60 protein-coding genes, 1 rRNA gene and 1 other RNA gene (1 of these 62 cut by a window edge) are annotated in these 55,264 nt (G+C 60.3%); 24 read left to right on the top strand and 38 right to left on the bottom strand.

All coding sequences use genetic code 11. The features are described 5' to 3' along the window. The 16 genes from ftsZ to rsmI all read right to left on the bottom strand — a co-directional run. A protein-coding gene (gene ftsZ / locus ACM3N8_RS13760) for a cell division protein FtsZ (protein ID WP_005305686.1) crosses the window boundary here: on the bottom strand, positions 1–68 show its 5' portion. Its footprint begins 1,084 nt before the window's first position; only the first 68 of its 1,152 coding nucleotides appear in the window; it begins with the start codon at positions 66–68; the stop codon falls past the left edge of the window. 39 nt (positions 69–107) lie between these two features. Continuing rightward, a complete protein-coding gene (ftsA, locus tag ACM3N8_RS13755; protein ID WP_042867998.1) occupies positions 108–1,367 on the bottom strand; it encodes a cell division protein FtsA in 1,260 nt (419 codons plus the stop codon). Next, positions 1,348–2,100 carry a cell division protein FtsQ/DivIB gene (locus ACM3N8_RS13750; RefSeq protein ID WP_043139940.1) on the bottom strand — a complete coding sequence of 251 codons (753 nt, stop codon included), beginning with the start codon at positions 2,098–2,100 and terminating at the stop codon, positions 1,348–1,350. Before ACM3N8_RS13750 ends, ftsA begins: the two co-directional genes overlap by 20 nt. Before the next feature lie 97 nt (positions 2,101–2,197). After that, positions 2,198–3,652, bottom strand: a complete 1,455-nt coding sequence (gene murC / locus ACM3N8_RS13745; protein ID WP_042867995.1) for a UDP-N-acetylmuramate--L-alanine ligase — start codon at positions 3,650–3,652, stop codon at positions 2,198–2,200. Then, complete coding sequence (gene murG / locus ACM3N8_RS13740) at positions 3,649–4,734, bottom strand: undecaprenyldiphospho-muramoylpentapeptide beta-N-acetylglucosaminyltransferase (protein WP_043554335.1); 1,086 nt, start codon at positions 4,732–4,734, stop codon at positions 3,649–3,651. Before murG ends, murC begins: the two co-directional genes overlap by 4 nt. Further along, positions 4,731–5,915 carry a cell division protein FtsW gene (ftsW, locus tag ACM3N8_RS13735; RefSeq protein WP_098981864.1) on the bottom strand — a complete coding sequence of 395 codons (1,185 nt, stop codon included), beginning with the start codon at positions 5,913–5,915 and terminating at the stop codon, positions 4,731–4,733. The genes murG and ftsW overlap by 4 nt, the downstream gene beginning before the upstream one ends. Next, positions 5,912–7,195 (bottom strand): UDP-N-acetylmuramoyl-L-alanine--D-glutamate ligase, encoded by a 1,284-nt coding sequence (gene murD / locus ACM3N8_RS13730; protein WP_290018438.1) that lies wholly within the window; start codon positions 7,193–7,195, stop codon positions 5,912–5,914. Before murD ends, ftsW begins: the two co-directional genes overlap by 4 nt. 3 nt (positions 7,196–7,198) lie before the next feature. Then, a complete protein-coding gene (mraY, locus tag ACM3N8_RS13725) occupies positions 7,199–8,281 on the bottom strand; it encodes a phospho-N-acetylmuramoyl-pentapeptide-transferase (protein WP_042867986.1) in 1,083 nt (360 codons plus the stop codon). After that, a complete protein-coding gene (locus tag ACM3N8_RS13720) occupies positions 8,275–9,630 on the bottom strand; it encodes a UDP-N-acetylmuramoyl-tripeptide--D-alanyl-D-alanine ligase (RefSeq protein ID WP_416016231.1) in 1,356 nt (451 codons plus the stop codon). The genes mraY and ACM3N8_RS13720 overlap by 7 nt, the downstream gene beginning before the upstream one ends. After that, positions 9,627–11,111, bottom strand: coding sequence for a UDP-N-acetylmuramoyl-L-alanyl-D-glutamate--2,6-diaminopimelate ligase (gene murE / locus ACM3N8_RS13715; RefSeq protein ID WP_416016230.1), 1,485 nt, complete (start codon positions 11,109–11,111; stop codon positions 9,627–9,629). Before murE ends, ACM3N8_RS13720 begins: the two co-directional genes overlap by 4 nt. Before the next feature lie 89 nt (positions 11,112–11,200). Continuing rightward, positions 11,201–12,952, bottom strand: a complete 1,752-nt coding sequence (locus tag ACM3N8_RS13710; RefSeq protein ID WP_042867979.1) for a penicillin-binding transpeptidase domain-containing protein — start codon at positions 12,950–12,952, stop codon at positions 11,201–11,203. Continuing rightward, positions 12,949–13,263: a cell division protein FtsL gene (ftsL, locus tag ACM3N8_RS13705; RefSeq protein ID WP_043139958.1), complete on the bottom strand. Its 315-nt coding sequence runs from the start codon at positions 13,261–13,263 to the stop codon at positions 12,949–12,951. Before ftsL ends, ACM3N8_RS13710 begins: the two co-directional genes overlap by 4 nt. A 3-nt stretch (positions 13,264–13,266) precedes the next feature. Then, positions 13,267–14,205, bottom strand: coding sequence for a 16S rRNA (cytosine(1402)-N(4))-methyltransferase RsmH (gene rsmH, locus ACM3N8_RS13700; protein WP_416016229.1), 939 nt, complete (start codon positions 14,203–14,205; stop codon positions 13,267–13,269). Next, the gene (mraZ, locus tag ACM3N8_RS13695) at positions 14,206–14,664 is read right to left on the bottom strand and encodes a division/cell wall cluster transcriptional repressor MraZ (RefSeq protein ID WP_043139962.1); all 459 of its coding nucleotides are present in this window, start codon (positions 14,662–14,664) and stop codon (positions 14,206–14,208) included. Positions 14,665–15,114: 450 nt separating this feature from the next. Next, positions 15,115–15,500: RNase P RNA component class A (rnpB, locus tag ACM3N8_RS13690), an RNA gene on the bottom strand. A 61-nt stretch (positions 15,501–15,561) separates the two neighbouring features. Continuing rightward, a complete protein-coding gene (gene rsmI, locus ACM3N8_RS13685) occupies positions 15,562–16,395 on the bottom strand; it encodes a 16S rRNA (cytidine(1402)-2'-O)-methyltransferase (RefSeq protein ID WP_043139964.1) in 834 nt (277 codons plus the stop codon). Positions 16,396–16,594: 199 nt separating this feature from the next. Here rsmI and ACM3N8_RS13680 point away from each other — a divergent pair, with 199 nt between their 5' ends. The 4 genes from ACM3N8_RS13680 to dolP are packed head-to-tail and all read left to right on the top strand — an operon-like array spanning position 16,595 to position 19,878. Beyond that, on the top strand, positions 16,595–18,382 hold the full coding sequence (locus ACM3N8_RS13680) for a penicillin-binding protein activator (protein ID WP_290018417.1): 1,788 nt from the start codon (positions 16,595–16,597) through the stop codon (positions 18,380–18,382). Next, positions 18,303–18,695 carry a YraN family protein gene (locus ACM3N8_RS13675; RefSeq protein WP_241325643.1) on the top strand — a complete coding sequence of 131 codons (393 nt, stop codon included), beginning with the start codon at positions 18,303–18,305 and terminating at the stop codon, positions 18,693–18,695. The genes ACM3N8_RS13680 and ACM3N8_RS13675 overlap by 80 nt, the downstream gene beginning before the upstream one ends. 9 nt (positions 18,696–18,704) lie before the next feature. Next, a complete protein-coding gene (locus ACM3N8_RS13670) occupies positions 18,705–19,295 on the top strand; it encodes an SIS domain-containing protein (protein ID WP_005305871.1) in 591 nt (196 codons plus the stop codon). Between the two features lie 4 nt (positions 19,296–19,299). Next, on the top strand, positions 19,300–19,878 hold the full coding sequence (gene dolP, locus ACM3N8_RS13665; RefSeq protein ID WP_042867884.1) for a division/outer membrane stress-associated lipid-binding lipoprotein: 579 nt from the start codon (positions 19,300–19,302) through the stop codon (positions 19,876–19,878). Between the two features lie 47 nt (positions 19,879–19,925). Here the strand turns inward: dolP and ACM3N8_RS13660 are convergent, their stop codons facing one another. From ACM3N8_RS13660 to zapE, 8 genes are all read right to left on the bottom strand, one after another. Continuing rightward, positions 19,926–20,351, bottom strand: a complete 426-nt coding sequence (locus ACM3N8_RS13660) for a ClpXP protease specificity-enhancing factor (RefSeq protein WP_043554320.1) — start codon at positions 20,349–20,351, stop codon at positions 19,926–19,928. Beyond that, positions 20,348–20,977 carry a stringent starvation protein SspA gene (sspA, locus tag ACM3N8_RS13655; protein WP_011707594.1) on the bottom strand — a complete coding sequence of 210 codons (630 nt, stop codon included), beginning with the start codon at positions 20,975–20,977 and terminating at the stop codon, positions 20,348–20,350. The genes ACM3N8_RS13660 and sspA overlap by 4 nt, the downstream gene beginning before the upstream one ends. Before the next feature lie 87 nt (positions 20,978–21,064). Then, complete coding sequence (locus ACM3N8_RS13650) at positions 21,065–21,799, bottom strand: cytochrome c1 (RefSeq protein WP_042867880.1); 735 nt, start codon at positions 21,797–21,799, stop codon at positions 21,065–21,067. After that, positions 21,796–23,013, bottom strand: coding sequence for a cytochrome b (locus ACM3N8_RS13645; RefSeq protein ID WP_042867879.1), 1,218 nt, complete (start codon positions 23,011–23,013; stop codon positions 21,796–21,798). Before ACM3N8_RS13645 ends, ACM3N8_RS13650 begins: the two co-directional genes overlap by 4 nt. A 2-nt stretch (positions 23,014–23,015) precedes the next feature. After that, positions 23,016–23,606 (bottom strand): ubiquinol-cytochrome c reductase iron-sulfur subunit, encoded by a 591-nt coding sequence (gene petA / locus ACM3N8_RS13640; RefSeq protein WP_005305890.1) that lies wholly within the window; start codon positions 23,604–23,606, stop codon positions 23,016–23,018. Between the two features lie 295 nt (positions 23,607–23,901). Next, the gene (rpsI, locus tag ACM3N8_RS13635; RefSeq protein WP_042019610.1) at positions 23,902–24,294 is read right to left on the bottom strand and encodes a 30S ribosomal protein S9; all 393 of its coding nucleotides are present in this window, start codon (positions 24,292–24,294) and stop codon (positions 23,902–23,904) included. Between the two features lie 15 nt (positions 24,295–24,309). Further along, positions 24,310–24,738 carry a 50S ribosomal protein L13 gene (gene rplM / locus ACM3N8_RS13630; RefSeq protein WP_042039071.1) on the bottom strand — a complete coding sequence of 143 codons (429 nt, stop codon included), beginning with the start codon at positions 24,736–24,738 and terminating at the stop codon, positions 24,310–24,312. Between the two features lie 266 nt (positions 24,739–25,004). Then, entirely contained in the window at positions 25,005–26,099 is a 1,095-nt protein-coding gene (zapE, locus tag ACM3N8_RS13625) for a cell division protein ZapE (protein WP_416016228.1), read from the bottom strand. A gap of 140 nt (positions 26,100–26,239) precedes the next feature. Here zapE and ACM3N8_RS13620 point away from each other — a divergent pair, with 140 nt between their 5' ends. From ACM3N8_RS13620 to ACM3N8_RS13565, 12 genes are all read left to right on the top strand, one after another. After that, positions 26,240–26,620, top strand: a complete 381-nt coding sequence (locus ACM3N8_RS13620; RefSeq protein WP_042867875.1) for a YhcB family protein — start codon at positions 26,240–26,242, stop codon at positions 26,618–26,620. 81 nt (positions 26,621–26,701) lie between these two features. After that, the gene (locus ACM3N8_RS13615; RefSeq protein ID WP_042867873.1) at positions 26,702–28,063 is read left to right on the top strand and encodes a Do family serine endopeptidase; all 1,362 of its coding nucleotides are present in this window, start codon (positions 26,702–26,704) and stop codon (positions 28,061–28,063) included. 89 nt (positions 28,064–28,152) lie between these two features. Next, the gene (gene degS, locus ACM3N8_RS13610; RefSeq protein ID WP_043139974.1) at positions 28,153–29,292 is read left to right on the top strand and encodes an outer membrane-stress sensor serine endopeptidase DegS; all 1,140 of its coding nucleotides are present in this window, start codon (positions 28,153–28,155) and stop codon (positions 29,290–29,292) included. A 318-nt stretch (positions 29,293–29,610) separates the two neighbouring features. Further along, positions 29,611–29,973 (top strand): transcriptional regulator, encoded by a 363-nt coding sequence (locus ACM3N8_RS13605; RefSeq protein ID WP_290022219.1) that lies wholly within the window; start codon positions 29,611–29,613, stop codon positions 29,971–29,973. Then, a complete protein-coding gene (locus tag ACM3N8_RS13600; protein WP_042039079.1) occupies positions 29,974–30,339 on the top strand; it encodes a glycine-rich SFCGS family protein in 366 nt (121 codons plus the stop codon). It abuts the gene before it with no gap. Continuing rightward, positions 30,339–30,635 carry a DUF4312 family protein gene (locus ACM3N8_RS13595; RefSeq protein ID WP_043554312.1) on the top strand — a complete coding sequence of 99 codons (297 nt, stop codon included), beginning with the start codon at positions 30,339–30,341 and terminating at the stop codon, positions 30,633–30,635. The genes ACM3N8_RS13600 and ACM3N8_RS13595 overlap by 1 nt, the downstream gene beginning before the upstream one ends. Positions 30,636–30,675: 40 nt before the next feature. Beyond that, positions 30,676–31,452 carry a DUF4311 domain-containing protein gene (locus ACM3N8_RS13590; protein WP_043554311.1) on the top strand — a complete coding sequence of 259 codons (777 nt, stop codon included), beginning with the start codon at positions 30,676–30,678 and terminating at the stop codon, positions 31,450–31,452. An 11-nt stretch (positions 31,453–31,463) separates the two neighbouring features. Continuing rightward, a complete protein-coding gene (locus tag ACM3N8_RS13585; protein ID WP_043554310.1) occupies positions 31,464–32,114 on the top strand; it encodes a DUF4310 family protein in 651 nt (216 codons plus the stop codon). A gap of 185 nt (positions 32,115–32,299) precedes the next feature. Continuing rightward, on the top strand, positions 32,300–33,439 hold the full coding sequence (locus tag ACM3N8_RS13580; RefSeq protein ID WP_416016227.1) for an amidohydrolase/deacetylase family metallohydrolase: 1,140 nt from the start codon (positions 32,300–32,302) through the stop codon (positions 33,437–33,439). After that, on the top strand, positions 33,423–34,538 hold the full coding sequence (locus ACM3N8_RS13575; RefSeq protein ID WP_290018394.1) for a DgaE family pyridoxal phosphate-dependent ammonia lyase: 1,116 nt from the start codon (positions 33,423–33,425) through the stop codon (positions 34,536–34,538). Before ACM3N8_RS13580 ends, ACM3N8_RS13575 begins: the two co-directional genes overlap by 17 nt. Next, positions 34,538–35,278 carry a 2-dehydro-3-deoxy-phosphogluconate aldolase gene (dagF, locus tag ACM3N8_RS13570; protein WP_416016226.1) on the top strand — a complete coding sequence of 247 codons (741 nt, stop codon included), beginning with the start codon at positions 34,538–34,540 and terminating at the stop codon, positions 35,276–35,278. The genes ACM3N8_RS13575 and dagF overlap by 1 nt, the downstream gene beginning before the upstream one ends. 104 nt (positions 35,279–35,382) lie before the next feature. After that, positions 35,383–37,287 (top strand): BglG family transcription antiterminator, encoded by a 1,905-nt coding sequence (locus ACM3N8_RS13565; protein WP_290018390.1) that lies wholly within the window; start codon positions 35,383–35,385, stop codon positions 37,285–37,287. Positions 37,288–37,305: 18 nt separating this feature from the next. On the opposite strand, the gene npr is transcribed toward ACM3N8_RS13565, so the two are convergent. From npr to ACM3N8_RS13515, 10 genes are all read right to left on the bottom strand, one after another. Next, complete coding sequence (gene npr / locus ACM3N8_RS13560) at positions 37,306–37,578, bottom strand: PTS phosphocarrier protein NPr (RefSeq protein WP_005314403.1); 273 nt, start codon at positions 37,576–37,578, stop codon at positions 37,306–37,308. Positions 37,579–37,598: 20 nt separating this feature from the next. Then, positions 37,599–38,465 (bottom strand): RNase adapter RapZ, encoded by an 867-nt coding sequence (gene rapZ / locus ACM3N8_RS13555; RefSeq protein ID WP_043140001.1) that lies wholly within the window; start codon positions 38,463–38,465, stop codon positions 37,599–37,601. Positions 38,466–38,507: 42 nt separating this feature from the next. Next, the gene (gene ptsN / locus ACM3N8_RS13550; protein ID WP_042867845.1) at positions 38,508–38,954 is read right to left on the bottom strand and encodes a PTS IIA-like nitrogen regulatory protein PtsN; all 447 of its coding nucleotides are present in this window, start codon (positions 38,952–38,954) and stop codon (positions 38,508–38,510) included. 2 nt (positions 38,955–38,956) lie between these two features. Then, positions 38,957–39,244: a ribosome hibernation promoting factor gene (hpf, locus tag ACM3N8_RS13545; protein WP_005305957.1), complete on the bottom strand. Its 288-nt coding sequence runs from the start codon at positions 39,242–39,244 to the stop codon at positions 38,957–38,959. A gap of 21 nt (positions 39,245–39,265) precedes the next feature. Further along, positions 39,266–40,705: an RNA polymerase factor sigma-54 gene (locus ACM3N8_RS13540; RefSeq protein ID WP_043140004.1), complete on the bottom strand. Its 1,440-nt coding sequence runs from the start codon at positions 40,703–40,705 to the stop codon at positions 39,266–39,268. Between the two features lie 65 nt (positions 40,706–40,770). After that, on the bottom strand, positions 40,771–41,496 hold the full coding sequence (lptB, locus tag ACM3N8_RS13535) for an LPS export ABC transporter ATP-binding protein (protein ID WP_042867841.1): 726 nt from the start codon (positions 41,494–41,496) through the stop codon (positions 40,771–40,773). Between the two features lie 3 nt (positions 41,497–41,499). Continuing rightward, positions 41,500–42,027 carry a lipopolysaccharide transport periplasmic protein LptA gene (gene lptA / locus ACM3N8_RS13530; RefSeq protein ID WP_042867839.1) on the bottom strand — a complete coding sequence of 176 codons (528 nt, stop codon included), beginning with the start codon at positions 42,025–42,027 and terminating at the stop codon, positions 41,500–41,502. Further along, positions 42,014–42,574, bottom strand: a complete 561-nt coding sequence (gene lptC / locus ACM3N8_RS13525) for an LPS export ABC transporter periplasmic protein LptC (RefSeq protein ID WP_043554300.1) — start codon at positions 42,572–42,574, stop codon at positions 42,014–42,016. Before lptC ends, lptA begins: the two co-directional genes overlap by 14 nt. After that, positions 42,571–43,125 carry a 3-deoxy-manno-octulosonate-8-phosphatase KdsC gene (kdsC, locus tag ACM3N8_RS13520; protein ID WP_290018387.1) on the bottom strand — a complete coding sequence of 185 codons (555 nt, stop codon included), beginning with the start codon at positions 43,123–43,125 and terminating at the stop codon, positions 42,571–42,573. The genes lptC and kdsC overlap by 4 nt, the downstream gene beginning before the upstream one ends. Next, positions 43,125–44,120, bottom strand: coding sequence for a KpsF/GutQ family sugar-phosphate isomerase (locus ACM3N8_RS13515; protein ID WP_043140012.1), 996 nt, complete (start codon positions 44,118–44,120; stop codon positions 43,125–43,127). Before ACM3N8_RS13515 ends, kdsC begins: the two co-directional genes overlap by 1 nt. Positions 44,121–44,327: 207 nt before the next feature. Between ACM3N8_RS13515 and mlaF the strand changes: the two genes are divergently transcribed. Genes mlaF through murA form a run of 7 tightly spaced genes read left to right on the top strand, consistent with a single transcriptional unit; the run spans position 44,328 to position 48,847 of the window. Further along, positions 44,328–45,128, top strand: coding sequence for a phospholipid ABC transporter ATP-binding protein MlaF (gene mlaF, locus ACM3N8_RS13510; protein ID WP_043140015.1), 801 nt, complete (start codon positions 44,328–44,330; stop codon positions 45,126–45,128). Next, entirely contained in the window at positions 45,128–45,907 is a 780-nt protein-coding gene (mlaE, locus tag ACM3N8_RS13505; protein ID WP_042868353.1) for a lipid asymmetry maintenance ABC transporter permease subunit MlaE, read from the top strand. Before mlaF ends, mlaE begins: the two co-directional genes overlap by 1 nt. A gap of 7 nt (positions 45,908–45,914) precedes the next feature. Next, positions 45,915–46,406 carry an outer membrane lipid asymmetry maintenance protein MlaD gene (gene mlaD, locus ACM3N8_RS13500; RefSeq protein ID WP_241325654.1) on the top strand — a complete coding sequence of 164 codons (492 nt, stop codon included), beginning with the start codon at positions 45,915–45,917 and terminating at the stop codon, positions 46,404–46,406. 9 nt (positions 46,407–46,415) lie between these two features. Next, positions 46,416–47,048: a phospholipid-binding protein MlaC gene (gene mlaC, locus ACM3N8_RS13495; RefSeq protein WP_042868357.1), complete on the top strand. Its 633-nt coding sequence runs from the start codon at positions 46,416–46,418 to the stop codon at positions 47,046–47,048. After that, positions 47,045–47,317: an STAS domain-containing protein gene (locus tag ACM3N8_RS13490; protein ID WP_042868359.1), complete on the top strand. Its 273-nt coding sequence runs from the start codon at positions 47,045–47,047 to the stop codon at positions 47,315–47,317. Before mlaC ends, ACM3N8_RS13490 begins: the two co-directional genes overlap by 4 nt. Next, the gene (ibaG, locus tag ACM3N8_RS13485) at positions 47,317–47,574 is read left to right on the top strand and encodes a BolA family iron metabolism protein IbaG (RefSeq protein WP_005306001.1); all 258 of its coding nucleotides are present in this window, start codon (positions 47,317–47,319) and stop codon (positions 47,572–47,574) included. The genes ACM3N8_RS13490 and ibaG overlap by 1 nt, the downstream gene beginning before the upstream one ends. Positions 47,575–47,590: 16 nt before the next feature. After that, a complete protein-coding gene (murA, locus tag ACM3N8_RS13480) occupies positions 47,591–48,847 on the top strand; it encodes a UDP-N-acetylglucosamine 1-carboxyvinyltransferase (protein ID WP_042868361.1) in 1,257 nt (418 codons plus the stop codon). An 86-nt stretch (positions 48,848–48,933) separates the two neighbouring features. On the opposite strand, the gene pmbA is transcribed toward murA, so the two are convergent. Then, positions 48,934–50,277: a metalloprotease PmbA gene (pmbA, locus tag ACM3N8_RS13475; protein WP_416016225.1), complete on the bottom strand. Its 1,344-nt coding sequence runs from the start codon at positions 50,275–50,277 to the stop codon at positions 48,934–48,936. Positions 50,278–50,390: 113 nt separating this feature from the next. Between pmbA and yjgA the strand changes: the two genes are divergently transcribed. Further along, entirely contained in the window at positions 50,391–50,915 is a 525-nt protein-coding gene (gene yjgA, locus ACM3N8_RS13470; RefSeq protein ID WP_042868365.1) for a ribosome biogenesis factor YjgA, read from the top strand. Between the two features lie 87 nt (positions 50,916–51,002). Here yjgA and ACM3N8_RS13465 read toward each other — a convergent pair whose 3' ends face one another. The 3 genes from ACM3N8_RS13465 to rrf all read right to left on the bottom strand — a co-directional run bounded on the left by ACM3N8_RS13465 (position 51,003) and on the right by rrf (position 55,126). Continuing rightward, the gene (locus ACM3N8_RS13465) at positions 51,003–54,086 is read right to left on the bottom strand and encodes a transglycosylase domain-containing protein (RefSeq protein ID WP_348687412.1); all 3,084 of its coding nucleotides are present in this window, start codon (positions 54,084–54,086) and stop codon (positions 51,003–51,005) included. Positions 54,087–54,303: 217 nt separating this feature from the next. After that, entirely contained in the window at positions 54,304–54,621 is a 318-nt protein-coding gene (gene tmaR / locus ACM3N8_RS13460) for a PTS system regulator TmaR (protein ID WP_042868369.1), read from the bottom strand. Positions 54,622–55,011: 390 nt separating this feature from the next. After that, positions 55,012–55,126, bottom strand: a 5S ribosomal RNA gene (rrf, locus tag ACM3N8_RS13455). Positions 55,127–55,264 lie beyond the last annotated feature (138 nt).

The following is a 55,264-nucleotide window of genomic DNA, read 5'->3' as shown; positions in this document are numbered from 1 at the left end:
CCGCCGCCACCCACACCAATCACTTTAATGACGGCTTCGTCAGTGTGGCTATCCATAAATTCAAACATGTTGTCTCTCCGCTTTATTTGCCTGACTCAGCAAAATTCTTAGAACTCGCCACGCAGCCAGTTGCTAACCCGTTTGACCAGGCCACCGACGCTTGCCTTGGCGGCATATTCTTTGTTGCTACCAGTGGCTTGATGGGTGCGGCCATACTGCAGCAACCCGACCGCAGTCGAGTACACAGGCGCCTGCACGTAATCACTCAAACCACGTATGTTCATGGGCTCTCCTACCCGGACCTGGCTCTGGAATATCTGCTCTGCGCACTCCACAATGCCTTCGATCTGGGCAGCGCCGCCGGTCAAGACCACACCGGCAGCCAGCTGATGCTTGACCCCCTGCGCTTTCAATTCGCTTTGTACCCGCACCAGCTCATCATTCACCATGGAGAGCAACTCGGTGTAACGGGGCTCAATCACTTCGGCCAGTGTCTGCCGTTGCAGGCTACGCGCCGGACGACCGCCGACACTGGGTACTTCAATATTGTCTTCCTTGCTGACCAGACGGCCGAGGGCGCAGCCGTAGCGCACCTTGATCGCTTCTGCGTCCAGCGGCGGTGTGCCGAAGGCGTAGGCGATGTCGCTGGTCACAGTGCTGCCGGCGTACGGGATCACCTTGGTGTGGCGCAGGGCACCGCCGGTAAACAGCGACATGTCCATGGTACCGCCACCTATGTCCACCACGCAGACACCCAGCTCTTTCTCGTCTTCGGTCAGCACGGCATAGCTGGAAGCCAGCGCGGAGAAGATCAGCTGATCCACCCGCAGACCGACTTTCTCCACACATTTCTCAATGTTGCGGGCCATGTCGTTGTGGCAGGTGATCAGGTGCACCTTGGCGGCCATCCGGACCCCGGACAGACCGACCGGGTTCTTGATCCCTTCCTGATAGTCGATGGCGAACTCCTGGGGCAGCACATGCAGCACCCGCAGCTCATCGGACAAGCGCACCGATTTGGCGGTGTGGATGACGTTGTCCACGTCCTCCTGGGTCACCTCCTCATCGGAGATGGGCACCATGCCGGTTTCGTTGCGGCAATCGATGTGCTTGCCGGACAGCCCCAGATACACGGAACTGATCTGGCAGTCGGCCATCATCTCGGCCTCTTCCACCGCACGACGCAGGGACTTGACCACGGAATCGAGATCGTTGACCCCGCCCTTATCCATGCCACGAGAGGCGTGACTGCCCATGCCGATGACATTGAGCTCACCGTCTGGCAGCACTTCGCCAACCAGAACCGCCACCTTGGTTGTGCCGATATCCAGTCCGACAATCAGATTTCTATCTGCGGTTTTGGTCATTCACTTTCTCTTCGTTCTTCTTCCAGCCAACTGCCATTCCGGTGTCGTATCGAAGATCCACATAAGCAACCTGCTCACGGGGTTCGATGATCGGAAAAGCATCGATAAACCGCTGCAGTCGAAGCGCTATATCCGAGCGCCCCAAAAACAGCTGAATGTTGCCATCCAGGGTCAGTTCCCAGGCATGGCGGGGAGTCAGATTCACTCCCAGCAGCTTGTATCCCTTGGCCGCCAGCTGCGCCTCGTACTGACGGCTGGCTTCCAGTACCTTGACGGCCTGATCTTCAGGCCCGGATAGCTGCATCAGGGGGGTCTTCACCCTGTCCGGCGCACTGAACACCTCACCCTTGGTGTTGACGAAGCGGTTGCCATTCCAGCGTGCCGCTACCGCCTGCTCGGTGAGATAGACCTTGATCTTGTTGGGCCACTTCTTGCGTACAGAGACCTGGGCCACCCAAGGCAAGGCGTTCAATCGCGCCTGCAATTCGTTTACATCCAGCTCGAAGAAGTTACGCAGCTCGGCACCATCCAGCACGGCGTTACGCAACTCGTCGGTCTGCAAATACTGGTGTTGCCCCTGCAGCAACAGCTCGCTCATGGGCAACCGATTGGCATCCGTCAGCCAACCTTTAACATCCAGCGCTGTCTGGTAGAAGCCCCACATGACCAGGATGAAAAATCCCACCCCTGCAATGAAGCCACCCTTGGTGCGCCCTTGTGCCCTTGCCTCCACCCGATCTTTCCCCGTTTAACGCGCCATGCCGGCCCTTTGCAGACCGGTCCGCCATTATATAGGCCCCGGCTTGGCGGTCAAAATACTCATTGGGCCCTCAGGCGCCGGATTTCATGCTCTCTATGCTCAATTTCATCTCGCCGAGACGGCGTGCCAGTGCGCCTACGTTGCCCGCGCCCTGGGTCAGCACCAGATCCCCCTCGCCGACCAGTCCTGCCAGCACGGCGGGTACGTCGTCCGGGGTAGCGACAAAGATGGGTTCCAGGTTGCCACGGGAGCGGATGGAGCGGCACAGGGCGCGGCCATCGGCCCCCGGAATGGGCTCTTCACCGGCGGCATAGACCTCCAGCATCACCAGCACATCCACCTTGGAGAGCACGTCCGCAAAATCTTCATAGAGATCGCGGGTACGGGTGTAGCGGTGCGGCTGGAATACCATGACCAGGCGCTTCTCGGGCCAGCCGGCACGAGCGGCGTTGATGGTCACCTTGACTTCGCTCGGGTGGTGACCGTAGTCGTCCACCAGCATGGCCTTGCCACGGCCGGTCTCGAATTCGCCATATTGCTGGAAGCGGCGACCCACGCCTTCAAACTTGGCCAGCGCACGGATGATGGCATCATCGCCGATCCCGTCTTCGGTAGCGACCGCAATCGCTGCGGCGGCATTGAGCGCATTGTGGATACCCGGCAGGTTCAGGGTCACTTCCAGCTCACCGGCGCCCGCGCGACGGACCCGGAAACGGCTGCGGTTGCTGGTCTGCACGAAGTCCAGCACCTGTACGTCGGCATCATCGCAGAGACCATAGGTGATGGTCGGACGGGCGATCTCGGGCAGCATGCCACGGATCACGGGATCATCCACACACACCACGGCCAGACCGTAGAAGGGCAGGTTGTGCAAAAAGTCGATGAAGGTGGCCTTCAGGCGGGAGAAGTCACCGCCGTAGGTGTCCATGTGATCCGCTTCGATGTTGGTCACGATGGAAACCATGGGCTGCAGATGCAGGAAGGAGGCGTCGCTCTCGTCCGCTTCGGCGATCAGATAGCGGCTGCTGCCCAGACGGGCATTGGTGCCGGCGCTGTTGAGCAGGCCGCCGATGACGAAGGTCGGATCACGATCGGCTTCGGCATAGATGCTCGCCACCAGGCTGGTGGTGGTGGTCTTGCCGTGGGTGCCGGCGATGGCGATGCCGTGACGGAAACGCATCAGCTCGGCCAGCATCTCGGCGCGGCGCACCACTGGGATACGCAGCTCGCGGGCGGCCAGCAGCTCGGGGTTGTCCTGCTTGATGGCGGTAGAGACCACCACCACGCTCGCCTCGCTCACATGCTCGGCGCTGTGGCCCACGAAGATATGAGCCCCCAGCGACGCCAGCCGCTCGGTCACCGCATTGCGGGCCAGATCCGAGCCGGTTACCTGATACCCTTCGTTGGCAAGCACCTCGGCGATCCCGCCCATACCGGCGCCACCTATGCCGATAAAGTGGATGCGACGCACGCGACGCATTTCGGGGATCACGGTACGCAGTTTTGCCAGTTCAACCTTGGTCATAGTTCTCTCTCAGTCTGCCCAGCGGCGAGTCGTTTACACTCATCGGCAACCCGCTCGGCGGCATCGGTAATAGCGACGCGACGGGCAGCTTGGGCCATGTTCAATAGGGTTTCCCTGCGGCCGGCAAGCCAGCTGAGGCGTGCGGCCAGCGAGGCCGTGGTCAGCTCGGATTGGGGCAGGAATTCAGCACCGCCGCCGTCAACCAGGGTCAGGGCATTGCGGGTCTGGTGATCATCCACCGCATGGGGCAGTGGCACAAAAATGGCGGCGACCCCGGCGGCAGCCACTTCGGAGACCGTCAGGGCCCCCGCGCGGCACACCACCAGATCGGCCCAGGCGTAGGCATCGGCCATGTCCTTGATAAATTCGCTCACCTCGGCCTCGACGCCCTGCCCGGCATACGCCTGCGCGACGGCCTCACGGTTACCCTTGCCGCACTGATGACGCACCGCAATGGGGACACCGGCAGCGGCAACGGCTGGCGGAACCTGTTCGTTGAGCACCCGGGCCCCCAGGCTGCCACCGACGATCAGCAGGTGCAGCGGCTCTGCGCTGCTGCGCAGTTGCGGATCCGGCAGGGCAACCACTTCGGGACGTACCGGATTGCCCACCACGGCGGTGCGACGACTCGGTGCAAACGCCCCCGGGAACGCCATCAGCACCCGCTTGGCGAGGCGCGCCAGCAGCTTGTTGGTCAGGCCGGCCGCCGCATTCTGCTCGTGCAACAGCAAGGGAATGCCGGACAGCCAGGCCGCCACGCCGCCCGGGCCGGAGGCAAAACCCCCCATGCCGAGCACCACGTCGGGCCGTATGGTCTTGAGCACACGGCGCGCCTGCAGCACGGATTTGACGATGCGATAGGGGGCAGCCAGCAGACGCTTGATGCCATTGCCGCGCACCCCCTGTATGTCGATGAAGGAGATGGGATAACCGTGGGCAGGCACCAGCTCGGCCTCCATCCGGTCAGCGGTGCCGAGCCAGTGAATGGTCCAGCCCTGGGCCTTGAGGCGATCGGCCACGGCCAGGCCGGGGAACACATGGCCCCCGGTACCGCCCGCCATCACCAACAGAGTCTTGCTCACGAAACCTCCCGCACGCGCGCCTGGGCACTGGCCTGGCGCAACTCGAAATCGATACGAATCAACATGCTCACCGCCACCATCATGATGATGAGACTGGAACCACCGTAGCTGACCAGCGGCAGGGTCAGACCCTTGGTCGGCATCATGCCGCTGGCGGCACCGACGTTGACGAAGGTCTGGAAGCTGAACCAGATGCCGATGCCGATGGCCAGATAGCCTTCATACAAGCGCTCGGCCACCAGCGCCTGGTGCCCCAGCTTGAGTGCCTTGAATGCCAGCGCGAAGATGAGGAAGAGCGCGCCCAGCACGCCCACGTAGCCCAGCTCTTCGCCCAGGATCGCAAACACGAAGTCGGTGTGCGCCTCCGGCAGGTACTCCATCTTCTGGATCGAGTTGCCAAGCCCCTCGCCAAACCAGCTGCCACGACCAAACGCCATCAGTGACTGGGTCAGCTGATAGCCGCTGCCGAACGGATCGGCCCAGGGGTCGAGGAAGGAGGTCACCCGCCGCATCCGGTAAGGCTCGGCGATGATCAGGGTCACTACCGCGCTCACCCCCACCAGGATGAGGCCGATGAACTGCACCAGCCGCGCCCCCGCCAGGAACAGCATGCCCAGGGAGGTCACAAACATCACCACCACGGATCCCAGGTCGGGCTGGGCCAGCAGCAGTATGGCCACCACGAACAGCACGGCCATCGGCTTCATGAAGCCGATGAAGCGCTCGCGTACCTCGCTCTGACGGCGCACCAGGTAACCCGCCAGATAGACGAACAGCGCCAGCTTGCCGAACTCGGCCGGCTGCAGGTTGAAGGGGCCGAGCGGCAGCCAGCGGATGGAACCGTTGACGCTGCGGCCCACCAGCAGCACCAGCACCAGCATTATGATGGCGAGCACCAGCATGGGGCCGTTGTAGTGCTGCCAGCGGGCCATGGGCACCTGCAGCACGAACCAGGAGATGCCGAGCGCCATCACCAGGAAGAGGCCGTGGCGCTTCACGAACATGAAGGGATCGTTGTTGATGGCGATCCCCTCCGGGATCGAGGCCGAGGCCACGATCACCAGACCCACAGCCATCAAGGCCAGTGCCAGCACCACCAGTTGCCGATCGTAGAGGCCAGCCGGACGCGCCGGTAACAACCAGCGTTGCAGCACACCTGCGACGGCGCCAAGGGCGTTCATAAGGTCTGCACCAGCTCGGTGAAACGATCACCGCGCGCTTCGAAAGATTTGAACTGATCCAGGCTGGCGCAGGCCGGCGCCAGCAGCACCCAGTCACCAGGACGGGCATCGGCCGCCGCCTTGGCAACCGCAGCCTCGAGGGAGTCGACCCGCTCGGTCTGCTCGCCCAGCGCCAGCAGCACCTCGGCATCCTGACCGAAGCAGTACATGTGATCGATCTGGCTGCCGAGCAGCGCCTGCACAGGGCCAAAGTCCTGGCCCTTGCCCTGGCCACCGGCCAGCAACAGCAGACGGCCCTTCACAGATTCACGCACACCGGCCACGGCGGCCAGGGTGGCCCCCACGTTGGTGGCCTTAGAGTCGTTGATCCAGCGCACCCCGTTTACCTCCCGCACGAAGCGGGCGCGGTGGGGCAGGCCTTCGAAGCGGCGCAGCACGGCGAGTTGCGGCTCGCGGGGAATGCCCACCGCATCGCACAGGGCCATGGCCGCCAGCGCGTTGGCCTGATTGTGGGCACCGACAATCTTCATTTCGTCCACGGCGAGCAGTGGCTCCCCATGCAGGGTCAGCCAGTGGCGGCCCTCCAGCAGGCAGCGGCCATAGCCGTTGCAGTCGAGGCCGAAGCTCTGCCACACCTGACCCACATCGGGCAGGGTCTGGGCATCGTCGCGGTTGATCAGGATGTGCTGGGAATGCTGATGGATCTCCATCTTGGCAGCGCGGTAGTCGGCCATGCCCTGATAGCGATCCATATGATCTTCACTGAGGTTTAACACCACGGAGGCGGCGGCACGCAGGCTGTGGGTGGTCTCCAGCTGGAAGCTGGAGAGCTCCAGCACGCAGAGATCCATCGGCTGCTTGAGCAGCTCCAGCGCCGGGGTACCTATGTTGCCACCGACCCCGACCTTGAGGCCCGCCTCGGCAATCATCTCGCCAACCAGGGTGGTGACAGTGCTCTTGCCGTTGGAGCCGGTGATGGCGATGACAGGCACCTGGGTCTCGCGCACGAACAGCTCGATATCGCCGACTATGCTCACCCCGAACTCGGCCGCGGCTTTCAGCTCGGGGGTCGCCAGGGCAATGCCCGGGCTCGCCACTATCATGTGGGCCTGCTTGAGCAGATCGCCGTCCAGCCCCTGGATCAGTTCGACCTCGGCGGGCAGTTGATCCTTGCCCGGCGGGTTGGCGCGGGTATCCATCACCAGAGGCGTGACGCCACGGCCGAGGAAGTAATCGACGCAGGAGAGTCCGGTTTTGCCGAGTCCTATGATGATGACCATGGCTTACCTCACCTTCAGGGTGGCGAGGCCGAGCAGCACCAGCATCAGAGTGATGATCCAGAAGCGCACTATGACGCGCGGCTCCGGCCAACCCTTCTTCTCATAATGGTGATGGATCGGGGCCATGCGGAAGATCCGCACGCCGCGCAGCTTATAGGAGCCCACCTGCAGGATCACCGAGACGGTCTCCATCACGAAGACGCCCCCCATGATCACCAGCAGGAACTCCTGACGCACCAGCACGGCTATGGTGCCAAGCGCACCGCCGAGGGCCAGGGAACCTACGTCCCCCATGAAGACCTGGGCCGGATAGGTGTTGAACCAGAGGAAGCCCAGACCCGCCCCGACGATGGCGGTACAGACGATCACCAGCTCCGAGGTATAAGGCACATAGGGAATGTGCAGGTAGTTGGCGAAGTTGACGTTGCCGGTCGCCCAGGCGATCAGGGCGAAGCCCCCCGCCACCATCACGGTCGGCATGATGGCCAGCCCATCCAGACCGTCGGTCAGGTTGACCGCGTTGGAGGTGCCGACGATCACGAAGTAGGTCAGCACGATGAACATCAGGCCGAGCTGCGGCATCACATCCTTGAGGAAGGGCACCACCAGCTGGGTCTGACCATCGTGGGTGGCCGTGGTATAGAGGAACACGGCCACGCCCAGCGCAACCGCCGACTGCCAGAAGTACTTCCAGCGGGCGATCAGACCGTCGGTATTCTTGCGCACCACCTTGAGGTAGTCGTCGGCGAAGCCGATGGCGCCGTAGGCACCGAGCACGAACAGCACCAGCCACACATAGGGGTTGTCGAGGCGGCACCAGAGCAGCACAGAGGTGAAGATGGCGGCGATGATCATCAGGCCGCCCATGGTCGGGGTGCCTTTCTTGCTGAGGTGGGACTCGGGACCATCGTTGCGGATCACCTGACCGAACTTCATGATCTGCAGACGGCGGATGAGGCGCGGCCCCATCCAGAGCGCCACCACCAGGCCGGTGATGATCGACAGGATGGCGCGAAACGTCAGGTAGGAGAAGACGTTGAAGAAGGTGAAGTGCGGGGTGAGCAGTTCCGCCAGCCAGACTAGCATGTGGCCGACTCCTGACGGTCAACGACCATCTTGACGATATCTTCCATGCGGGAGCCACGGGCACCCTTGACCAGAATCGAAATTTCTTGATGTGTATTTATCATTTGCGCAAGCACTTCAAACAACGACGCCTTGTTATCGAAATGTCGACCAGCCGCGGCATCTGCGGTATGGCGACTCTGTTCCCCTACTGTCAGCACGGCATCCAGACCGCGCTCACGGGCGTGGCGTCCAACCCGGGCGTGTTGCTCGGCAGACTCCTCACCCAACTCCTTCATGTCACCGAATACCAGCACCTTGTAGCCGCCCATGGCGGTCAGGGCATCGATGCCCGCCAGCACGGATTCCACGCTGGCGTTGTAGGTGTCATCCACCAGGGTGAGACCACCCCAGCGCTGGACGCAGAAGCGGCCCTTGACCGGCGCCATCTGCTCCAGCCCCGCCTTGACGGAGGCGAGCGAGGCACCGAGCGCCAGACAACCGGCGGCGGCCGCCAGGGCATTGGCCACGTTGTGGCGACCTGGAATGGCCAGGGTCAGGCTTATTTCACCCTGCGGCGTCACCATCACGAATTCGGCGCAGCCCTGCCCGTTGAGCACTATGTTGCGGGCATGGAAGGGTTGGCTCTGATCTGCGAGGGAGAAGGCACACTGGATGTCCAGTTCACGCCACTTCGGCCAAAATTCATTGTCGGCATTGACGATGGCGGTGCCGCCCTCGCCCAACCCCTCAAAAATCTCGCTCTTGGCGTGGAAGACCCCTTCCAGAGAACCGAAGCCCTCCAGATGAGCCGCCGCCACGTTGTTGATGAGGGCGGCATCGGGCTGGGCCAGTGAGGTGGTCCAGGCGATCTCGCCCGGATGGTTGGCACCCAGCTCCATCACCGCAAACTTGTGTTGCGGCTCGAGCCGCAGCAGGGTCAGCGGCACGCCCACTTCGTTGTTGAAGTTGCCGGCGGTAGCCAGCACCTCGCCTTCATGACGCAGGATGGCAGTGGCCATCTCTTTCACCGTGGTCTTGCCACAGCTGCCGGTGATGGCCAGCACCTTGGGGTTGATGCGCTCGCGCACCAGCTTGCCGAGGCGACCCAGCCCCTTGAGACTGTCGGTGACAACCAGCTGGGGAATGGCCAGTGGCAATTCCCGTTCGACCAGCAGGGCAGAGGCCCCGGCGGCAACCGCCTGATCGCAGAAATCGTGGGCGTCGAAACGCTCGCCGCGCAGCGCAACAAACAGGGCGCCCGCGCCCAGGGTGCGGGTGTCGGTACTGACAGCCGTGATCTCGCCGTCGTCACCGATCAGACGGGCATCGAGTACCTGCGCCAGCTCGGCAAGCCTGAGGGTCATCATCTGAATGACTCCAATAATGTGTGCAAGGCGGCCGCGACGGTTTCCCGGTCGCTGTAGTGCCGCTTGTCGGTTCCAATGATCTGATAATCCTCGTGACCCTTACCGGCCACCAGGATGATGTCCTGTTTGCTCGCCTGGCCGAGAGCCAGGGTGATCGCCTTGACCCTGTCGTGCTCGATCTGCACGGCAGCAGGATCGCGAAGGCCCGCCACCATGTCGGCCATGATCTGGGCCGGCTCCTCGGTACGGGGGTTGTCGTCGGTCAGGATCACGCGATCCGCATGTTGCTCTGCCATGGCGGCCATCATGGGACGCTTGCCACGATCCCGGTCGCCACCACAGCCAACCAGACACCAGAGCTGGCCCTCGCAGTGCACCCGCAGGGCCTGCAATGCCTTCTCCAGCGCATCCGGGGTATGGGCATAATCGACCACGGCGAGCGGCGCATTGCCGCCACCGAAGCATTCCATGCGACCGGTCACCGGCTGCAATCGAGGTGCCGTTGCCAGCAGCTCGTTGAAGTCATAACCGAGCACCAGCATGGCGCCCATGGCCGCCAGCACATTGCTGACGTTGAAGCGGCCGAGCAAGGGGGCGGATAATACACCATTCCCCCAGCTGGAGTTAATGTGTGTGTGAAAACCTTGTTGGTGGAAGTGGGGATCCTGCGCCGTTAACTGTCGCCCCGGGTGGTTTTCAATCGGGCCGTGCACGCTGAAGGCCACAGCGGCAGGATAGGCGGCAAGCCACTGGCGCCCCAGCCGGTCGTCGGCATTGATGACGGCGCAGGGCTCGTCGACCAGTTTCAGCAGCTCTTCCTTGGCGGCGCCATAGGCTTCCATGGTGCCGTGGTAGTCCAGATGATCCCGGCTCAGGTTGGTGAACACGGCCGCCGCGAAAGGCAGGGCCGCCACACGATGCTGTACCAGACCGTGGCTGGAAACCTCCATCGCCACCAGATCTGCCCCCTGCTGTTGCAGAGCCGCCAGATTGGCCTGCACCTGCACCGCGCTGCCGGTGGTGTTTTCGGCTTCCACCAGCTCACCGAACAAGCCATTGCCTATGGTGCCCATCACCCCGGCCCTGCCACCCAGCAGGGTACGCCAGTTGGCAACCAGCAGCGCAGTGGTGCTCTTGCCATTGGTACCCGTGATGCCGACCAGTTCCAGCCTGTTGGCAGGCTGCTGGTAGAAGTAACCGGCCAGCTCGGATAGTCTGGCGGGCAGATTAGGGATACCTATGCAGGGCACGGCCAGCTGAGGCGCGACGAATTCCCCGTCCTCCTCAAACACGATGGCGGTCGCTCCCTGAGCCACCGCCTGTTCCATGAAACGTCTGCCATCCACCTGGTGACCCCGAATGGCCACGAAGAGACAACCGGGCCCGACCCGCCGGCTGTCCAGCTGGATATCGGTGAGGGCGAGCGCCGGGGCACGGATGCCGAAGGGGCGCAGTAATGAATCAAGTGCGCGGTGCAACATGGGAAGCCTCCGTATGGGCAGGAATGCAGACGCTCACACCGCGAAACAGCATGGAATACGCCCCGGAACAGATGGGATGGAGGGCCAGGTCAAGTACGCGGTGCAAGGGGGGCCTCCGTACGGGCGAGTTTGGCGGGTACTGCAGGCGGTACCGCATCGGGACGAATATTGAAGAGCTGCAGCACACCGCCCATGGCTTCGGCAAAGGGCGGCGTCGCAACGGCACCACCGTAGTAGGCATCGCCCTTGGGCTCGTTGATCACCACTACCATGACGAAACGGGGGTTGCTGGCCGGGGCGAAGCCGGCGAACCAGGCCATGTAATCCTTGCCGTAGCCGCCGGCGACGGCGACCTTGGCGGTACCACTCTTGCCACCGACCCGGTAACCGGGGATCTGCGCTTTCGGAATGGCATTGCTCACCACGTACTCCAGCGCCTGCAGCATGGCGGTGGCGTTGTTGTGGTCGATGACCTGCTCACCCTTGGGCGGCTCGGTCACCTTGACGATGGAGAGCGGCACCCGCTTGCCCTTGTTGGCCAGGGTGGCGTAGGCGGAGGCCAGCTGCAGCGGAGTGACCCGCAGACCATAACCAAACGAGAGGGTGGCCCGTTCGATATCGGACCAGCGACGACGCTGGGGCAGCATGCCGCTGCTCTCGCCCATCAGGCCGCTGCCGGTGTCCATGCCGAAACCGACCATGCTGAGGGTGTTGATCATCTCCTGCGCTGGCATCCGCAGCGCGATGCGCGACATGCCGATGTTGGAGGAGTAGCGCAATATGTCGTACAGGTTGGTCGCCTTGTGGATGCTCACGTCACGGATCTGCTTGGCCCCGATATACAGAGGCCCGCCCGGAATGGTGTCCTTCCAGCTGGTGACGCCCGCCTGCAGGGCACTCAACAGGATCAAGGGCTTGATGGTCGAACCCGGCTCATAGGTATCGGTCACGACCCGGTTGCGCACCCGGAAACTCTGGTACTGACCGCGGTTGTTCGGGTTGTAGGAGGGGGTGTTGACCATGGCGAGCACTTCGCCGGTCTTCACATCCAGCATCACCATGGAGCCGGAAGTCGCCTTGTTCTCGTCGGTGGCCCGCTTGAGCGCCCGATAGGCCAGCGCCTGGACCCGCTGGTCGATGCTCAGTTGCAGATCGTTGGCGTTCTTGCCCTCCTTGACTAGGCCAAGCCGCTCGATGACCCGACCCTGACGGTCTTTACGCACCCGCATCTCGCCCGGAGTCGCGGTCAGCCACTCGTTGTAGCTGCGCTCTATCCCTTCAATGCCGCTGCCATCTATGTTGGTGACCCCCACCAGGTGGGCGCTGATCTCGCCGGTTGGATAGAAGCGGCGCGCCTCTGGGCGCAGATAGATGCCACCCAGCTTGAGGCCCTTGATGTATTCCGCCACCGCTGGCGTCACCTGGCGCTGCAGGTAGACGAAGCGCTTGCTCGGGTTGGAGATGCGATGCTTGAGGGTGTTGATGTCGAGCTTGAGTACGGCGGAGAGCGCCAGCCAGGCACGCTCGTTATGGATGGCGCCGGATTCGTGCACCGTCTTGGGATCGGCCCAGACGGCTTCCACCGGCACAGACACGGCAAGCTGTTCGCCGTTGCGGTCTGTGATCATGCCGCGCACCGCCTGGGTAGCTGTGGTACGCAGCGAACGCATGTCCCCTTCCTGACGCAGCCGATCCGGATCTATCACCTGGATCCAGGCCAGCCGCAGGATCAAGCCAGCAAACGCAATGCCGATGAAGAACACCAGCGTGCGAAAGCGCCACGGATAGAGTGACGGTGCTTTCGCCTTGGGTGGGGCCTTGGCAGATGCCTTGCGTTTCATGGTTGTGTTATTACCTTCTCGGTGGTCACCAGCGGGCGAGCCATCTGCAATTTATCCATGGCCAGACTCGCAACGCGAGAGTGCTCGGCCAGCGTCCCCTGTTCCAGCAAGAGGTGACGCCATTCGATGTTGAGCCGATCCTCTTCCGCCATCAGATCGTTCTGCTTGGCGGTCATGCCACGGGTCATGTTGGTGACCAGGATCACGGCAAAGGCGGTGATCAGCACGGCAACGGCCAGCACGACCTGCAGCTTGTGCCGCCAGAGATCGCCGAGGATCTCCCTGGCCAGATGAACACGCACCTCGCTCATGACTTACTCCGCCAGTCGCTGGGCGACCCGCAGCACTGAGCTGCGGGATCGGCTGTTTTCGGTGACTTCATGCTCGGAAGGCTTGAGCGCCTTGCCGACCGACTTCAATTTGCGGCCACCGGCCAGCTGGGCCTCGGTCAACGGAATGCCGCGCGGTATCTCGGGGCCTTTCTCGTGCTTGCGGATGAAGTGCTTCACCAGCCGGTCTTCCAGCGAGTGGAAGCTGATGACGGAGAGCCGTCCCTCGGGAGCCAGCGCCTGCAGGGCACCGTCCAGCGCTGTCTCGATCTCCTCCAGCTCGCTGTTGATATAGATGCGGATGGCCTGGAAGCTGCGAGTGGCGGCGTGCTTGCCCTTCTCCTTGCTCGGATTGACCCGGGCAATCATCTCCGCCAGCTGGCGGGTACGCACATAGGGCTCAGTCACCCGATCGTGGACGATGGCGCGGGCTATCTTCTTGGCAAAACGCTCCTCGCCGAAGGTCTTCAATACCCAGGCGATGTCATCCACATCGGCACGAGCCAGCCACTGTGCGGCGCTCTGGCCTGAAGTGGGGTCCATCCGCATGTCGAGCGGACCGTCTTTCATGAAGCTGAAACCGCGCTCGGCATCGTCCAGCTGGGGGGAAGAAACCCCCAGATCCAGCAGGAAGCCGTCAACCTTGCCCAGCAGACCGCGCTCGGCCAGATAGGTGGTAATGCCGGAGAAAGGGCCGTGCACGATTTCGAAACGGGGATCCTGGATCTTGGCCGCCTCGGCAATGGCCTGGGGATCCCGGTCGATGGCGATCAGCCGGCCGTTCGGGCCAAGGTGCTGGAGAATGAGACGAGAGTGACCACCCCGGCCAAAAGTACCGTCGACGTAGATGCCGTCCGGCTTGATGGCCAGCCCTTCAACGGCTTCGTGCAACAGCACTGTGATGTGTTCAGCGGCTTGGGTCATTTATAAAGAAAAATCCTGTAGTCGTGGCGAGCTTGCCCAGTCGTCCTCGGGCAGGCCCTGAATGTCGTCATTGACCTGTTGTTGCCAGCGGGCTTCATCCCACAACTCAAACTTGTTGAGCTGGCCCACCAGCATGATTTTCTTGTCCAGCCCGGCGTGGCTACGCAGTGGCTGGCTCAGCAGCAGACGGCCATTGCCATCCAGCTCGCATTCGGTCGCATGGCCGAGCAACAACCGCTGCAAGCGGCGCTCTACGGGGTTCATGCTGGAGAGCATCTTGAGCTTGCGCTCTATCTCTTCCCATTCGTTCAGGGGGTAAAGCAGCAGGCAGGGATGGGCAATATCTATGGTGCAGACCAGCTGGCCCTCGCTTTCGTCGCGCAGCCAATCACGGTACTTGGTCGGAATCGCCAGTCGCCCTTTGCTGTCCAGGCTGATGGCGTGAGCACCACGCAACAAATTGCAGTCCCTGAAAATGAGTTAAGGGGGCAAATCGCCCGATAAAAACCACTTTGATCCACTTTTCCCCACCTTGAAGTTTAAGGACGTGCTGAGGGCTTTTCAAGCGAGGATATCGGGCATGGGGAACATATTGACGCAGTGTTTGGGTAGCACTGATTAAATGAGTTGATTTTCCACAAGTTATTTGTGTTAACGGCAATCTGATTAATTGAAATCAATTAAAAAATAAACAAACTGAACGAATAAGACACATTGGAGTCATCTTTCGTTTCCTCGCACGCAATCAACGCTGGCATCATCTACGAATAAATCATAACCGATTGATTTATAACATGACATGTAGATGCTCAACCACCCGGCAGCAAATATCACAGCTCAAACGGTGACAATATTTTTTCAGATAATAAAAAAGAGCCTCGCGATAAATCGCAAGGCTCTTCAGGAAGAGGTCGGAGTCGGCCTGTAAGCCGGGTTCTGTTCCGGGTTGCCCCGGTAGCAATCATTCCTCTAGGCCAGCAATCGCTCACTGGCTCAAGCAACCTACCCGCCCCCAACGCGGGCCGCGCCAATAGGGGCCTATTTGGTCTTGCTTCGGGTGGAGTTTACCGTGCCACGAACTGTTGCCAGTCGCGCGGTGCGCTCTTACCGCACCCTTTCACCCTTACCTGATCCCTTGCGGGCCATCGGCGGTTTGCTCTCTGTTGCACTGGTCGTAGGCTCACGCCTCCCAGGCGTTACCTGGCACCCTGCCCTATGAAGCCCGGACTTTCCTCCCCTCCGCCCGTCTGTCCCGAGGGACACAACGACGAAGCAGCGATTGCCCAGCCGACTCCGGGCGCGGATTATAGCCTTGTCCAGCGCCCCGGGTAAACCTGCAATTGGCCTTTCCCCGGATTAATAGTGCTCGAGACCGTATTTGTAGAGGGCATTCTTCTTGACGCCATGGATCTCGGCGGTGAGGGCGGCGGCTTTCTTCAGCGGCAATTCGGCCACCAGCAACCCCAGAGTGCGGATCGCCTCAGCGGGCAACTCTTCATCTACCTTGCTGGCACCGGCGACCACCAGCACGATTTCGCCACGGCAGCGATTATCGTCCTGACCGAGCCAGGTCAGCATTTCGGAGGCGGGCAGACCATGGATGGACTCGAAAGTCTTGGTCAGCTCGCGGCACACCACCACCTGACGCTCCCCCAGGATGCGAGCGATCGCTTCTACCGTATCCTGTACCCGGCGCGGGGATTCGTAAAATACCAGCGAACGGGTGTCTTCGATCACCGCCTGCAGCCGATCGTCACGGCCCTTGGTTTTCGCGGGCAGGAATCCTTCAAAGGCAAACCGGTCAGTCGGCAGGCCGGCGGCGCTCAACGCCGTGATGGCGGCACAGGGACCGGGCAGCGGCACCACCTTGACCCCAGCCTCACGACAGCGGGTGACCAAGTGGTAACCAGGGTCGCTGATGAGCGGGGTGCCGGCATCAGAGACCAGGGCAACGTTCTTGCCCTCCTTGATCCTGCCGATCAGCACATCGGCTTTCTGCTGCTCGTTGTGATCGTGCAGCGCGAAGGTCGGCACCGAGATTTGATAGTGGCTGAGCAGGATACCGGTATGACGCGTATCCTCGGCAGCCACCAGATCGACACTGCGTAAAATGTCCAATGCACGCTGGGTGATGTCCGCCAGATTACCGATCGGAGTGGGGACTATATACAGGGTTGGGATGTCACTCATGGGATCTCCGAGTGTCCCGACAATTGTGTCGCCATATTGGCCCGTTTACACTATGGAGAACTTCAACACTGGTCGGGGAATGAACTTGAACCGGGTTACAAAGCAGCTAAGTGTATCACGACTCTTCGGCATCCTACTCGCGGCAGTACTGCTCGCCGCCTGTGCGTCGGAGCCCAACCAACCTTCCGGGCAACCAGGCATGCCGTCTGCGTTTTCCAATCTGACCAAGAATGCCCAGTGGTATCTGGAGCAGGTGGACCCGGCCAAACCGGCCGAAGCCTTCACCTGGCAGGTGATGGCGGCGCGCAGCTATCTGGCGCTCGGCCAGGCCAAACCGGCCTCGGCCCTGTACCAGCAATTGCAAAAGCAGGCCCAGAGCGCGGAGCAGAAGGCACAGCTGCAACTGTTGCAGGCACATCTGTTGCTCGCCCAGGGCAACGCCAACCAGGCGCTGATCCTGCTGGAGGGCAAGCCGGAGGTGGTGCTGGATACGGATACCCAGAAGGACTGGTATCGCCAGCGGGTAGTGCTGCAACTGGACATCAACAACAAGTTTGGTGCCGCCAAGTCGTTGATCCTGCTGGAGCCCTATCTGGCCCAGAATGAGCTGGCGACCAACCATCAGCAGATCTGGTCGCTGCTCAAAAGCATGACCCCCTCCACCCTGCAGGCGCTGGAAGAGGCCCCGGCCCCCGATGTGACCACTGGCTGGCTGCGACTGGCGGCACTGGTAAACGAGTTCGGCGCCCAGCCCAATCAACTGGCCCGCCAGCTGGCAGGCTGGAAGCAGGCCTTCCCGAACCACCCGGCCCAGAAAGACATGCCGGCGGGCCTGGGTGATCTCGCTACCAGCAACCTCAATACGCTGCAGCAGATCGCCGTGTTCCTGCCGCTCTCCGGCAACCTGGAGCCTCAGGGCGCCGCTATCCGTAACGGCATGTTGATGTCTTACAAGGAGAATCAGGGCCAATTCACCCTCAACTTCTACGACACCCAGGCCAAGGCGATGGGCGAGCTCTACAAACAGGCCATTCAGGAAGGGGCCAACATGATCATAGGCCCGCTGCTCAAGGACAGGGTCGAGGAGCTGCTCAAGTCCAATCCGAGCGTGCCCGTGCTGGCACTGAACGAGCTGGACAAGCCGATCGTCAATGACAACACCTTCTACTTCTCCCTCTCGGCTGCCGCCGATGCGACCCAGGCCGCGCAATATCTCTACGGTCAGGGTTATCGCAAGCCCTTGCTGATCGCCGCCCAGGGGCGGATCGGCTACAGCAGCATCAAGGCGTTCGAGCAGGCATGGGCCACAGTGAGCCAGGACAAACCGGTCGTGGCCACCTTCGGTGCCCGCAACGAGGTGCAGGGGATGGTCAAGAATGCCCTGAGCGGCCGCTCGACCTCCCGGGCCGGGGAAGTAGTGCAACTCTCAGCCGCAGCCCCGCGCAGCATAGATGTGGTCTATGTGGTCGCCAACAGCCTGGAGACCCGGATGATCAAGCCCTATGTGGACATCTCGGTCAATCCCATGGGCAGCCTGCCCATCTACAGCAGCTCACGCAGCTACGACAGCGCCACCACCGAGGTCGCCTCCGAGCTCAATGGCATGCACATCTCCGACATGCCGCTGCTGCTGGGTGGCTACGAGAAGCAACGGGAACAGATCGCCCTGCTCTGGCCACAGACCCAGGGTGACCTGCTGCGCCTGTTCGCACTCGGTTACGATGCCGTCAGCCTGGCGGAAAACCTGCAGCAGATGCGCAAGGTCAATGCCATGCAGCAACCGGGCATGAGCGGCCAGCTGAGCGTGGACGCCAGCGGCAACATAGTGCGGGTACTGGACTGGGCCACCTACCAGAACGGCAAGCTGGTCAGCGACAGTGCCATGCCCCAGCTCGAGGGAGCCTCCCATGAAGGGTCTATTGGCACGGATGAGCCAGCAGTGGCAGAACCTGTTCCCGTCACCGACGAGCAAGGGACAGCACTTTGAGCAGGTAGCGGAACGCTGGTTGCAGGCCCGCGGCCTGCAACCCGTGACCCGCAACTACCGCTGTCGGGGTGGCGAAATCGATCTCATCATGCGCCAGGGGGAAACCCTGGTGTTTGTTGAGGTCCGCTACCGCGCCAACACCTGCCATGGCGGAGCAGCCAGCTCGGTCACCCGGCGCAAGCAGCACAAGATCGTGCTGGCAGCGCGCCACTATTTCAAGCAACATGCCATCAACGAGGCCAGCCAGGCCTGCCGATTCGATGTGATTGCGTTCGAGGGCGACCAGCCAGACTGGATCCAGAACGCATTTTAAGAGGACCCTATGACTGACCGCATCAAAGAGAACTACACCGAAAGCATCCAGACCAAGATTGCCGCCGCCGAGGCGCTGCCGGACGCTATCCATACTGCGGCCCAGATGCTGACCATCTGTCTGCTCAATGGCCACAAGGTGATGGCATGCGGTAATGGTCCTTCTGCGGCGCTGGCCCAGCTGTTCATCTCCGAGCTGGTCAACTGCTACGAGACAGAGCGCCCCTCCCTGCCCGGCATGGCACTGACCCCCGACATGGCCACCATCAGCGCCATCGCCACCGACCATGGCTTCGAGGAGGTGTATGCCAAGCAGATCCGGGCGCTGGGTCAACCCGGCGACATCCTGGTGGTCATCACCACCACGGGCAACAGCCGCAGCCTGATCAAGGCGGCCGAAGCCGCCCTCTCCCGCGACATGACCATAGTGGTGCTCGGCGGCGGTGACGGTGGCGAGATCGCCGGCCTGCTCGGTCCCAACGATGTGGAGATCCGGGTGCCATCCGCCCGTCGCCCCCGCATTCTGGAAGTGAACCTGTTGACCCTGCACTGCCTGTGTGATCTCATCGACCAGACTCTTTTCCCGCAACAGGAAGATTGAAACCATGAAGAAACAAACTCTCCTGCTCGGCCTGCTGGCCGGCACCCTGCTGCTGCAAGGCTGCGCGGCCGTGGTGGTGGGCGGTGCCGCCGGTACTGCCAAGGCTTCCGGCGATCGCCGCACCCTGGGTGCCCAGTGGGACGATCAGGCCATAGAGCTGAAAGCGGCCAACTTGCTGGCCGACAACAAGCCGCTGAGCGCGGCCAGCAAGATCAGCGTTTACAGCAACAACGGCCGCGTGTTGCTGGTCGGTCAGACACCTTCTGACGCCTACAAACTCGAGGCGGGCAAGGTCGTTGCCCGGATCGAAGGGGTGCGCCACGTCTACAACGAGCTGCGCCTCGGCCAGCCGGTCAGCATAGGGGTTCGCAGCAATGACTCCTGGATCACCTCCAAGGTCCGGGCGGACATGCTGGGAGCCAAGAACTTCGACAGCGCCAAGGTCAAGGTGGTCACCGAGAATGGCGAGGTGTTCCTGATTGGCCTGGTCACTCGCCAGGAAGGGGATCAGGCCGTCGAGATAGCCCGCCACGTCAGCGGCGTGAAGCGCGTCATCAAGGCTTTCGAGTTCGCCCAGAACTGAGCGATGAACAAACCGCCATAAAAAAACGCAGCCAACTGGCTGCGTTTTTATTTGATGACTTTCAGCGTCGGACGACCGGTCGGACGCGGTGGTTCCGGCTCGGGCTCCACGGGTGCTTCGGCCTGCTCCAGCCAGAGGTCATAACCCGGCTCGGGCGGGAACAGCGTACCCACGCCGTTTTCCCGGGCATGAATGGCCAGCACGGCCGCCATCGGGATATAGACCTGCTGGGAGACACCACCAAAACGGGCACTGAAGCTGATGGCTTCATTGTCCATGTGGAACTGTCCCACCGCACGCGGCGCTATGTTCAACACGATTTGTCCATCCTGGACAAACTGCATCGGCACCATCACATGAGGGATGTTGACGTTGACCACCAGATGCGGGGTCAGCTCGTTATCCAGCAACCAGTCAAAGAACGCCCGCAACAGATACGGGCGACTGGGTGTCATTGTCGGTTCCATGCTCATACGCCAGCGCGGATCTCGCGCTCGGCTTCGGTCAGGGAAGCCTGGAAGGATTCACGCTCGAACAGACGAACCATGTAGGCCTTCAGCTCCTTGGCACCACGACCGGTGAAGTCGATGCCGAGGCTCGGCAGACGCCACAGCAGCGGGGCCATGTAGCAGTCGACCAGACCGAACTCTTCGCTCATGAAATAAGGCATTTCACCGAAGATGGGCGCGATGGCCAGCAGGTTGTCACGCAGTTCGGCACGCGCCGCATCCACGTCAGTCCCCGCCATGATCTTGTCGGCCAGGGAGTACCAGTCCAGCTCGATGCGATGCATCATCAGACGGCTGTTACCACGGGCAACCGGGTAGACCGGCATCAGGGGCGGGTGCGGGAAGCGCTCGTCCAGATACTCCATGATGATGCGTGAGGTGTACAGTGCCAACTCACGATCGACCAGAGTCGGTACAGTGTTGTACGGGTTCAGCTCGGCCAGCTCATCCGGCAGGTTGCTTGGGTCAACCTGGCAAATATCTACGCTAACACCCTTCTCCGCCAGGACAATGCGCACCTGATGGCTGAACATATCGTTGGCACCGGAAAACAGCGTCATTACCGAACGCTTATTGGCAGCTACAGCCATTGAACCCTCCCGTCATTAAAAAGCAGAAACGGCAATGAAGCATCTTGGTCTTCATTGCCGTGCATTATATTACCCGGATCTGGTCGCTTAGTGAACGTCGCGCCAGAATTCCTTCTTCAACAGCACAGTGAAGATGAAGAAGATCACGATGAATCCGAGTACCCAGAAGCCCATGCGTTCGCGCTCCTGTTGTACCGGTTCAGCCGAGTAGACCAAGAAGTTTACCAGATCCAGTACCGTCTGATCATACTCTTCGTTATTCATTTCACCGTTGCCGTCAGATTTGACACTGACAACCTGCTGGGTTTCCACCCCGTCAACCGTATGAGTGGCAAACTCGGCACGCGGCGTGCCTTGCAGCGGCTCCAGTACGTGGGGCATGCCCACGGACGGGAACACCACGTTGTTCACGCCAAACGGACGGGTCTCGTCCACGTAGAAGGAGCGCAGATAGGTGTAGATCCAGTCTGCACCACGCACCCGCGCCACCAGGGTCAGATCGGGGGGCGGCGCGCCGAACCACTTGGCCGCATCCTTCTCTGAAACCGAGTTCTCCATCAGATCACCGATCTTGGCACCGTTGACGATCAGGTTGGCCGCCATCAGATCTTCCGGAATGCCTATGTCTGCCGCAACCCGGTTGTAACGCTGGTACTGGGTGCTGTGGCAGCCAAAGCAGTAGTTCATGAAGGTGGTTGCACCACGCTGCAGGGACGCCTTGTCGTTCAGGTCATAGCTGGCTTTGTCCAGATGCACGGCACCGGTATTGGCAAATACCAGCGTCGGCAGCAGGGTGAGCACCGCAAAAATTATTCTTTTCATTTGAATGTCACCCTCTCCGGCAGCGGCTTGGTGCTTTCATTCTTGCTGTAGAAGAACAGCAGGACGAAGAACCCGAAATAACCCAGAGTACAGATCTGGGCAATCAGCGTCAGAGTCGGGGTCGATGGCAGCACGCCGAGGACACCGAGAATGACGAAGCAGACCACGAACTGGGCGATGTTCAGCTTGTGCAGGGTGCTACGGTAACGCACCGATCGCACCTTGCAGCGATCCAGCCAGGGCAGCAGGAACAGCACTACGATGGAGAGACCCATCATGATGACGCCCAGCAGCTTGTCAGGCACCGCACGCAAAATGGCGTAGAAGGGCGTGAAGTACCACACGGGGGCTATGTGCGCCGGGGTCTTCAGGCCATTGGCTACTTCAAAGTTCGGCTTCTCGAGGAAGTAACCCCACATGTCCGGCTTGAAGAAGATGATGGCGCAGAACAGGAACAGGAAGCCTGCCACCCCGATCATGTCCTTCACGGTGAAGTAAGGGTGGAATGCCACCGCATCCAGCGGCCAGCCTTTCTCGTCCTTGTGCTTCTTGATGTCGATGCCGTCCGGGTTGTTGGAGCCCACCTCGTGCAGCGCCAGTATGTGCATGGCCACCAGCATCACCAACACCAGCGGCAGCGCGATGACGTGCAGCGCGAAGAAGCGGTTCAGGGTCGCCCCCGAGATGACATAGTCACCACGGATCCACAGGGTCAGATCGTCGCCAATCACCGGGATGGCGCCAAACAGGGAGATGATGACCTGAGCCCCCCAGAATGACATCTGGCCCCAGGGCAGCAGGTAGCCCATGAAGGCCTCGGCCATCAGGCAGAGGAAGATCAGCATGCCGAAGATCCACAGCAGCTCGCGCGGCTTCTGGTAGGAGCCGTAGATCATGCCGCGGAACATGTGCAGATACACCACCACAAAGAACGCAGACGCGCCTGTGGAGTGCATGTAACGCAACAGCCAGCCGTAGTCCACATCCCGCATGATGTACTCCACGGAGGCAAAGGCGCCTTCTGCTGACGGGTTGTAGTTCATGGTCAGCCAGATGCCGGTGATGATCTGGTTGACCAGCACCAGCATGGCCAGCGAGCCGAAGAAGTACCAGAAGTTCAGGTTCTTTGGCGCCGGGTACTTGGCCATATGGTCGTTGTACATGGCAGTGAGCGGGAAGCGATAGTCGATCCAGCCCATCAGTTTGGCAAACATGGTCAAGCCTCCTTGCCGTCGGCACCGACCAGGATGGTGGTGTCGCTAAGATATTGGTACGGCGGAATGACCAGGTTCAAGGGTGCAGGCACCCCCTGGAACACTCGACCAGCCATGTCGAACTTGGAGCCATGGCACGGGCAGAAGAATCCGGAGGTCACGCCCTGAACCTGTTCACCGAAGTTGTCCGGCAGATAGGAGGGAGAGCATCCCAGATGGGTGCAAATGCCGACGGCCACAAAGATTTCCGGCTTGATGGACCTGTACCCGTTGTGGGCATAGTCAGGCTGCTGGGGTTCGTCGGAGGCTGGGTCGCGCAGCTTGTCATCATGGGCGGCCAGGGCATCCAGCGTCTGCTTGGTACGTTTTACCACCCAGACCGGCTTGCCTCGCCACTCCACGCGGATGAGCTGACCTGGTTCCAACTTACTGATATCCACTTCTACCGGAGCACCCGCCGCTTTGGCTTTGGCACTCGGGTTCCATGACTTTATAAACGGCACTGCGGTAAAAGCAGCTCCTACCCCACCAACGGCGACCGTTGACCAGGTAAGAAATCTGCGGCGACCGGTATCAACTGGCGCATTGCTCATCCAAAAACTCTCCCATGTGGACTCCGCACATTCTTATTGTGTCCCTGTTCCCCTTTCTTCCGTGACAACAGCGGCGGAAGCGGAGTTACAATTGTCACAGAAAAACCGAGGGAATTTTAAAGAAAAGATAACAACTTGACAAGAAAGAGAAGCGAAGGGCAAAAACAATAAATACACAAATATTTGTCTTTTGTGACGTGGTGTTAGCATTGGCGTAGGTAATATTACCAATAAAAAAAGCCTGGCACATGGCCAGGCTTTTTTGACACTCGTGAGAGTGCGTACCAAAAGCGAATTAACGCTTGGAGTACTGCGGACGCTTACGAGCTTTGTGCAGACCGACTTTCTTACGCTCAACCTTACGGGCATCGCGAGTAACAAAGCCTGCTTTACGCAGTTCGGCACGCAGGGTTTCATCGTACTGCATCAGAGCACGAGTGATACCGTGGCGGATTGCACCAGCTTGACCGGAGATGCCGCCACCGTTAACGGTGATGTACAGATCCAGTTTCTCGGTCATCTCAACCAGTTCCAGCGGCTGACGAACTACCATGCGGGCAGTCGGACGGCCAAAGTACTGCTCCAGGGAGCGCTGGTTGATGATGATTTTACCGCTACCCGCTTTGATAAACACGCGAGCAGTGGAGCTTTTGCGACGGCCGGTACCGTAGTATTGATTTTCTGCCATGTTGCCAGTTCCCGATTAGATATCCAGTACTTGAGGTTGCTGAGCAGCATGAGCATGCTCGGCGCCTGCGTAAACTTTCAGTTTACGGAACATGGCACGGCCCAGAGGACCCTTCGGCAGCATACCTTTGACAGCAGCTTCGATTACCATTTCCGGTTTACGCTTGATCAGCTTGTCGAAGCTGATTGACTTGATACCACCCGGGAAACCGGAGTGAGCATGGTACATTTTGTCGGTAAATTTCTTACCGGTTACGTGTACCTTCTCAGCATTTACAACGATGATGTAATCACCGGTGTCAACGTGCGGAGTGTACTCAGCTTTGTGCTTACCACGCAGACGAGAAGCGATCTCGGTTGCGATACGACCCAGAGTTTTACCTTCTGCGTCCACAATGTACCAGTCACGTTTTACGGTTTCTGGCTTGGCAACGAAAGTTTTCATTAAGTTAAACCCAATTACCTGTTACAGACCCAATTGCTTATGGGGGCTCTCCCACAAACAACAAACGATGGCCTACCTGTACCCCTTCGAATACAAGTAAAGCTTAAAGTGTTGCTGTCTTATCGACAGCTGTAACGTGGGCCGGGCGATTATAAGTGAAGTTGCCTTAAATATCACCTGCTAATTTCACTGCCATGAAGCTAGCAAATGTCGCCCGGCCCTACCTGCCGCAGATGCCCATCCGACTGGCAGGCGCGGTATTGTGACTAAGGAAGGTGCACTCTGGCAAGGTATTCGTGCGATTGCATTTCCTGAAGCCGTGAAAGACAACGTTTGAATTCGAAATTCAGCAGCCCATCCCCGTAGAGTTCTGTCATGGGGACAGCCGCCGACATGATGAGTTTGACGTGCCGTTCATAGAACTCGTCCACCATGGCGATGAAGCGGCGAGCCGCGTCATCCGTGCCCGCCCCCATGGGCTGCACATTGGCCAGCAACACGGTATGAAACAGCCGGGCCAGCTCTATGTAGTCGCCCTGTGAGCGAGGAGTGCAACAAAGTTGCTCGAACTCCATGTAGAGCACCCCTTCCCCCATCCCCAGCGACGTCAATTGACGATGGTTGATCTCGACACTGCCCGCCCGAGCCTCTTCCAGCCCGGTCAACTGTTGAAAATAACGATCCAGATTCGCTTTTGCCTGCTGATCCAGCGGAGAGTGATAAATCTCAGCCTGCTCCAGGGTACGCAAGCGATAGTCGACTCCGCCATCCACGTTAAGTATCTCGCAATGACGCTCGATCAATGTGATGGCTGGCAGAAAACGGGCGCGCTGCAGGCCATTTCGATAAAGATCCTGTGGCGGTATGTTCGAGGTGGCCACCAGTACCACGCCGTGACCAAACAACTCCTGGAACAAGGTCCCCAGCAGCATGGCATCCGTGATGTCGGAGACAAAAAACTCATCGAAGCAGATGACGTCTATCTCGCTGGCGAGCTTGCTGGCGATGAGCTTGAGCGGATCGGCCTGGCCGGTCAGCCCCTTGAGTTCGTCGTGCACCCTGTGCATGAAACGGTGGAAGTGGATCCGCAGTTTTCGCGTCCCCGGCAGGCTCTCGAAAAAAGTATCCATCAGCCAGGTCTTGCCTCTGCCCACTCCGCCCCACATATATAGCCCGAGGACGGGTTCCTTGGCCTTGGGCTTTTGCAACCAGCCCAGCAGGCCGCGGGATCTGGTCGGAGTCGGGCTTTGGCACAAATCCTGATAGAGTCGCTCCAGGCGGGTCACGGCCATCGCCTGAGCCGGGTCGGCCACAAAGCCGGGGCGCTGCAAATCCTGCTGATATTTTTGCTGCGGGGTCATCCTGTCAACCGCCTCCAAGTCCCTGAATGAAGGACAAAATGGTATCACGCTCTCGGGGTGCACGGTATAGTGCCATCAAGGCGTAGCGGCCATCCAGGCCGCATCAACACACATTGATTTAGCTGTAACAAGGAGCATCTATGAGTCTGTTAAACGGGATCCTGCTGGCTGTCGCCGCCTTGATTATCGGTATCATCATCGGTCGCTTCACGGTGCGCAGCCGGGATGCCGGACGTCTGGAACAAGAGCTGAAAAAAGCGCACACGGAGCTGGAAAGCTACCAGGGCCAGATCAATACCCACTTCGCCGACAGCGCCGCCCTGATGGAACAGCTGGCCGAGCAGTATCAGACCCTCTATCGCCACATGGCAGAGCAGAGCAAATTCCTGGCCAAGGCACAGGAGCCGCTGTTCCGCGAAGCGCTGCTCGACGAGAGCAACGATGCACCGGCCAATGAAGAACCGGGTATCCCCCCCCGTGACTATGCCGGCGCCTCCGGTCTGCTCAAGCAGTCCAGTTAGTTCCTTGCGGAACTAATTGCGCTGTATCGTGGTCAGACCTTGACGATTGCATTGCAACTTTTTCTGGGAGCTGTTTTTCATATGCGTAAACCTCTTTCTGTGTTCAGTGTGTTAGCCCTCAGTGTCGGTATCGCCATGTCAGCGGCCCCTGTGCAAGCTGCACTGCCCTCCTTGCTGGCGAACAACCAGGAGATGCCGAGCCTGGCGCCGGTTCTCGAACAGGTCACGCCTGCCGTGGTCAACATTTCCGTCTCTGGCAAAAAAATTACCCGCCAGCGTCTGCCGGAACAATTCCGTTTCTTCTTCGGCCCCAACATGCCTGACGAGCAGGTGAGCGAGCAGCCCTTCCAGGCGCTGGGCTCAGGCGTCATCATAGATGCCAAGAAGGGCTACGTGATCACCAACGCCCACGTCGTGCACGAGGCGGACGAGATCAAGGTCAACCTGAAAGATGGTCGTGAATATGCGGCCAAGAAGATAGGTGAAGACAAGCAGTCCGACATAGCGCTGCTGCAAATCAAGGCCGAGGATCTGGTCCAGATCAAGTTTGCCGATTCGGACGAACTGCGAGTCGGCGACTATGCGCTGGCCATCGGCAACCCGTTTGGCCTGGGCCAGACAGTCACCTCCGGTATCGTCAGCGCCCTGGGCCGCAGCGGCCTCAACATCGAAAATCTGGAGAACTTCATCCAGACCGATGCGGCCATCAACTCCGGCAACTCGGGTGGCGCCCTGCTCAACCTGCGCGGTGAGCTGATCGGCATCAACACCGCCATCCTGGGCCCGAACGGTGGCAACATCGGCATCGGCTTCGCCATTCCGTCCAACATGGTGCGCGATCTGTCTGAACAGATCGTCAAGTACGGTGAAGTACGCCGTGGCCAGCTGGGGATCACGGGGACCGAGCTGACCTCAGAGATCGCCAAGACCTTCGGCTACAACAAGAAGGATGGTGCCTTCGTCAACCAGGTCATGCCCGACTCCGCCGCCGCCAAGGCCGGCATCAAGGCAGGCGACATCATCATCAGCATAGATGGCAAGGCCATCCGCTCGTTCGGTGAGTTGCGCGCCAAGATAGCGACCATGGGGGCCGACAAGCAGGTCGCCCTGGGTCTCATCCGCGACGGCAAGGAGCAGACCGTCAAGGTCATCCTGAAGAAGGCGGATGACAGCGAGATCCTCGCCAGCGTGCTGCACCCGGCACTGGAAGGGGCCAAGCTCAGCACCACGGCCGAACCGGTCACCGGCGTAGCCGTCTCCGATATAGATCCGCGTTCCCCTGCTGCCGCCTCCGGCTTGCAGAAAGGCGACATAATCATCGGAGTCAACCGCCTGCGCATCAACTCGCTGGACGAGCTGACCAAGGCGCTCAAGAACAAGCCCGAGGTGCTGGCACTGAACATACAGCGCGGGGAGTCTTCCCTCTACCTGGTGATACGTTAACGCCCTCACACCCGCGGCCCTCGCCGCGGGTGATTTTTATCCACCGATAGTGTTATTCTCTGCGCGCTGCATGTACGGATGAGAATGACATGAAAATCCCACCTTTGATCAGTTACTTGGGCAAGTCTGTCGGCTTCGGTTTAACCGTGGCGGCTCTCCTGTTGCTGCTGTTTCCCGATTTCCGTGGCGGTGCCCAGTTACCCGGCATCATCACCAATGCCCGCGAGCTGAGCTTCTCCTATGCGGCCCACAGGGCCGGCCCTGCCGTCGTCAACATCTATACCCGCAGCTTCGCCCGCAATCAGGGCAACCAGGCCGAACTCAGGCCACAGGGGCTGGGTTCCGGCGTCATCATGAGCCAGCGTGGCCATGTGCTGACCAACTACCATGTCATCGCCGATGCGGACCAGATCATAGTCGCGCTGCAGGATGGTCGCGTGTTCAGTGCCGAGCTGGTCGGCACCGATCAGCTGACCGATCTGGCGGTGCTCTACATAGAATCGGACAACCTGCCGGTGATCCCGCAGGATCCCGAGCGGCTGCCGGATGTGGGGGATGTGGTACTCGCCATCGGCAACCCCTACAACGTCGGTCAGACCATCACCCAGGGCATCATCAGTGCCACCGGCCGGATCGGCCTCTCCAGCATGGGGCCGGACAGCAACGGCCGGCAGGATCTGCTGCAGACCGATGCCGCCATCAACGAGGGCAACTCGGGCGGCGCCCTGGTCAACGCCCGCGGTGACCTGGTCGGCATCAACACCGCCGCCTATCACCTCAACGGCAACCAGGAGAGCTACGGCATCAGCTTCGCCATCCCCTACAAGCTGGCCAAGCGGATCATGGACGAGCTGATCGCCAATGGCCGGGTCATCCGCGGCTACCTCGGCATCTCCAGCGTCGAGATCAACCCCATAGTGGCCCGCATGATGAACCTGGGCGATCTGCGCGGCCTGGTGATCGAGAGCCTGGATCCCAACGGCCCGGCGGCCAGGGGCGGGCTGACGCGAGGCGATGTGCTGCTCAAGATCAACGGGGAAGCTATCAGTGGCGTGCGCTCCGCCATGGACAAGATCGTCGAGAGCCGCCCCGGCACCAAGCTCACCATCTCGGTGTTTCGCGATGGCAAGCCACTGGAGGTACAGGTCACCATAGAAGAAGACCTGCGCTACCAGCAAAAGCAGCAGAACAAGGGCAATGCCAGCGCGAGCGCCGCTGCCGCCAGCTGACGCCCGGCCCCTCTCCATCACAAGGGCGGGATACCGCCCTTTGTCATCTCAATACCCTCTTATTTTCCTTGCCATCCGTGAGGCGACTCACAGTTTGCACCAAGCCTTGCCGGGTCAGTCCCACGGGCCAAGTGCGCCATCGATCACACTAAGTCGGCCCCAATAAGTGCCCTTTCCCCCTCCAACGCACAAAAATCAGCGTTTTCAGCCCAGGCGCGTGGGAATTTCCGCTTCGAATCGGAAAAACGCTGCCTCCTCTGCACGCCCCTGCGGGCTTAGGGTAAAGCCATCCCTTCTGCCAGCCTTGGAGAGCAGACATTGCAAACAGAGACTCATGACCAGAACCTGACCCCGGACAGCCCGGCGTTGCTGCGCAAGACCGACCTGGTCCTGGCACGCATCCACTCCCTGCTCGGCGAGCAGGGCATTCGTCCCAACGAAGTGCAGAAACAGATGCTGGCCTCCCACGTCAAGGCCATGGTGTGGCGCTCCCATAGCGGCGAATCCCTGCCGGAGGTCGACCTCAGCCTGTTCGAGGAGATCTCCCCTCTCTCCCTGCGACTGGCCGAACAGGTCGTCGCCTGGCTGGACAAGCTGGCCTATGAAGAGGCTCACCTCTTGTCCGTCCATTTCGAAGTCGCCAAAGAAAACGAACTCAGCTCACTCAAAGGAGATATCTAAATGTCAGCCATCAAACTCGTGATTGGAGATCGTCTCGGCAAGGGTCAGAAAGTGGGTGCCGGGGCAGAAACCGCCGGCGCCAGCGTGACAGTGATCCCGGGCATGGCCGCCGACATGAAGCTCGGTGATGTAATGAACAAGGAGCAGGCGGATCTCGGCATCTCCTTCTGCGGCAGCGGCGGCGCCGGTGCCATCACGGCCCAGACCAAGTACGGCTACAAGTGCCGTTACGGCATGCGCTCCGTCGAGGAGGGTGTCACCGCCATCAATGACGGCTGCGTGGTGCTGGGCTTCGGCTTCATGGACAAGGAAGAGCTGGGCCAGAAGCTGGTCGAGGCCTTCGCCAAGAAGCACGGACGCGTCTGATGAAAGAGAACTTCACCACCCAGGTCATGGTCAACGGCAAGGGGGCGACCCGCCAGCAGGCGTTCGCCGCCGCCCTCAGCCAGGTGCAGCACAGCCTGCTCAAGGACAACCCGCGCGTGATGCTGCGGATCGAACCGGTCGAGGTGCAGGTGCTCAAGGCTGAAGAGTCGGTCCGGGTGGAGAAGTTCCTGTTCTTCTTCCTGCCGCGCCAGCGCCGCGAGTTCCGCGTCCAGCTGGAGATAACGGTCAAGGTCACCAGCCTGGACGCCGAGCAGGTGACGTTCACCCTGGTGTGACGCCACCCGCTGGCATCCCCTCACAAGAAGGATACCCTGGATGTTTCTAATCATATTTATCAAGTCACTCATCGTCGGCGGCCTGGTGGGCGTCGGGGTGGGGGCTGGCGCGGCACGCATGTTCCACGCGCCGACCGTACAGGGCATGGGCGCCTTCCGTACCCTGGGCGAGCTCAACTCCTGCGAAGGGGATCCCGCCTCCCACTTCTCGTTCGGCCTCGGCTTCTTCTTCAACGCCTGGGCCTCGACCGTGGCGGCCGGTGCCTTCACCCAGGACGTGGATCACCGCATCATTCCGCACTGGGCCACGGCCGCACTGCTGGTCAAGAACCGGGATCTCGCCACCACCCTGCACGACCCGAAGAAAATGGCCATCGCCGGCGGCATCATAGGTGCCATCGTCGTCGCTTTCCTCAACAGCACGGCCGCTGCTGTGCCGGAAGCCCTGCAGGTCACCGCGGTCAAGGTGCTGGTGCCGGCTGCAAACCTCTTGGTCAACACCGTCATGCCGGTGATCTTCTGGCTGGCGGCCATAGAGGCGGGCAAGAAATCCGGCTTCTGGGCCACCATCTTCGGCGGTCTGGCACAGCTCATCATGGGCAACGCGGTACCGGGTCTGGTGCTCGGCATCCTGATCGGCAAGGGGGTGGAAGAGAGCGGCTGGAACCATGTCACTCGCGTGATGATGGCCGCCATAGTGCTGCTGTTCGTGCTGAGCGGATTCTTCCGCGGCTTCGACATGAAACTGATTGAATCCTTCCATATGGGCATACCCCTGTGGCTGGAGAACGTCCATAACCTGCTTAGCGGCAAATAAGGGGCCACCACATGGATGAGAAACTGAGAAACAACTTCTGGTACGCCGACTGGTCCTTCCCCATCTTCGTCGGCCTGCTCTCGGCCGGCGTCTTTGCCGGGACCCACATGTACTACCTGTACGGGGTCGGCGCCTTCAACGAGGTGGCCTTCGTCGCCATGTTGAAAGCCGGCATGGACACAGGGGCCTACGGCGCTGTGGCGGCCTTCGGTGCCAGCTTCCTGTTTGCCCGCATCATAGAGGGATCCCTGGTGGGGATCCTGGATATCGGCGGCGCCATTCAGACCGGGGTCGGCCTGGGCGTGCCCGCCCTGCTGCTGGGTGCCGGCATTCTCTACCCGGTGGAGAACTTCGGTGCCTCGCTAGCGACCGGCATGACCATAGGGGTCGCCATCGGCGGCATCATCATCCTGGCGCGCAAGTTCACCATCAACCAGAGCAACTCCACCTACGGGGCGGATGTGATGATGGGAGCTGGCAACAGCTCGGGCCGCTTCCTCGGCCCCCTGATCATCCTCTCCGCCATGGGCGCTTCCATCCCCATCGGGCTGGGTTCCCTGCTGGGTGCACTGCTGTTCTACGTGTGGAACAAGCCCATCACAGGCGGCGCCATCCTGGGTGCCATGCTGCTCGGTACCTTCTTCCCGATCGCCCTGGCTTAATCACAGGCCGTCTCTCGGCGGCATTGAAGAACCTGTTTGCGCTCTGTCGCGAGAGGTCGTCAGCAAGGTGAAGAGCAGCGCAGGCACCGGAGCGTATAGATATACGTGAGGATTCCGAGCAGCACATGAGCCTTGATCACGGCCTCGCAGTAAGAGCGCAAGCAGGTTCCAAGAGGGATATCAGCATGTACGACATCATCATCAGAGCGGGACGCCAGGGAAATGGCGAGCTCATCGACATCGCCATCCGGGACGGCAAGATAGCGGCCATCGGCCAGCTGCCGGCAAGGAGCGAGGCGAAGCAAACCCTGGATCTGGCGGGCAGGGTGCATGTGAGCGCGGGCTGGATCGACGGCCACACCCACTGCTACCCCGCCTCCCCCATCTATCAGGATGAGCCGGACAAGGTGGGCGTCGAGTCCGGCGTCACCACAGTCATAGACGCGGGCAGCACAGGCGCCGACGACGTGGATGCGTTCCAGCGCCTCGCTTCGGGCTGCAAGACCCGGGTGCACGCCCTGCTCAACATCTCCCGCATAGGCCTGCTGCGCCAGAACGAGCTGGCGGACAGCCTGGATCTGGACATGGCACTCGCCTCGGCAGCCATTGCCCGTCACCCCGGCTTTGTCGTCGGCATCAAGGCTCGCATGAGCGGCAGCGTGGTGGGCGAGAACGGCCTGCAGCCGCTGCGCATGGCCAAGGCACTGCAGCAGGCCCACGGTCGGCTGCCGCTGATGGTGCACGTGGGCAACACGCCGCCGGATCTGGACGAGATAGTCGCCCTGCTGGGAGAGGGGGATCTGCTGACCCACTGCTTCAACGGCAAGCCCAACCGTATCCTGACCCCGGCCGGCGAGCTGCGGGTCGCGGTGCGCGAGGCGATGAAACGGGGCCTTTTGCTCGACATAGGCCACGGCGGCGCCAGCTTCAGCTTCGAGGTGGCGGAGCTTGCCATCCGCCAGGGGATACTGCCCCACACCATCAGCTCGGACATCTACTGCAAGAACCGCATCAAGGGGCCTGTGTATAGCCTGGCTCACGTGATGTCCAAGTTTCTCGCCATCGGCATGACGCTGGAACAGGTGCTCGCCTGCGTCACCGACCAGGCCGCCGATGCGCTGCGCCTGACCGGCAAGGGACGACTCGAGGTGGGCGCGGATGCCGATTTGACCCTGTTCGAACTGGCCAGCGGCCCGACCCTGTTCATGGATACCGAGGCGCAATCGCGCAGCGGCGACCTGCAACTGCTTCCCCTCGCCGCCCTGGTGGGCGGTGACCTGGTTCTGACTCACTATGGGAAATCACACCATGCCTTCTGTTTATGAGAAATATCAGCTCAAACCGGTGATCAACGCCTCCGGGCGCATGACCATTCTCGGCGTTTCCACCCCCGAGCAGGAGGTGGTCGATGCGGTCAACTTCGGCCTGGGCCACTACTTCGAGGTGAAGGATCTGGTCAACAAGACGGGGGCCTACCTGGCAGGCTTGCTGGATGTGGAAGATGCCGTGGTGGTCTCCTGCGCCAGCGCTGGCATAGCCCAGTCGGTGGCCGCCGTGATAGTGCGTGGCGACCCCTACCGGCTGGAGCAGCTACATGCCCATCGTCATGACGTGCCGAGCGAAATCGTGCTGCCCAAGGGGCACAACGTCAACTTCGGCGCGCCGGTCGGCACCATGGTCAATCTGGGGGGCGGCCAGGTGGTGGAGGCCGGCTATGCCAACGAGTGCTCCCCTGCCCAGCTGGCTGCCGCCATCAATGCCAACACAGCTGCCATCCTCTACATCAAGTCCCACCACTGCGTGCAGAAGAGCATTCTGTCGGTGGCCGAGGCGGCCGAGGTGGCCAAAGCCCACCAGCTGCCGCTCATCGTCGATGCGGCTGCCGAAGAGGATCTGCGTCTCTATTACAACCAGGGGGCGGATCTGGTCATCTACAGCGGCGCCAAGGCCATCGAAGGCCCCACCAGCGGGTTGGTGCTCGGCAAACGCCAGTATGTGGAGTGGGTCAAGCAACAGGCCAACGGCATAGGCCGCGCCATGAAGGTGGGCAAGGAGGGGATCCTCGGTCTGACCCACGCCATCGAGCGCTATCTGGCAAAAGAGAAGGAGAGCGGTGCCGCCATGGTCGCCAAGATGAACCCCTTCATCGAGCGCCTCAACCAGCTGCCGGGCGTCAGCGCCAAAGTGGTGTGGGACAGCGCGGGGCGCGACATAGCCCGCACCGACATCGCCTTCGACCATGCCAGCATCGGCATGACGACTGTGCAGGTCGTCACCCGCCTGCAGCAGGGCACTCCTGCCATCTACTGCCGGGGCTACAAGGCCAACGAGGGGCATATCGAGATCGACGTGCGCAGCGTCACCGCCCCCCAGCTCGACCAGATCCATGCCGCCATTGCCAACCTAGTACAGGAGAATCGTTGATGTCCTTAACTCCCAACTACTACCGTGACCGTGTCTGCCTCAACGTACTGGCAGGTTCCAAAGATAATGCCGTCGCGGTATACGACGCTGCCGAAGGCCATGTGCTGGTCGGCGTGCTCTCCAAAAACTATCCGGATGTACCCTCTGCGGTCGCCGATATGAAGGAGTACTCGGCCCTTATCGACAACGCCCTCTCCATCGGGCTGGGGGCGGGCGATCCACGCCAATCCGCCATGGTGGCCGAGCTGGCTCGCCAGCTGCAGCCCCAGCACGTCAATCAGGTGTTCACCGGGGTTGGTGCCAGCCGGGCGTTGCTGGGCCAGCCCCACAGCTTGGTCAATGGCCTTGTCTCTCCCACCGGCACCCCCGGCATGGTGAAGATATCCACCGGGCCCCTCAGTGCCGGGCAGCCGGACGGGATTGTGCCTATCGACACCGCCATCGCCCTGCTCAAGGACATGGGCGGAAGCTCGGTCAAGTTCTTCCCCATGGGCGGTCTCACCTGCCGTGACGAGTATCAGGCGGTCGCCGAAGCCTGCGCCCGTCACGGCTTCTGGCTGGAGCCCACAGGTGGCATAGATCTGGAGAACTTCGAGGAGATAGTCCGCATCGCACTGGACGCTGGTGTCGAGAAGGTGATCCCCCACGTCTACAGTTCCATCATCGACAGCGAGAGCGGCCAGACCCGCCCCGAGGATGTGCGCACCCTGCTCGCCACTGTGAAACGACTGCTGGCGTGACGAAAAGATGGCACCGGTCCGATCTCTGGCCGGTGCCTGGCTTGTTAATGACCCGCTTGTTAACATCGACTCTTTATTTCGCGACAGGAGTCCCGTCCCTTCTCATGACCAAGCTGCCCCACCCCAGACTCCATCAACTGCTGACCCAGCTCCATGCCGAACCGCTGCCACAGGAGGAGCTGGCTCGCCGCCTCAATGTCTCCACCCGCACGGTGCGCACCGACGTGGCGACCCTCAATGAGCTTATCGCCACCCACGGCGCCCACCTGATCCACCAGCGCGGCAGCGGCTACCAGCTCAAGATTTACAATCAGGGGCTGTTTGACGAGTTGCTGGCGGCCCAGGAGCAGGAGAGCAGCCTGCCCCGAACCAGCCGCGAGCGGGTGCTGCACCTGCAGATCCTGCTGCTGACGGCGGAACAGGGGATCAAGCTCGACGAGCTGGCGGATACCTGGTATCTGAGCCGGGCGGCGCTGCAGGGAGACATGGCGGAGGTGCGGGAGCGACTCGCCCACTTCGGCTTGCTCATCGACAGCAAGCCACGGCTCGGCATGCGCATCCAGGGGAGCGAGACGGCGATCAGGGCCTGCCTCACCCAGCTGCTCTATCAGGAGCTGATCCACAACAACCAGTTGCAGAGCCTGCTGCCCAACCTTTGCCCCAGCAAGACGCTGGAGGTAGTGGGCAATCACATCCATGCCCAGCTCGGCCATCACCAGCTGCGCCTCGCCGACGAGAGCCTGCAGCAGCTCGCCATCTACTGCGCCGTCGCCCTGCTGCGCCAGGCGGCCGGCCACGAGCTGCGCCAGTTTGCCAGCGACGACATCACCCAGACTCTGGCCGCCGTGGCCCGCGACATCTACGCCGAGCTGCCGACCCTGACACCGCCGGGAGCGGAGGAGATCGCCTGCCTCGCCATCCAGATCCAGGCCCGCCTCACCGCCGACACGCCCAGGCTCAGCCCGGCCATGGCCGCCGAGAGCGAGCAGCTGGTCGAGCATCTGCTCGCCTATATCCAGCAGCACTACCCCTATGATCTGCGCGGCGATCTGCAGCTGCAGGCGGATCTGCAGACCCACATCAGCGCCATGCTGCTGCGGGTCAAATACCAGATTGGCAGCCACAATCCGCTGGCGGATCACATCAAGCAGTACTATCCCCTCGCCTACGACATCACGCTGGCGGCCATCTCTGAGTGGATCAGGCAGACTCCCTACCGGCTGACCCATCACGAGATAGGTTATCTGGTGATCCATATCGGAGTCGGGCTGGAGCGCCACTATGACATCGGCTATACCCGTCGCCCCCAGGCGCTGCTGCTGTGCGACGCCGGCAACGCCACCTTCCGGGTGCTGGAGGCGCGCATCAAGCGGGAATATCCCCAGCTCCAGCTGACGACGCTGGAGTCGGTGCGAGATTACGAGGGATTGGCGCGGATCGAGCAGGACTTCGTCATCAGTACCGTCAAGGTGGCCGAGAAGAACGCGCCCGTGGTGCAAGTCGCCCCTTTCCCGACCCAGTATCAGCTGGAGCAGCTCGGCAAGCTGGTGCTGATCGACCGCACCCGCCCCTACCTGCTCGACAAATACTTCGATGCCGACCACTTCATGGTGGTGAGTGAGCCACTCAGCCAGAGCCAGTTGTTTGCCCGGATCTGCGATCAGCTGGAGGCTGAAGATCGGGTGGAGAGCGGATTCAGAAGCTCGTTGCACGAGCGGGAGCGTATCGTCTCCACCCTGCTGGGGGAAGGCATAGCCCTGCCCCACTCCCTCGGCCTGCTGGCGCGGCGTACCCTGGTCTATACAGTGCTGGCCCCCCAGGGGATCGACTGGGGCAATGGCGAGACAGCCACCCTCATCTTCGTGCTGGCCATCAGCAAGGCGGACTACGAAGAGGCGATGGGGCTCTACGACCTGTTTCTGGCGCTGATGAACGAAAAAGCCAGCAAGAATTTGCTGGCTTGTCGGGATTTTGCCAGCTTCAAGGGGCTGGCGCGCACCGGTTCCTGAACCAGGACGGGGAGTGAGTCACTCCTCGTTGAAACCGGAGGTGAACAGGGCCACCACGGCAGCCAGCGCCTCCACTTCTTCGGGGCCCTCCACCTGCACTTCCACCTGCTTGCCCTGAGCGGAGTCCAGCATCAGCAGGCCGATCACGCTGTCCGCATCGGCCTCTATGCCATCCTCGTTGCGCAGCAGCACGTGGGCGTCGAAGCCCTGCACCAGTTCGAACAGCATCATGGCCGGCCTGGCATGCATACCCAGTTTGTTTTTGACTTCCACCGAGGCTGAGACGGTCATCTGATCTCCCTATTGGTCCATCAATATTGCGGCGCACTCTTGTCGAGGGTGCGGTGGCGGATCTGGACGTTCTTGCCCAGCAGCCGGAATGCGCTGGCCAGCTGTTCGGCGATGAACACGGATCTGTGCTGACCACCGGTGCAACCTATCCCCACAGTCACATAACTGCGATTGTTGCGCTCCAGATGCGGCAGCCAGGTCGCCAGCATGTTCTCAATCTGCAGGATGAACTGCATCACGTCCGGCTGGCTGGAGAGATAGCGGGCCACAGGCTCGTCCTTGCCGGTAAAGGGCTTGAGTTCGGGGATCCAGTGCGGATTGGGCAGGAAGCGGGCATCGAACACGAAGTCGGCGTCCTTGGGGATGCCGTACTTGAAGCCGAACGACTCGAACACCAGCACCAGCTCATTCTCTTTCTTGCCGAGCACCCGGGTCTTGATGAGCTCGCTCAGGTCGTGAATGCTGAGGTTGGTGGTGTCGATGCGCAGATCGGCGGTCGAGGAGAGCGGCGCCAGCAGGTGGGTCTCTTCCCGGATTGCCTCATCCAGCGACAGCTGTTTGCGCGACAGGGGATGCAACCGGCGGCTCTCGCCGTAGCGCTTGAGCAAGGTGGAGTTTTCCGCATCGAAGAAGAAGCTGGAAAATTCGACCCGGCCCTCGTTGCGCACCTGAGCCAGCAGGGTCTCCAGCTTGTCCGGGCTCACCGGCAGGTTGCGCACGTCTATGCTGACCGCCAGCTTGTCATACTGGCTCTCGACCGAGACGATCAACTGGGGCAGCAGGTTGACCGGCAAGTTATCCACGCAGTAATAACCGAGATCCTCCAGCACACGCAGGGCCACTGTCTTGCCCGAGCCGGAGCGCCCACTTACCACTATTAATTGCATCTTGTTCCCTCACCGCTTGGGGTCATGACGGGGGCCTGCATCTCAGGCCGAGGTCATGATCTGATAGAGATCTTCATCGCTGGTTGCCTGGCGCAACTGGCGGCAAACCGCCTTGTCACCCAGTTTGGATGCCATCAGGGAAAGGGTCTTGAGGTGCTGCTTGCACTCGCTTTCCGGCACCAGCAGGGCAAAGAGCAGGTCAACCGGTTGATTGTCGATGGCGTCGAAAGGGATAGGCTCTGCGAAGGTCATCAGGATGGCGGTCGGCGGAAACTCGTCACCGATCCGGCCGTGGGGAATGGCGATACCGGCACCGATACCGGTACTGCCCATCTTTTCTCGGGCCAGCAGGCACTCGAATAACGCCTGACGAGAGGTCCCCAGGCGCTCAGCGGCTAATTCACTGATGATCTCAAGGGCGCGTTTCTTGCTGGTACAAGGGACCGCACTTTTGGTGCAGTCCCGACTCAGTATGTGTTCAAGTTGCATAGTTATTTTTGATTTAACTTATCTTTGTGCTTGATGATCTGCCGATCCAGCTTGTCCAGCAGGGTATCAATCGCAGCATACATGTCGGCATGCTGTGAATTGGCGAACACCTCGCCACCGCTGACATGCAGCTTGGCTTCGGCGATCTGGTTCAGTTTTTCTACGCTCAACACCACATGAACATTGTTGATGTGGTCAAAGTGACGCTCGAGTTTGGCAAATTTGTTGTTCACATAATCACGCAGAGCTTCGGTGATCTCGACATGGTGTCCGGTCAGGTTAATTTGCATAACGTCTTCCTTTTGTTTTGCCTAAACCAGGCGTTTGCGCTGATTGGATGGCGGGATCAACAAGGATTCACGGTACTTTGCGATCGTGCGTCTCGCCACCATAATACCCTGTTCGGCCAGCAAATCCGCGATCTTGCTATCACTTAGCGGCTTGGCGGGATTCTCTGCCGTCACCAGCTTCTTGATCAGCGCGCGAATTGCGGTCGATGAGCACTCTCCTCCTCCTTCGGTATTCACATGACTGGAGAAAAAAAACTTCAGTTCGAAGATGCCGCGGGGCGTATGCATGTATTTCTGGGTCGTTACCCGGGAAATGGTCGACTCATGCATCTCCACCGCTTCGGCGATGTCGTTGAGCACCATGGGTTTCATGGCCTCTTCACCATACTCGAAAAAGCCCTGTTGCTGCTCGACAATACAGCTGGCCACCTTGAGCAGGGTGTCATTGCGACTCTCCAGGCTCTTGATGAACCACTTGGCCTCTTGCAGATGGGAACGGATGAACTGGGTGTCCTGGCTGGTGCGCGCCTGGCGTGCCATGGCGGCATAGGTCTCGTTGACCCGGATGCGCGGCGCAGAATCGGGATTGAGCTCGACCACCCATTTGGTGCCCTTCTTGACCACGGTCACATCCGGGATCACGTACTGGGAGTCGCTCTGTATGATGCCATTGCCCGGTCTGGGCTCCAGCTGCTGGATGAGATCCAGCACCTCCTTGAGGTCGCTCTCCTTGAGCCGGGTCTTGCGCGCCAGGGTGCGATAATCGCGATTGCCGAGCAAGTCCATGTGCTCGTTGATCACCTCTCTGGCCTCGGTGAGCCAGGGCAGTTCGGGGGCGTATTGACCGAGCTGGATCAACAGGCATTCCTGTACCGAACGAGCGGCGATGCCGACCGGATCGAAATGCTGCACTCGCTTGAGCACGGCCTCGACCTCGTCGAGTTCCACCTCGACATCCTCGCTGCTCACCGCCGCCTGTATATCTTCGAGGGAGACGGTCAGATACCCGGAATCGTCGATGGCATCTATGATGGCGAGGGCGATGGCGGCATCCAGATCGCTGAACGGCGTGAGTCGCATCTGCCACAGCAGATAGTCCTGCAGATTCTCGGTGGTTTCGCCCTGATAGACGCTGTCTTCCCCATCGTGGATGGGGCCTGCGCTCTGGGCCGTGCCGGCCGAGTAGACATCCTCCCAGGTGGTATCCACCGGCAACTCGTCCGGCATCTGATCCTGGGCCATGGCATCGCTGGAGTCGAGCTGACTGGCGTCGACCGGCTCTTCCGGGCTGGTCTCCTGCACCTCATTCTCCTCTTGCTCCAGCAAGGGGTTGTTATCGAGCGCTTGCTGAATTTCCTGCTGGAGTTCCAGAGTGGAGAGCTGGAGCAGACGAATCGCTTGTTGTAATTGCGGCGTCATGGTCAGGGACTGACCGAGACGCAACTGTAATGTCGGCTTCATCTACGTCGGGATATCCTTATGTTCAGCGAGGCAGTCGTCACAGGAAATGAAGATATGCCCCCTTACTATAGACTGAATTGATCGCCCAAATAGACGCGCTTGACCTGTTCATCGGCCAGTATCTCGGCCGGTGCACCTTCGGCAATCATCTTGCCGTGGCTGACGATATAAGCCTTCTCGCATACGTCCAGAGTCTCTCTGACGTTGTGGTCGGTGATCAAGACGCCCAGGCCTCTATCTTTCAGATGCTGGATGATCTTCTTGATGTCTATCACAGAAATGGGGTCGACCCCGGCAAACGGCTCATCCAGCAGGATAAAACGCGGCTCGGCCGCCAGCGCGCGGGCGATCTCGACCCGGCGTCGTTCCCCCCCGGACAGACTCTGACCCAGGTTGTCGCGAATATGGGTGATATTGAACTCTTCCAGCAGCTGTTCGACCTTGTCTTCCCGCTCTTCGCGGCTCAGCCCCTTACGGGTCTGCATGACCCCCATCAGGTTGTCGAACACCGACAGGCGGCGGAAAATGGAGGCCTCCTGCGGCAGATAGCCGATGCCGTTGCGGGCTCGGATATGCATGGGCTGAAGGCTGATGTCCTGATCGTCTATGGTGATGAGACCGGCATCGCTCTGCACCAGTCCCACTATCATGTAGAAGGAGGTGGTCTTGCCGGCGCCATTCGGGCCTAGCAATCCGACAATCTGGCCGGTACCCACTTCCAGGCTCACATCGCTGACCACCATGCGGCGCTTGTAACTTTTTTGCAGGCCGACTGCTTTCAACACTGCCATGGCTTATTTTCCCTGCTTCTTCTGATCGGCGGGCTTGTCGAAGTTCTCTACCTGATCCGGCAGGAACACCGTCTTGACGCGCTGGGTCGGGCCCTTGCTCTCGGCGATCATCTTCTGTTTGACGATGTCGTAGCGGATCAGATCGCCGTTGACCTGGCTGTCTTCCTGCTTGAGCTGGCCATTGCCGGTGATGGTCACCAGCCGGTTCTTCAGCTCGTAGCGGATGCTGTTGCCGTGGGCATTGACCGGCTTGCCGTTGTCCAGGATCTGAAAGAAGGTGGCGGGATTGCCATAGGCCGTCATGACCTCGGCCCCTTTCTCGCCGGAGCGGATCACCACTACCTTGTCGGCCTTAATCTTGATGGTGCCCTGAGTGATGATGACATCGTCACTGAAGGTGATGCGGTTGTCCTGCATCTCGGCCACCTGTTTGACCGCATCCACGTAGACCTTCTCGGCAAAGTCGGACTCTTTGGCGCTCACGGTGCCGCACAGCAGCAAGGCCGCGAGGGCCAGATTAACGTTTTTCATTGAAATAGATGGCATGGCCCTGGTCCAGTAATTCAAAATATTTGCGTTCCAGATGACCCTTCAGGCCAACGCCCTCGGTCTGGAAATCCTTACCCACTATGCTGACTTGCTGATTGCTTCTCACGTTCTGGGTCACCAGATCCAGCTCCATATAGGGGGTATCCAGCGTGGAGATGAAGGAGGTGGGCAGCAGGCCGTCCAGATGTACCTTGTCCCGCAGGATCACGTTGTCATCCGTGTTGAGCACGCCGGTATCGGCGGTGACTTTCCACTCGGCCTCGCCCTGCTTGTCGAACATGTAGACCACCGGCTTGTTGAAGGTGGCCTGTTCGAGGAGCTGGTAATACTCCGCATACTCGGACTCCAGCCGCTCGGTGCGCCGCCCATCGGCGTCAAAGCGGGTGGTGACCAGATTCTTGGCGGTGAAGTCCGGCTGATAGTTCTCGACCTTGGCGGTCGGCTCCGGCACCAGCTCTATGTCGCCGAGCTGCCAGGCGGCCAGCGCCACCAGAAACAGCAGGGCAAACAGCAGCGTCTGTCTGCTCATACCGAGGCCTCTGGCTGATAGTCACCCAGCCCTTGTGCCTGCAGTATCAGGTCGCACACCTCGCGCACAGCACCCAGCCCACCGGCCAGTCGGGTCACCATGTCGGCCCGGGCCAGCACCAGTGGGTGGGCATCGGCCACGGCGATGCCGAGGCCACAGGCCTGCATCACCGGCAGATCTATGGTGTCATCACCCATGTAGGCGGCCTGCTCCGGCGTCAGCCCCAGCTTGGCCAGCAGTATCTCGAAGTGGGGCAGCTTCTGATCTGCCCCCTGCACCAGATGCTGCACACCCAGGCTCTTCATCCGGTCGCTGACGATGCGGGAGTTGCGCCCCGTGATGATGGCGATCTCGATCCCGGCGTTGAGCAGGGCGCGCATGCCGGCGCCGTCGCGGGTACAGAAGGTCTTCAGCTCTTCGCCATCATTGCCCATATAGATGAGGCCGTTGGAGAGAACTCCATCCACATCGCACACCAGCAGGCGGATCTGCGCCGCCCTGTCATACTGGCTGCGCGTCACCGGACCGTAGAGGGTCGGTACGTTTTGCATCAAATTACTCCGGCTTTCAGCAGGTCGTGCATGTTGAAGGCACCCAGTGGGCGCTTGTCCTCATCCACCACCAGTAATCCGTTGATCTTTCTGGTTTCCATCAATTTGACGGCTTCTGCCGCCATCATCTCGGGTCCTACGGTAACACAGTTGGCCGTCATCACCTTGGCGATCGGGGTGTGATGGATATCCACCTGCAGATCCAGGATGCGGCGCAAGTCACCATCGGTAAAGAGCCCGGCCAGCCGGCCATCGGCGTCGACGACCGCCGTCATCCCCAGCCCCTTGCGACTCACTTCCAGCAGCGCCTGGCTGATGGTGGCATCTATCCCCACCCGGGGCAACAGCTCGCCGCTGTGCATCAGGTCACCGACCCGCAGCAGCAACCGCTTGCCCAGCGACCCGCCCGGGTGAGAAAGGGCGAAATCGTCGGCGGTGAAACCGCGGGCTTCCAGCAGGGCAACCGCCAGTGCATCCCCCATCACCAGAGTGGCCGTGGTGCTGGAGGTGGGCGCCAGCCCGAGCGGGCACGCCTCCTTCTCGACCCGTACGCACAGGTGCACGTTGGCTTCCTTGGCCATGGTGGAGGCGGGATTGCCCGTCATGCAGATCAACTGGATGCCACGGCGTTTGAGCACCGGCAGCAGGGCCAGGATCTCGTCACTCTCGCCCGAGTTGGAGATGGCGATGATGAGATCGCCGCTGGAGATCATCCCCAGATCCCCGTGACTGGCTTCGCCAGGGTGCAGGAAGAAGGCGGGGGTGCCGGTGCTGGCCAGGGTGGCAGCAATCTTGCTCCCGACATGACCTGACTTGCCCATGCCGGTGACCACTATCTTGCCACTGCAGCGCAGCACCAGGTTGCATGCCTGATCGAAGGCATCATTCAGGTACTGATAGAGTCCATCAATCGCTTGTTTTTCAATGTCCAGCACGGTACGGGCGCTGCGACGAAAATCGAACAGTTCAGACACTTTTTCAGGCTTTACAGACATAAAGGCACAGCTCCGGGCCGAAATTTGCTGCGGGATTATAAAAAAGTCTGTCGAGATAAGCGAATCGGATACTTCTCGGTCCTAAAAGAGAGACAATTGGTTACACAAAACTGTCGCGCTTTTGGGCAGGCGGGCTGTTCAATAGTTGTTCCTTGCTGTTGCTTAGACCTAGACTAGCCCATAAAATTCGCTCTTCATTTACACCGGATGGACAATTGTTTGAACAATGACCTGATCACCATCTCCGATCTGACCTTCAGTCACGGAGATCGGCTGTTATACGACGGGATCAACCTGACCATTCCCCGTGGCAAGGTCACTGCGGTCATGGGCCCCAGCGGCATAGGCAAGACCACCTTGCTGCGGCTGATCGGTGGCCAGCTCAAGCCTGAGTCCGGTCATATCCTGTTTGACGGGGAAGATATCCCCACCCTCTCCCGCTCCCGCCTGTACGAGGTGCGCAAGCGGATGAGCATGCTGTTCCAGAGCGGCGCCCTGTTTACCGGCATGACGGTCTACGACAACGTGGCCTTCCCGCTGCGGGAGCACTCAGGCCTGCCGGAGGAGCTGATCCACACCATCGTCATGATGAAGTTGCAGGCGGTCGGTCTGCGTGGCGCAGCGAAACTGATGCCGTCCGAACTCTCCGGCGGCATGGCCCGCCGCGCTGCGCTGGCCAGATCCATAGCGCTGGATCCGGACCTCATCATGTATGACGAGCCGTTCGTCGGCCAGGACCCCATCACAATGGCGGTGCTGGTCAAGCTGATCAAGGAGCTGAACGGTGCCCTCGGCATCACCTCCGTCATAGTCACCCACGACGTGAAAGAGGTGCTGAGCATAGCCGATTACGCCTATATCATCGCCAACCGCAAGGTGGTGGCACACGGCACGCCGGATCAGCTGCGCGAGGAGCACAATCCCGAAGTCGAGCAGTTCCTCAAAGGATTGCCCGACGGTCCTGTTCCGTTCCATTTTCCGGCAGGCGACCTGCTACAGGATCTGTGATGTTGATAAGCCAAGTAAGCAAGCTGGGCCGGGTCGGAGTGCGTTTCATCAGCTCCATCGGCCGAGCCACCATAATGCTGTTTCATGCGCTGGCGGGCAAACCCGAGCCGCGCAAGCACTTCCCCCTGCTGCTTCAGCAGCTGTATGTGGTGGGCGTGCAGTCCGTTGCCATCATACTGGTGTCCGGTCTCTTCATCGGCATGGTGCTCTCGTTGCAGGGTTACAACGTATTGAAGGACTTCGGCGCCGAACAGAGCCTGGGCCCGCTGGTCTCCCTCTCCCTGTTGCGGGAACTGGGTCCGGTCGTGACGGCGCTGCTGTTTGCCGGCCGTGCCGGTTCGGCCCTCACCGCCGAGATCGGCCTGATGAAGGCCACAGAACAGCTCTCCAGCCTGGAGATGATGGCGGTGGATCCGCTGCGCCGGGTAGTGGCTCCCCGCTTCTGGGCCGGGGTCATCAGCATGCCGCTGCTGGCTTTCATGTTCAGCCTGATCGGTATCTTCGGCGGCAAGCTGGTCGGTGTGGACTGGCTGGGGGTGGACGAAGGGGGCTTCTGGTCCGCCATGCAGGCCTCAGTCGACTGGCAGGATGACATCATGCAAGGGGCGATCAAGAGTGTGATCTTCGCACTGGTTGTCACCTGGATTGCGCTCTTTAACGGTTATGATGCCAAGCCGACCTCGGCCGGGATCAGTCAGGCCACGACCCGTACCGTGGTCCACTCCTCCCTGGCCGTGCTCGGCCTGGATTTTATACTCACCGCAGTCATGTTTGGATAAGGTAAAGATGAAGTTCAGCAAAGTAGAATTCCTGGTTGGCGCCTTCATGCTGGCCGGCATCGGTGCCATTCTGGCGTTGGCACTGCAAGTGGCAGGTTTGAGTTTCAAACCGGAAGGAGAAACCTATACCCTGCGCGCCCATTTCGATAATATCGGCGGCCTGAAAGTACGTTCACCGGTCAAGGTGGGCGGCGTCGTCGTCGGCCGGGTCAGCGACATCACCCTGGATGCCAAGAGCCAGGTGCCAGTCGTATCCCTGCAAATGCAGAAGAGTGCCGGCGAGTTTTCCGAAACCAGCACCCTCTCCATCCTGACCTCGGGGCTGCTCGGTGAGCAGTACATAGGCCTGATGCCCGGCTTTACCGATGAGGAGATGGGCACCAACATGCTCAAGGATGGCGACATGATTGAAGACACCAAATCCGCCATTGTGCTGGAAGACCTGATTGGCAAGTTCCTCTACAGCCAGTCTTCCGACACCAAGTCAGACAGCAAGTAAGGAGTAACCATGTTCAAGAAGATCGCCCTGCTGCTGGGCCTGATGACCAGCATGCTGTTTTCCCTGGTCGCTCACGCTACCGATGCCACCGATCCCTATGCCCTGGTGGACGAAGCGGCCAAACAGACCTTTGCCCGCCTGAAGGCGGACAAGTCCCAGGTGAAGAGCAACCCGGATCACCTGCGGGTCATCATACGTGAAGAGCTGCTGCCCTACGTGGACAACCGCTTCGCCGCCTACAAGGTGCTCGGCAACCAGATCAAGCAGACCACACCGGCCCAGCGTGACGCCTTCGTCGAGGTATTCACCGAATACATGGTGAGCTCCTACGCCGATGCGCTGGCGCACTTCGACAAGCAGACCGTCAAGGTCGAGCCTGGCAAGGCGCCGGGTGACAGCAACATCACAGCCGTCAACGTCAGCGTGAAAGAGACCGGCAAACCGGACATCTTCCTCGAGTTCAAGCTGCGCAAGAACAACAAGACCGGCGAATGGAAAGCCTTCGACATGGTCGCCGAAGGCATCAGCCTGCTCTCTGCCAAGCAGAACGAGCTGGGTGGCCTCATTCGCCAGAACGGCATAGACGCGGTGATCGCCCAGCTGCGCGCCCACAATGCCAAGCCGCTGGTCATCAAGTCATGAGACTGAGCGGCGAGCTGCAGGCACCCCAGGTCGTTGAGCTGTGGCAACGCCGCGCCGACTGGTGGCAGGAAGATCGGCTCGAACTGGGCGAGGTCACCACCCTGGATTCGGCAGGGCTTGCCCTGCTGGTCAAATGGGCCAAAGCCGCATTGGCACGAGGCGCCACACCGCAACTGGTGGGCGCCTCCACTGATTTTTATACCCTGGCCAACCTGTACGGGGTGGCCGGGCTGTTTCAGTCAACCCCGCTCACAACTGAGGACGCATAATGCAAGTCTCTGAAATTGAAGCGATACTCCTCGAGGCTCTGCCATTGTCCGAAGTCCATGTCAAAGGGGACGGTAGTCACTATCAAGTGATCGCCGTCGGTGACATGTTTGACGGTATGAGCCGGGTCAAGAAGCAGCAGGCCATCTATGCCCCGCTGATGGACAAGATCGCCAGCAACGCCATTCACGCACTCTCCATCAAGGCCTTTACCGATGCCGAGTGGAAGCGCGAACGTAAATTCCTACTGCCCTCCTGATTTGGTATCTAAGTAAATGGACAAATTTAAAATTGATGGTCGTTGTACTCTCAACGGCGAAGTGACCATCTCTGGCGCCAAAAACGCCGCCCTGCCTATCCTGTTCGCCACCCTGCTGTGTGATGAAGAGATCCACCTCTCCAACGTACCGCGCCTGAAAGACGTGGGTACCACCATCAAGCTGCTGGAGATGCTGGGCGCCACCACCAAGGTCAACGGCAACGTGACAGTGCTGACCGGTGCGGTAAACAACCACGTCGCCCCCTACGAGCTGGTGAAGACAATGCGCGCCTCCATCCTGGCGCTGGGCCCGCTGGCCGCCCGTTTCGGTGCTGCCGACGTCTCCCTGCCCGGCGGCTGCGCCATCGGTGCCCGTCCGGTCAACCTGCACGTCCACGGCCTGGAGCTGATGGGTGCCAAGATCACCATCGAGGATGGCTACATCAAGGCCCGCGTCGACGGCCGTCTGAAAGGCGCCCACATACTGATGGACATGGTTTCCGTCACAGGCACCGAGAACCTGATGATGGCCGCTACCCTGGCCGACGGTCGCACCGTGATCGAAAACGCCGCGCGCGAGCCGGAAGTGGTCGATCTGGCCCACTTCCTCAATGCGCTGGGTGCCAAGATCCAGGGCGCGGGCACCGACACCCTGACCATAGACGGTGTCGAGCGTCTGCACGGTGGCAGCTATAGCGTGCAACCTGACCGTATCGAAACCGGTACCTTCCTAGTGGGCGCTGCGGTTACCGGCGGCAAGATCACCTGCCGCAAAACGGATCCCTCCCTGCTGGAAGCCGTGCTGGTCAAGCTGGAAGAGGCGGGTGCACTGATCGAGAAGGGCGCTGACTGGATCAGCCTCGACATGACGGGTCGTACCCTCAAGCCGGTCACCATCAAGACGGCCCCTTACCCGGCCTTCCCGACCGACATGCAGGCACAGTTCACCGTGCTGAACGCCGTCGCCAAGGGCACAGGCATGGTCACAGAGACCATCTTCGAGAATCGCTTCATGCACGTACCTGAACTGGTGCGGATGGGCGCAGATATCGAACTGCAGGGCAATGTGGCCATCTGCCGTGACACCGAGCAACTCAAGGGTGCCCAGGTGATGGCGACCGACCTGCGCGCCTCCGCCAGTCTGGTGCTGGCCGGCTTCGTGGCCGAAGGCTCCACCATAGTCGATCGCATCTATCACATCGACCGTGGCTACGAAGACATAGAGCACAAGCTGCAGGCCCTGGGTGGCCGCATCGAGCGCATCAAGGGCTGATTTTCCCTGATCGCAGGCTGATAAAAAGGCCCCCTCGCGTTGGCGAGGGGGCCTTTTTCATAGCTGCGAATCGGCTGATGCCGGGATCAGTGGCCAGCCAGCTTCATATTTTCGACCAGCACAGAGCCTGTCTTGAGGCTGGAGCGCTCATCTTCGTCGCTGCCCACCGCCACTATATGGCTGAACATCTCGGTCAGATTGCCAGCTATGGTGATCTCTTCGACCGGGTAGGCTATCTCGCCATTCTCGACCCAGAAGCCGGCGGCGCCACGGGAGTAGTCGCCATTGACGATGTTGACCCCCTGCCCCATCAGCTCGGTCACCAGCAGGCCTGTGCCCAACTCTTTGAGCATCTCCTGGAAATTCTGGCCCGTGCTGGAAACCTGCCAGTTGTGGATGCCACCGGCATGACCCGTAGTGGTCAATCCCAGCTTGCGGGCCGAATAGGAGGTGAGCAGCCAGCTCATCAGCTCGCCGTTGCGCACTATGTCCATGTCACGGGTACGCACCCCTTCCCCATCGAACGGGGTGCTTGCCAGTCCGCCCAGCAGGTGGGGGAACTCCTGAATGGTGAGCCACTCGGGCAGGATCTGCTTGCCCAGCTTGTCCAGCAAGAAGCTCGACTTGCGATAGAGATTGCCACCGCTGATGGCCATCACCAGATGGCCCCACAGGCCGGCAGCCGTGTCGGGGTGAAACAGCACGGGAGCGTGGCGGGTGGAGATCTTGCGGGCGCCGAGGCGGGAGACTGTGCGTTCCACCGCCTCGTCAGCGATGCGCTGCGGGCTCCAGAGCCCGGCCAGATCGCGGCTGGAGGAGTAGCCATAATCCCGCTGCATGTCGCCATCCTGCTCACCGATCAGCACACAGCTCAGGGAGTTGCGTGACGCCGCATAGCCTTTGACGAAGCCGTGGCTGTTGCCATAGACCTTGATGCCGAGGTGGCTGGAGAAACCTGCCCCGTCGGAATGCTTGATGCGGGTATCGCGACCGAGCGCCAGCCGCTCGCACTCGATGGCCAGCTCGATGCCGCGCTGGGGATCCAGTTCGATTTGGTGGCACAGTTGCAAATCGGGGGCATCCCAGGCCAGCAGGTCCGCATCAGCCAGACCGGCACAGTCATCGGGCGAGGTATGGCGAGCTATCTCCATGGCCGCTTCAACGGCGGCGCGGATGGCCGGCTTGCCCAGATCGGTAGTCGAGGAGGAGCCCTTGCAGCCATCGCGATAAACGGCGATGCCGAGGGCACCATCCTTGTTGAATTCGATACTTTCCAGTTCACAACCGCGGGTGTTCACCGACAACCCGGTCTGCTTGCTGATGGAGACTTCGGCCAGCGAGGCACCCAGTCCCTTGGCTATCTCCAGTGCCTCGGCAACGACGGCCTCGAGATGGGCTTGATCCTGGCGAATTTGGTCTTGCTGATCCATAACTCACATCTGTATGAAGGAAGGAAAGGGGGCTAAGCATATCAGACCCCTGCGCCCAGCGGGAGAAGCTGGTAACATATCCACCAACGTGAATGACAGGAATCAAGAGACCGATGAGTCAATATCAAGACGACAACGAGTTGGAAGACTGGGGCCCCAGCAAGACCCAGCTCAAGCGCGATGCGGAAGTGCTGCAGAAGCTGGGCGCGGAGATAGTCTCCCTGAGCCACAGCGAGCTGGAAAAAATCCCGTTGGATGAAGAGCTTGCAGATGCTGTCGAGCTGGGCCGCAAACTCAAGCCCAAGAAGGATGAGTCCTTCCGTCGCCATTTGCAGTTCATCGGCCGTCTGATGCGCAGCCGTGATATAGAACCGATTGAAGAAGCGCTCTCCATCATCAAGAACCGCCACTCCACCGTGAATGCCCGCCTGCATCGTCTGGAGCAGTGGCGTGAGCGCCTGATCACCGAAGGTGACAGCGCCTTGAACGAGCTGATGTCCCAGTTTCATGAGCTGGACCGCCAGAAGCTGCGTCAGCTGATCCGTTCCGCCAACAAGGAACGGGAACTGAACAAGCCGCCGGTCGCCTATCGCGAAATGTACCAGTACCTGCGCGGTGAAATCGAAAACCTGCTGTAAGTGATGACTCACGCCGCATGGCGAGCAGCAATCGACACAGCGTAAAACGGGGCCATATTGGCCCCGTTTCTTATGCTGCTCTGCGCGCTAGTTGCCAGCGAGGCACTGGGTATGGGTACCGGGCTGCAGATAAGGCATCAGCAGTGGCGCCATTCCCTTGAGCACCTGCACCGGCAAGGCCGAGGTGAAGCGGAACTTGTCAGACTGGCTGCCCGGCACATAGGCGGTCAGGGTACCGAAGTGATCCTCCCCCAGATAGAAGACGAAGGTCGCGGTCCGGTTGCGAGCCAGCGAGCTGGTCACGTTGCCGTAGCGACCGACCGTTTCGATCCGGTTGTCACCCGTGCCCGTCTTGCCCCCCATCGGCAGGACTGTGCCATCCGGCAGGGCAAAGGCGCCGGCTATGCGTCTGGCGGTTCCCCCTTCAACCACCTTCGACAGCGCATTGCGCAACGCGGTCGCCACCTCGGCCGGCAGCACCCGAGTGCCTTCGGTATGGAGCGGTTCAAACGCTGTCTCGAACGGCGTGCCCTTGGCGAACGAGAGGTGTTCGATACGCAGGGTCGGCGCACGAATGCCACCGTTCTGGATAATCCCCATCAGTTCGGCCAGTGCTGCGGGTCTGTCCCCCGAACTGCCCAGAGCCGTCGCCAGCGAGGGGACCAGGTGATCGAACGGGTAGCCCAGTCTGGCCCAGCGTTGGTGAATGTCGAGGAAGGCCTCGACCTCCAGCATGGTACGGATACGGCTGTCCCTGGCACTGCGGTGACGGGTCTTGAACAACCAGCTGTATACCTCTTGGCGCTCATCACGACTGGCTTCGACCGCATCGGCAAAGGTCGCCTTGTCAAACTCCTTGAGGTAGGAGAGCAGCCACAGCTCCAGTGGGTGAACCCGGGCTATGTAGCCCTGATCCGGCAGCGAATACTTGCCGGGACCATAGCTGGTATAGAGCTGCTCTATCCGCCGGTCGCTCAGCTTGTCACGCGGCAGTCGCTTCGCCAGGAAGGCGGCGAAGGTCTCCTGCGAGGCATCCGGCATCAGGTAGCGATGCACGGCGGCGAGCCGCACGGCACTGGGCTTGAGACCATCTAGGAAGGTGTCGAGCTGCTCATCTGCAGTCTTGCCGCGATACTTGCGCCAGAAGCGCAGCAGATAGGTCTGGCCCTCTTTATCGGCGAACTTGGCCAGATACTCGGTACGGCGCGGATCCTTGTCATCCTTGAGCAGCTGGGCACGGTTGCCCTCCCGATACAGGCTGTAGCGCACTATATCGCGCATCAGCCGCACGAACGGCAGGTTGATGGACTCGCGCAGCGCGTCGCGGATCGCCGGAATGCGACCGTTATCCTCACGACGGAAGTTGTTGAAGGTATGCATGCCACCACCGGTGAAGAAACCTTCGCTCGGGCTGGCGGAATACTTGCGATCCAGCGCAGCCTCCAGCATAAGTGGCAGGCTCTTGTCCTTGGCCGTCATCAGATAGGAGACGGCCCAGCGGCTGATGTTGTCCTGATTTGATACCTCGATCTTGCGCAGGCTCTCCGCAGACATGTCCGCATAGCTGTCGTGCAGCTCGGAGACGATCTCCAGATAGGTGGTCAGTACCCGCAACTTGGCGGTTGACCCCAGCTCCAACTTGCTGCCCTCGTTGATATCGAACGGCTGATCCGTGTTGTCAGTCTGCACCCGTACCTTGAAGCCTTCCGGTGACTTCTCGAACAGGGTAAAGCTGTATTTCACGTCCCCCGTCTTCTCCGGCGAGAGCAGGCGCTCACCAAACAGCCCAACCTGGGCGGCGATGGCGGGATCCGCCAGCTGCTGCAGGTAACGGGAAATCTCGTTTTGCAGCGGCATGTTGAGGCTTGTGTCAGCGGTCAGATCCATCCGGTCCAGATCATACAACTGCACCCCGAGCTGGCGACTGAGACGGGTACGCGCGACCTGCAGACCCTTGTTGTTGTTGACCTTGGTCATCGCAGGGGACTGCAGGAAGTCGCGGAAACCTATCTTGGCCTTGAGAGCAGCCTCCATCAATGGCGGCGTGATCATTCCCTCCTGCACGAACAGGCGCAGATAGCTGTCGGTCAGGGTCGCCAGTGCATCGCGCCCCTGTGCCAGATAGTAGGAGGGGCGACGGTGGGCAATCATCAGCGAGACTACCTGACGCAAGGCGAGCCCTTGCTCTGCAAGCGGTGCATCCTGGTTGCGGGCCGGATCCAGCAGACGATTGACCTCGTCCACGTTGGCACCAAACCAGACCCAGAGGCCATCACCCAAGCCATGCACCTCGCCATAACCCGGGGCCGCGGAGAGCGGAACCGAGTTGAGATAGGCCCATGCTACCAGCTTGCGCGCCTCCAGCGTCTTGGGGCCCAAGCGATAGGCGCGCACGCTGGCCGAGGCCATCTGGCGGATCTTCTCGGTGGGAGAGAGCGTCAGACCGTCCGGTGAGTGACGATACTTCTCGACCTGAGTGGCCAGTGTGCTGCCACCGGCGGACTGATCCTGCATATCCAGCGCCTTGCCGACCTGGGACATAGCCGCCTTGGCAAAACGGGGCCAATCCACCGCAGGGTTCGCCAGCGGTTGCTCGTTGCTCAGCAGGTCACGGTTTTCGATGAACAGCAGCGACTGTATGACCAGCGGCGGGATGGAGGCAAAATCCGGGTAATAGTGGGTCGGATACTTGAACTGATAGAAGGGTTCGGCCCGGCAGTCATGCAGCGTCAGCCCGGCCTGCACCTTCTCGGTATAGGGAACGAAAAAGCCACGACTGGCATAGTCATAGAGCGCATCGGAAAAATGCACCTGCTCGCTGACCTGATAACCCCGTTGCAGCAAGCGCTCCTGCATCATGGGCAGCAGCACGTAACCGAGCCGCTTGTCGAAGGGGCCATCGTCGGGGAAGGCTATCTGTTTGCTGGGGCCCGACTCGACCTGATAGGTCAGCTTGGCAGCATAGCGGGAGATCTCCTGCGACTGCAGCCTGGATGTCTGCATCTCATAGCCAACCAGGGCGATCACGGCAGCCAGGCACAGCAAAAAGAGAAAACAGAACAACCAGCGCCACCAGGGACGACGTTTGCGCGTGTATTTGCCGTCCGCGCGTGGGACGGATGAATCCTGAGATGCCACTTTGTTCAAATCCGTCTGTTCTGATGCGCCCATATCAGCCCCACCATGGTTGCGCAATTTATTGTGTTTCACTCAAGCTTAGTCTTTTCAAGTCAATGGCTTGAAAACTATTGACCGCTTTGTAGTGATGGTAACAGGGCGATTATAAAAAGGGGAGCCGATTGTTGCAGCGCGCGAAGAGATCCGAGCTGATGGCGGAAAACAAAACACCGGCCAAAAGCCGGTGTTTTCAGGTAGCAGCTAGGCTGGACTACTTGCTTGAGCTCATGGCCTTGAGCTTGGAGCTCAGATCTTTACGCTCTTTGGACAACTCGGCATTCTTGATGATGTGATCGTCGACGCGCTCTTCATAGTCGGTACGCATGTTGGCGATGATGGCCTGAACCTCATCTATGCTCATGCCCGGCTTGATGTAGTCGCTCAGGTTGTCGAGCAACAGTACCCGCTTCTGGTTATCACGGATCTTCTTCTCGTTATCGGCGATCTCGCGCTTGAGTTTGTTCTGGCGACGGGACATACGCACATATTCCAGTACATCGCTGAAGGTGGACTTGTTTACTTGTTCCATATCGATACCACTGACTTAAGGTTGATAAAAGCAGGCCAAGTTACGCCCGTACCAGAGAGAAAAAAGGAGAGGGTACAGGCAAACTCAAGATGCCCTTTACTCTACCGAGTTATGAAGCAGATACAACCCTAATTGCAGGCTTGGCGCCGGGTTTCGGCGGCAGAGAGTCGAGTGGAGAACCAAATGGACAGGCCACCATGAGGTAGCAATTATCACATCAGCAAACAAGGGAGCAAAGGGCCTTGCTGGTTGAGCTGAGGCGATATGAAACAGCTGGCTATGGGGTAATAAGAAACAAAATATAACCAAAATTGCGCAAAATGGCTGCTGACATGCCAATTTCAAGCAATAAAAAAGCCCGCTCAAATGAGCGGGCTTTCAATGTTGGGTGCCTGGCAGTGTCCTACTCTCGCATGGCGAATGCCACACTACCATCGGCGCTACCGCGTTTCACTTCTGAGTTCGGCATGGGATCAGGTGGTTCCACGGCGCTATGGCCGCCAGGCAAATAACTTCAATCTCGGAAAGCTGACGTGAGTAACGACTGATTGGCTATTGCCTAGTCGCTATCACTGAATTTGTAAGTAGTCTCGCACTTGCTACAAGTCTCAGAACACTTCTTGGGTGTTGTATGGTTAAGCCT

It is taken from the genome of Aeromonas sp. A04 (assembly GCF_047780465.1).
Classification (GTDB): domain Bacteria; phylum Pseudomonadota; class Gammaproteobacteria; order Enterobacterales; family Aeromonadaceae; genus Aeromonas; species Aeromonas bestiarum.
Note: the sequence above shows the minus strand (reverse complement) of the source record. Positions and strands in the feature narration are given on the sequence as shown.

Coding starts and splice junctions, on each gene's coding strand:
- yjgA (WP_042868365.1), top strand. CDS start 50,391: ATGAGTCAATATCAAGACGACAACGAGTTGGAAGACTGGGGCCCCAGC.
- ACM3N8_RS13575 (WP_290018394.1), top strand. CDS start 33,423: ATGCCTTCTGTTTATGAGAAATATCAGCTCAAACCGGTGATCAACGCC.
- petA (WP_005305890.1), bottom strand. CDS start 23,606: ATGAGCAATGCGCCAGTTGATACCGGTCGCCGCAGATTTCTTACCTGG.
- ftsL (WP_043139958.1), bottom strand. CDS start 13,263: ATGAGCGAGGTGCGTGTTCATCTGGCCAGGGAGATCCTCGGCGATCTC.
- mlaF (WP_043140015.1), top strand. CDS start 44,328: ATGGACAATTGTTTGAACAATGACCTGATCACCATCTCCGATCTGACC.
- ACM3N8_RS13565 (WP_290018390.1), top strand. CDS start 35,383: ATGACCAAGCTGCCCCACCCCAGACTCCATCAACTGCTGACCCAGCTC.
- dagF (WP_416016226.1), top strand. CDS start 34,538: ATGTCCTTAACTCCCAACTACTACCGTGACCGTGTCTGCCTCAACGTA.
- dolP (WP_042867884.1), top strand. CDS start 19,300: ATGAAGAAACAAACTCTCCTGCTCGGCCTGCTGGCCGGCACCCTGCTG.
- ACM3N8_RS13670 (WP_005305871.1), top strand. CDS start 18,705: ATGACTGACCGCATCAAAGAGAACTACACCGAAAGCATCCAGACCAAG.
- ACM3N8_RS13515 (WP_043140012.1), bottom strand. CDS start 44,120: ATGTCTGTAAAGCCTGAAAAAGTGTCTGAACTGTTCGATTTTCGTCGC.
- ACM3N8_RS13720 (WP_416016231.1), bottom strand. CDS start 9,630: ATGATGACCCTCAGGCTTGCCGAGCTGGCGCAGGTACTCGATGCCCGT.
- ACM3N8_RS13585 (WP_043554310.1), top strand. CDS start 31,464: ATGGATGAGAAACTGAGAAACAACTTCTGGTACGCCGACTGGTCCTTC.
- lptA (WP_042867839.1), bottom strand. CDS start 42,027: ATGAAAAACGTTAATCTGGCCCTCGCGGCCTTGCTGCTGTGCGGCACC.
- ACM3N8_RS13615 (WP_042867873.1), top strand. CDS start 26,702: ATGCGTAAACCTCTTTCTGTGTTCAGTGTGTTAGCCCTCAGTGTCGGT.
- rpsI (WP_042019610.1), bottom strand. CDS start 24,294: ATGGCAGAAAATCAATACTACGGTACCGGCCGTCGCAAAAGCTCCACT.
- ACM3N8_RS13645 (WP_042867879.1), bottom strand. CDS start 23,013: ATGTTTGCCAAACTGATGGGCTGGATCGACTATCGCTTCCCGCTCACT.
- degS (WP_043139974.1), top strand. CDS start 28,153: ATGAAAATCCCACCTTTGATCAGTTACTTGGGCAAGTCTGTCGGCTTC.
- ibaG (WP_005306001.1), top strand. CDS start 47,317: ATGCAAGTCTCTGAAATTGAAGCGATACTCCTCGAGGCTCTGCCATTG.
- mraY (WP_042867986.1), bottom strand. CDS start 8,281: ATGCTAGTCTGGCTGGCGGAACTGCTCACCCCGCACTTCACCTTCTTC.
- ftsW (WP_098981864.1), bottom strand. CDS start 5,915: ATGAACGCCCTTGGCGCCGTCGCAGGTGTGCTGCAACGCTGGTTGTTA.
- lptB (WP_042867841.1), bottom strand. CDS start 41,496: ATGGCAGTGTTGAAAGCAGTCGGCCTGCAAAAAAGTTACAAGCGCCGC.
- murA (WP_042868361.1), top strand. CDS start 47,591: ATGGACAAATTTAAAATTGATGGTCGTTGTACTCTCAACGGCGAAGTG.
- ACM3N8_RS13590 (WP_043554311.1), top strand. CDS start 30,676: ATGTTTCTAATCATATTTATCAAGTCACTCATCGTCGGCGGCCTGGTG.
- ACM3N8_RS13600 (WP_042039079.1), top strand. CDS start 29,974: ATGTCAGCCATCAAACTCGTGATTGGAGATCGTCTCGGCAAGGGTCAG.
- rsmI (WP_043139964.1), bottom strand. CDS start 16,395: ATGAGTGACATCCCAACCCTGTATATAGTCCCCACTCCGATCGGTAAT.
- rsmH (WP_416016229.1), bottom strand. CDS start 14,205: ATGACCCAAGCCGCTGAACACATCACAGTGCTGTTGCACGAAGCCGTT.
- ACM3N8_RS13465 (WP_348687412.1), bottom strand. CDS start 54,086: ATGGGCGCATCAGAACAGACGGATTTGAACAAAGTGGCATCTCAGGAT.
- ACM3N8_RS13680 (WP_290018417.1), top strand. CDS start 16,595: ATGCCGTCTGCGTTTTCCAATCTGACCAAGAATGCCCAGTGGTATCTG.
- tmaR (WP_042868369.1), bottom strand. CDS start 54,621: ATGGAACAAGTAAACAAGTCCACCTTCAGCGATGTACTGGAATATGTG.
- lptC (WP_043554300.1), bottom strand. CDS start 42,574: ATGAGCAGACAGACGCTGCTGTTTGCCCTGCTGTTTCTGGTGGCGCTG.
- ACM3N8_RS13660 (WP_043554320.1), bottom strand. CDS start 20,351: ATGAGCATGGAACCGACAATGACACCCAGTCGCCCGTATCTGTTGCGG.
- kdsC (WP_290018387.1), bottom strand. CDS start 43,125: ATGCAAAACGTACCGACCCTCTACGGTCCGGTGACGCGCAGCCAGTAT.
- rplM (WP_042039071.1), bottom strand. CDS start 24,738: ATGAAAACTTTCGTTGCCAAGCCAGAAACCGTAAAACGTGACTGGTAC.
- mlaE (WP_042868353.1), top strand. CDS start 45,128: ATGTTGATAAGCCAAGTAAGCAAGCTGGGCCGGGTCGGAGTGCGTTTC.
- mlaC (WP_042868357.1), top strand. CDS start 46,416: ATGTTCAAGAAGATCGCCCTGCTGCTGGGCCTGATGACCAGCATGCTG.
- ACM3N8_RS13710 (WP_042867979.1), bottom strand. CDS start 12,952: ATGAAACGCAAGGCATCTGCCAAGGCCCCACCCAAGGCGAAAGCACCG.
- ACM3N8_RS13540 (WP_043140004.1), bottom strand. CDS start 40,705: ATGAAGCCGACATTACAGTTGCGTCTCGGTCAGTCCCTGACCATGACG.
- ptsN (WP_042867845.1), bottom strand. CDS start 38,954: ATGCAACTTGAACACATACTGAGTCGGGACTGCACCAAAAGTGCGGTC.
- rapZ (WP_043140001.1), bottom strand. CDS start 38,465: ATGCAATTAATAGTGGTAAGTGGGCGCTCCGGCTCGGGCAAGACAGTG.
- ACM3N8_RS13580 (WP_416016227.1), top strand. CDS start 32,300: ATGTACGACATCATCATCAGAGCGGGACGCCAGGGAAATGGCGAGCTC.
- hpf (WP_005305957.1), bottom strand. CDS start 39,244: ATGCAAATTAACCTGACCGGACACCATGTCGAGATCACCGAAGCTCTG.
- ftsA (WP_042867998.1), bottom strand. CDS start 1,367: ATGACCAAAACCGCAGATAGAAATCTGATTGTCGGACTGGATATCGGC.
- ACM3N8_RS13620 (WP_042867875.1), top strand. CDS start 26,240: ATGAGTCTGTTAAACGGGATCCTGCTGGCTGTCGCCGCCTTGATTATC.
- mlaD (WP_241325654.1), top strand. CDS start 45,915: ATGAAGTTCAGCAAAGTAGAATTCCTGGTTGGCGCCTTCATGCTGGCC.
- ACM3N8_RS13490 (WP_042868359.1), top strand. CDS start 47,045: ATGAGACTGAGCGGCGAGCTGCAGGCACCCCAGGTCGTTGAGCTGTGG.
- murE (WP_416016230.1), bottom strand. CDS start 11,111: ATGTTGCACCGCGCACTTGATTCATTACTGCGCCCCTTCGGCATCCGT.
- npr (WP_005314403.1), bottom strand. CDS start 37,578: ATGACCGTCTCAGCCTCGGTGGAAGTCAAAAACAAACTGGGTATGCAT.
- sspA (WP_011707594.1), bottom strand. CDS start 20,977: ATGGCTGTAGCTGCCAATAAGCGTTCGGTAATGACGCTGTTTTCCGGT.
- ACM3N8_RS13650 (WP_042867880.1), bottom strand. CDS start 21,799: ATGAAAAGAATAATTTTTGCGGTGCTCACCCTGCTGCCGACGCTGGTA.
- ACM3N8_RS13675 (WP_241325643.1), top strand. CDS start 18,303: ATGAAGGGTCTATTGGCACGGATGAGCCAGCAGTGGCAGAACCTGTTC.
- murC (WP_042867995.1), bottom strand. CDS start 3,652: ATGACCAAGGTTGAACTGGCAAAACTGCGTACCGTGATCCCCGAAATG.
- zapE (WP_416016228.1), bottom strand. CDS start 26,099: ATGACCCCGCAGCAAAAATATCAGCAGGATTTGCAGCGCCCCGGCTTT.
- pmbA (WP_416016225.1), bottom strand. CDS start 50,277: ATGGATCAGCAAGACCAAATTCGCCAGGATCAAGCCCATCTCGAGGCC.
- ACM3N8_RS13595 (WP_043554312.1), top strand. CDS start 30,339: ATGAAAGAGAACTTCACCACCCAGGTCATGGTCAACGGCAAGGGGGCG.
- murD (WP_290018438.1), bottom strand. CDS start 7,195: ATGGTCATCATCATAGGACTCGGCAAAACCGGACTCTCCTGCGTCGAT.